The organism is Qipengyuania gaetbuli (assembly GCF_009827315.1).
In the GTDB taxonomy this organism is placed as follows: Bacteria; Pseudomonadota; Alphaproteobacteria; order Sphingomonadales; family Sphingomonadaceae; genus Qipengyuania; species Qipengyuania gaetbuli.
In genome coordinates this window covers 1455452-1509174 of the sequence record NZ_WTYF01000004.1, presented here as the reverse complement: position 1 = coordinate 1509174, position 53723 = coordinate 1455452, and the positions used below count along the sequence as shown (strand labels likewise).

Sequence of the window (53723 nt, the reverse complement as noted above, 5' to 3'; positions counted from 1 at the left end):
CTGCTGACCACCGGCGCGGTGACCGACGAGAGCTGGAACGTGTTCGCCAACATCATCTACTCGCCCGTGCGGCCGGTCGATATCGGGCTGGAGTACATGTACGCCAAAAGAACGCTCGAAAACGGCACCTCGGGCAATCTGCAGAAACTGCAGCTGTCGGCGAAATATTCCTTCTAGGAGGGCTCAGCCCAGCCGCGCCGCGTGCCAGGCGATGTGGTCGGCCATGAAGCTGGAGATGAAGTAGTAGGAGTGGTCGTAGCCCTCCTGCATCCTGATCTCCGGCGACATGCCGGCCTTGGCGCAGGCGAGCGAAAGCGCGCCCGTCTTCAGCTGTTCCTCGAGGAACTGGTCCGCCGTGCCCTGGTCCACCAGGATATGGTCGTGCCGCGCGCCGTCCTCGATCAGCGCGACCGCGTCATAGGCGCGCCATGCGTCGCGGTCGTCGCCCAGATAGCGTGACAGCGCCTTCTCGCCCCACGGCACACGGCTGGGCGAAACGATCGGGCTGAAGGCGCTGATGGAGCGGAACCGCGCCGGATCGCGCAAGCCGATGGTGAGCGCGCCGTGCCCGCCCATCGAGTGGCCGGTAATCGCCTGGCGCGACAGGTCGACAGGGAATTCGCTCGCGACCACCTGTGGCAGCTCGATCTCGAGATAGCTGCGCATCCGGTAATGGCGGCTCCAAGGGTCTTGCGTCGCATCGACATAGAAGCCTGCGCCCTTGCCGAAGTCGTATTCGTCCGGCGCATCGGGCACGTCCTCTCCACGCGGAGAGGTGTCCGGGGCCACGAAGACGATGCCGTGTTCGGCACACGCACGGCGATACTCGCCCTTTTCGGTCACGTTCGCGTGGGTGCAGGTCAGGCCGGAAAGATACCACAGCACCGGCAGCTTCACGCCGGGCAGGTGCGGCGGGACATAGACCGAGAAGGTCATTTCCGTCCCCGTAGCGTCGGAATGGTGCGAGAGGACGAACTGGTCGCCGTCGAAGGCCCGGTTCTGCGATAAATATTCGAGCGTCATGCGGACTCCTGCACCGGGATTTCGGCGACGCGCGGCGCATGGCCCCAATGTCCGATCAGCCGCAAGACGTCAGCGCCGGACAGCCCCAGCGTCGCGGTGTTGCGAAGCGGGTGGACGTTTATGCGGGATGCGGCAGCAAGACCGGCCTCGATCACGCAGGTCACGCTGCCCGGTTCTGCATTGATCATGGCGAGCGGGGTGACGGAGCCGGGCGCAATGCCGATCAACCGCTCCATGTCGTCCGCCTTGCCGAAGCTCACCCGCTTGCAGCCGATGGCACCGGGCAGGGCCTTCAGGTCGACGCGCGCCTCGGCCGGCACGGTGACCAGCCAGAAGACCCCCTTGGCGTCTTTAAGGAACAGGTTCTTGGTATGCGCGCCGGGTATCCCGGCATCGACATGGCGGCTCTGCTCGACGGTAAAGACCGCTTCGTGCTCGTGCTCGGCGAAGGGGATTGCGAGCGCCGCGAGGTCTGTACGCAGGCCTTCTTCGCCGCGCATCACAGCCAGCATACCCCGCACAGCTTGTGCCCGTCTGGATCGCGCAGGTAGGCAAGATACATCTCGCCAAAGGGGCTGGAGCGGGGCCCCGGCGGGTCCTCGACCGTCATGCCGCCATTGGCGCATCCGGCTTCGTGCCAGGCGTCCACCATTTGCGAGCTGGCGACCCTGAAGCCGATGGTATTGCCATTCGCCACCGTAGGCGGCTCGCCGTTGATCGGCTTGCCGACGACCAGCACGCCGCCGTCATGGCGATAGACCAGCCGGCCCTTGGGATCGTCCTGCGCCGCAGGGCCGCCGATTGCGGCGAAGGTCGCATCATAGAAACGGCGCGAGCGCTCGATGTCGCTCGCGCCGATGGTCAGGTGATTGAACACCGAAGCCCGCTCAACCCATGCGGTGCAACGCGCACAGCTTGTTGCCGTCGGGATCGCGCAGGTAGGCGAGATACATGGCATTGGGTGTGCCTTCGCCGCGAACGCCCGGCGGGTCTTCGATCGCGGTGCCGCCTGCTGCGACGCCGGCCGCGTGCCAGGCATCGGCCTGTTCGGGGGTCATGCCGATGCCGACGGTGCAGCCGTTACCGGCCGTGGCCGGTTCGCCGTCGATCGGCTTGGTGACGAGGAACGCGCCGCCATTGTGGAGGTAGATCAGGCGACCCTTTTCATCGACGATGCCTTCGCGGCCGCCGATGGCCTTGAAGGTCGCATCGTAGAACTTCTTCGACCGGTCGATGTCGTTCGAACCGACCATCATGTGACTGTACATGGGCTCTCTCCCTTAGGTTTCGATTCGCCACCTTAAGCGCGGTGGCAGGGCGTGCAAGCGCTCAGATGTCGACCGCGACCTTTGCCGTGGCATGATCGCCCGAATTGGGCGTGCCCTCGGTGTCCATGACGAAGAGCTTTGCTTCGCCATGCGGTGCGCGGGGACGGTGCTCGGTGCCGCGCGGCACGACGATCATCTCGCCGGGGCCGAGCGTTTCGGTCCTTTCGCGAAAGTCGATTTCCAGCGCGCCCTCGATCACCAGGAACAGCTCGTCCGTGTCGGGGTGGCTATGCCAGTGATACTCGCCCTCGACCTTGCACAGGCGCACCTCGTTGCCGTTGAAACGCGCCGCAATGCGGGGCGCCCACTGCTCGGTGAACTGCCCGAACTTGTCGTCGAGATTGACCTTGGCGGGCATCAATAGACCACGACCGCACGGATGCTTTCGCCGGCGTGCATCAGGTCGAAGCCCTTGTTGATTTCTTCCAGGCTCAGGCGGTGGGTGATCATCGGGTCGATGGCGATCTTGCCGTTCATGTACCAGTCGACGATCTTGGGCACGTCGGTGCGGCCCTTGGCCCCGCCGAACGCGGTGCCGCGCCAGTTGCGGCCCGTAACCAGCTGGAAGGGGCGCGTCTCGATCGTCTTGCCGGCTTCCGCCACGCCGATGATGATGCTGGTGCCCCAACCCTTGTGGCAGCATTCCAGCGCATCGCGCATGACCGCGGTGTTGCCGGTGCAGTCGAAGCTGTAATCCGCCCCGCCGTCGAGCATGTTGACCAGCGTTTCGACGACATTGCCGACGTCCTTGGGGTTGACGAAGTCGGTCATGCCGAACTTGCGGCCCCATTCTTCCTTCGAATTGTTTATGTCGACGCCCACGATGCGGTCGGCGCCGGCCAGTTTCGCGCCCTGGATGACGTTCAAACCGATCCCGCCGAGGCCGAAGACCACGACATTGTCGCCCGGCTTGACCTGCGCTGTGTTGACCACTGCGCCGACGCCGGTGGTGACCCCGCAGCCGATATAGCAGGTGGTGTCGAAGGGCGCGTCTTCGCGGATCTTCGCGACCGCGATTTCGGGCAGCACGGTGAAGTTCGAAAAGGTCGAACAGCCCATGTAGTGGTAGATCGGCTTGCCGTTGTAGGAAAAGCGCGTGGTCCCGTCGGGCATCAGGCCCTTGCCCTGCGTTTCGCGGATCGCGCTGCACAGGTTCGTCTTGCCCGACAGGCACATTTTGCACTGGCGGCATTCGGGCGTGTAGAGCGGGATCACATGGTCGCCCGCCTTCACAGAGGTAACGCCTGCGCCGACTTCGCGCACCACGCCGCAGCCTTCGTGGCCCAGCACGCTGGGGAAGATCCCCTCGCTGTCCAGCCCGTCGAGCGTATAGGCATCGGTGTGGCAGATGCCGGTCGCCATGATTTCCACCAGCACCTCGCCCGCCTTGGGGCCTTCGAGGTCAAGCTCGACGATTTCGAGCGGCTGCTTGGCTTCGAAGGCGACGGCGGCACGGGTTTTCATGGATCGAATCTCCTTTTCGCCCGCGTGGTTAGGAGCGGGGCGCACCCGCTGCAAGCCAAGTTGCTTGCGGTTCATCGGCAAGCGGGTAGGGCGGCAGGCATGAACAAGCTCGCCCTTATCGCCGCCCTCGGCCTTGCTACCCCGCTTGCCGCGCAGGATGCGTCCGCACCGCCGCAGCTCGATGCCGCGCAGCAGGCCTCGGTGCGCTGCGGGGCCGCTTTCGCCATCGTTGCGCGCGGACAGGCCGAAGGGGACGAGGCCATGGCCCGCTATCCTGACCTGAAAGAGCGCGGGCTGGAATTCTTCGTGCGCTCGACCGCGCGGCTGATGGACGAGACCGGCGCCGACCGCGAGGCAATGCGCGCTCTGGTGATGGCTGAAGGCGCGGCGCTGGGCAGCGATCCCGCCTCGCTTCACGCGGTCATGCCCGCCTGCCTGCTGATGCTCGACGCCTCGGGCCTTTAAGCGCGCGCGTTCAGCTTTGGCTCAGCGCGGCGCGCCTACCACGCCCGCGTCGCAGAACCACGGGGACATTCCATGCGCCTTATTCCGATCGCCATCCTTGCCGCTGTCATGCCGCTTCCCGCCCTTGCGCAGGATGCCGAGCTGCTGACGCCCGAAGAGGCGGAAGGCACCTCGCTCGAGCAGATGTCGGACAAGCTTTCGGACCCCGTGCGCCAGCAGGAACTGGCAATGATGGCGCGCGCCATGGGCGAAGTGCTGCTCGACCTGCCGATCGCCCCGCTGACCGAGGCACTGGCCGATATCGCGGGCGAGGAAGCGCCGGCGATGGACAGGGGCACGACGATCCGCTCGCTCGCGCCCGGCTCCTCGCGCGTGCCGGCAGAGATCGAGAAGAACCTGCCCCGCGCCATGGAAGCCATGGGCGCGCTGGCCGGCGCGATGGAGGCGATGGCCCCCGAATTGCGTGCCATGGCCAAGCGCTTCGAACAGGCTCTGCCGCCCCAGCGCTGATCCACGGGTAAATTTCCGCCAAAATGCGCCTGCCAGGTGGACGGGCGCGCGCTGCTGTCGCATAGGCGGTGAAGCATGTGGCAGCTCCACCAATTCCCCCTGTGTCCCTTCAGCCGCAAGCTGCGTTTGCTGATGGGCGAAAAGTCGATCGCCTATGAACTCGTGCGGGAAAACCCGTGGGAGGCGCGCGATGCCTTGTGGCACCTCAATCCCGCCGGACGCACGCCGGTCCTCCATGACCCGGGTCGCCGCGTCGCATTGAGCGACAGCCAGGCGATCTGCGAATTCTTCGAGGAAACGGTCGATCGCAACCCGATGATCTCGGGCAATGCCCTCCAGCGCGCGGAAATCCGCCGGCTGGTGAGCCTGTTCGACGAGAACCTCTACGGCGACGTCACCGCGCCCGCGCTGCACGAGAAGATGAAGAAGCGCCTCGTCCTGCGCCAGTCGCCCGACGGGCGCGTGCTGCGCGAGATGGGCAAGCTGCTGCACGGCCACCTCGACTATATCGACTGGCTGGTCGACACGCGGCAATGGCTTGCAGGGCCGACGCTCAGCCTCGCCGACCTCGCCTGCGCGGCGCAATTGTCGGTGGTCGACTACCTCGGCGCGATCGACTGGAAGGGCCACGACCAGGCGCACGACTGGTACATGGTCATGAAGAGCCGCCCGAGTTTCCGCCCGCTTCTGAGCGAGAAGATGGAAGGCCTGCCCCCGCCGCGGGAGTATGCAGCGCTGGATTTGTGAGGCGGACAAGCATGGAGACCGACGCTCAACGGCGCCATCGATCGATCGGCACTTTCGGCAAGTTCTTCATTCCGGCGTGGATTGCTCTGGCCGCCATATTGACCATGGCCGCGGCAAGTGATTTCCTCTTCGGTTTCGGGTGGGGTTATACCGAAAAAGACGCGCTCGGTGGCTTGGGAATGGTAGCGTTTGGTTTTCTATTTTGGTTCGTTTGGAAGGTGTTCCACGGTTTCCTCGGCGAACTAACCGATATTTTCTTCGGCAGTCCTCGTGGCGACGAAGAGATCCCCGACGAGGCTCCCCCCAAAATTTAGCGCCCCACGAAACCATTCACCTCTGACAAACCGGGCAGAACCACGTGCTCCGCCCGCCCTGCACGATACGCCGGATGGTGCCGCCGTCCTCGCGGTGGCAGGGCTCGCCCTCGCGGCCGTAGACGCTGAAGCGGGTGGCGAAATAGCCCAGGTTGCCGTCGGGCTGGGCGAAATCGCGCAAGGTGCTGCCGCCATCGCGGATCGACTGTTCGAGCACCTCCCGGATGGCAGGGACGAGGCGGCGCAATTGCGGCATGGTCACCTTGCCGCCGGCCTTCCCCGGATGGATGCCGCTGCGCCACAGCGCCTCGCAAACGTAGATATTGCCGAGGCCTGCCACGATCCGCTGGTCCAATAGCAGCAGCTTAATCGCCTGTTTTCGCCCGCGCGTTTCCTCGCGCAGATGTTCGGCGGTCAGCGCATCGCCCAGCGGTTCCGGCCCGAGCGCGGCGAAGGGTTTCCACGTCACCAGTTCGCTATTGGTCATCAGGTCCACCGAGCCGAAGCGGCGCGGGTCGTTCAGCGCAAAGCGGTGACCCGCCGTCTCGAGAACTAGATGGTCGTGCTTGTCGTCCTCGCCGGGATCGATCCGCCAGCGCCCGCTCATGCCGAGGTGGAACACCATCGCATGGTCGCGGCTGGTATGGACGAGGCCGTATTTCGCCCGGCGCGACAGGTGCGTCACGCTCGCGCCGGTCAGCGCCTGCACCAGATCTGCGGGGAAGGGGCGGCGCATGTCGGGGCGGTTGACCACCACGCGGGTGATCGTCTCGCCCTCGAGGAACCGCGCAAGGCCGCGCACCGTTGTTTCGACTTCAGGTAACTCGGGCATGAAAACCCCTCTAACACCCTTTGCGCTCCGCTCAATTCCCCCTAAGGCACGCCCCCATGAACGACACCGTTTCCTTCGGCTACGAAGACATCGACGCCAGCGAGAAGACCGGCCGCGTGGGCGAGGTCTTTTCCAATGTCGCCGCCAAATACGACATCATGAACGACGCGATGAGCGCGGGCATGCACCGGTTGTGGAAGGACCGCTTCGTCAAGCGCGTGAAGCCGCAGCCGGGCGAAGCGATTCTCGACATGGCGGGCGGCACGGGCGACATCGCCTTCCGCATGGCCGCCAAGGGCGCCAGCGTCACCGTGTCCGACATCAACCAGGACATGCTCGACGTCGGCATCGAACGCGCGATGGAGCGCGGGATCGACGGCCTCGTCTGGAGCCGCCAGAACGCCGAGGAACTGACCTTCTCCAGCCGGATCTTCGATGCCTACACCATCGCCTTCGGCATCCGGAACGTCACCCACATCGACAAGGCGCTAAAAGAGGCGCACCGCGTGCTGAAATACGGCGGGCGCTTTTACTGCCTCGAATTCTCGACTGTCGAATGGCCCGGCTTCAAGGAAGCCTATGACCTCTATTCGCACAAGCTGGTGCCGCAGATCGGCAAGGCTATCGCGGGCGACGAGGACAGCTACCGCTACCTCATCGAATCGATCCGCCGCTTCCCCGACATGCCCGCTTTCGAAGGCATGATCCGTGACGCAGGCTTCGTGAATACGCGGGTCGAGCCGATCATGGGCGGCCTCGTCGCGATCCATTCGGGGTGGAAAGTCTAAGGGTGGCACGCCCCGCAACGCATATCTGGCGACTAGGTCGTTGGGCGCGCATTCTCGCGCGCCACGGTGCCCTTCGCGGTATCCAGAACGATCCGAACACCCCGCCTCCGGTGAAGCGCCTGATTGCCCTGTTCAGCATCGGCACGATCAAATCGCGCCAGCCGGATTACGCAGGCGCCTTCCGCGACATCGGCCCGGCTGCGATCAAGCTCGGCCAGACGCTGGCGACCCGTCCCGATCTCGTGGGCGAGGATGCCGCGCGCAATTTGTTGAAACTGCAGGATGACCTGCCGCCGGTCGGTTTCGACAAGATCAAGGCGAGCATCGAGGCAAGTTTCGAGCAGCCGCTCGAAAGCCTCTATTCCGAATTCGACCCCGTGCCCGTGGGTGCGGCGTCCATCGCGCAGGTCCACCGCGCGGTCACGACCGAAGGCCGGCAGGTCGCGGTCAAGGTGCTGCGCCCGGGCGTGCGCGAACAGTTCGCCAAGGACATCGACACCTACGAATGGGCCGCCGCCCATGTCGAGGCGATGGGCGGCGAGGCAGCCCGCCTGCGCCCGCGGCTCGTCATCGCCAATTTCAAGCGCTGGACCAATCGCGAACTCGACCTGCGGCGCGAAGCGGCCTCGGCTTCCGAACTGGCCGAGCACATGGTCGGCACGGAGGGCTACGAGATCCCCGGCATCGACTGGGATCGAACCAATGGCCGGGTGATGACGGTCGACTGGATCGATGGCATCAAGATCAGCAATGTCGAGGCGCTGAAGGCCGCCGGTCACGATACCGAAGAACTGGCCAGCCGCCTCGTCCTAGCCTTCCTGAAGCAGGCGATCGCGGCCGGTTTCTTCCATGCCGACATGCACCAGGGTAACCTGTTCGTGAAAGCGGACGGCACCATCGCGGCGATCGATTTCGGCATCATGGGCCGCATCGACCGGCAGGCGCGGATGTGGCTGGCGGAAATCCTCTACGGCCTGACCACGGGCAATTACAAACGCGTCGCCGAAATCCATTTCGAGGCGCAATACGTGCCGAGCTATCACAATGTCGACGAGTTCGCGACGGCGCTGAGGGCGGTGGGCGAACCCATGCGCGGCAAGCCGGTGAGCGAATTGTCGGTCGGCCAGATGCTCGACGGGCTGTTCGCCATCACGCGCGATTTCGACATGCAGACCCAGCCGCATTTGCTGCTGCTGCAAAAGACCATGGTGATGGTCGAAGGCATCGCCACCCAGCTCAACCCGCAGATCAACATGTGGGACACCAGCGCGCCTTACGTGCGCAGCTGGATCCGCGACGAATTGGGGCCGGAAGCGGCGATTGCCGACCGCATCAGGACCGACACGGAAACGCTGCTGCGCATTCCCGAACTCGTCCGCCGGATCGAGGAACGCTATCCGCCCAAGGGCGGGGCGCCCGAACCGCCCCCGCTGCCCGAAGTCGAACTGATGTGGGAACGGCGCGCGCGCCGCGAACGCGGTCGCGGGCTGCTCGGCTACCTCGTGGTGGCGGCAGGCGCCGGACTGGCCGGCTGGCTGGCCGCCGCGCAGGGCTGGATCGGCTAGGCCGGATTGCCCCGCCACTGCAGCATGGCGAAGGCCAGCACTGCAATGTGGAGCGCCTCGACCGTCATCGGCTGCCACCAGCCGTCATAGGTCCCGACCACGAACAGGTTCACCAGCCGCCCGGTAAAGGCGATGGCGAACAGCATCAGTGCGGGTAGCAGCACGTCGCCGCGCCGCTTCCACGCACCCCAGCCCATGAAGATGGCCGAGACGAGGAAGAAGGCGGTGAAATCGCCGCGCATGGCGGACAATCCCATCGCGCCTGTTGCCGTCAGGCCGAAGTCGACACCGGCCAGCGCCGGGTCGACGAGAAAGCTGACGCCCAGCACCAGGTCGAGCAATGCGCCCAGCGCGATCAGCGATGCGAGAATGAAATTCATCTGCGAAACCCCTCCGTTTCCTTTTTTTAAACCATAGGGTGCCATGGGTATTCGGGCAATCGCGCGCGTTTTGCGTGCTGGCAATGACGGACAGGGGGCGCTAGCAAGCGCAACGATGACGCAATGGGAATGCACCAGCCGATCAGCGCGGACGCCGCGCAGGACCATCGAGACGGAGATGCGCGCGTGAGCGGGCCCAGGATCCTGCTCGTCATCGGCGGCGGTATCGCGGCCTACAAGTCGTGCGAACTCGTGCGCCTGATCCGCAAGGCGGGCGGCGAAGTGACCTGCGTGCTGACCGAAGGCGGCCAGCAGTTCGTCACGCCGATGGCGCTCGCCGCGCTGTCGGGCAAGAAGGTCTATACCTCGCTCTTCGATCTCAAGGACGAGGTCGAGATGGGCCATATCCAGCTTTCGCGCGATGCCGACCTCGTGGTCGTGTGTCCCGCCACGGCGGACCTGCTCGCCAAGATGGCGGCGGGCATTGCGGACGACCTTGCTACCACGCTGATCCTCGCGACTGACAAGCCGGTGCTGACCGTGCCCGCGATGAACGTGAAGATGTGGGAGCATTCCGCCACCCAGCGCAATGCCGACTGGCTGCGCCAGGCAGGCGTGCGCGTGATGGACCCGGACGAAGGCCCGATGGCCTGCGGCGAATTCGGCCCCGGCCGCCTGCCCGAACCGGTCGCCATCCTGCAGAAGATCGCGGCCGAGCTCGAAATCGACATCGACCTGCCCGAACTGGCCGCGCCCGCGCCGCAGCTCGCCCCGCCCGCTTCCAAGAAGAAGAAAGCGGACGCCGAGCCCGAGATCGAGGCGCTCGAGCCCGAAGAAGAGGAAGAGCTGGAGAAGACCGGCGGCGGGCTTGGCGGCCTGCTGTCGATGATAATCCCGCGTTCCACCGCCAAGCGCACGCACGAGGAAATCGAGCAGGAATACGAAGAGCTCGAAGACCTTCCCGAGCCCGAAATGCTCGATGCCGAGGCGCTGGTCGAGAATACCGAGATCGATCCCGACCTTGCCGGGCCGCTGCTCGCCAAGAAGGGCGGGGCCGCAGCCGCACCGCCGATCGATCCCGAAGCACTCAATCACACGGTCGCGCGCAAGGACGCACGCGCCATGCCGCAGCCGGTCGCGGACGACGTGCAGACGCAGGAAGTCGATTTCGACGACTCCCCGCTTGCCGGCCAGCCCGAATTCGATCCCGATCCCGAACACCGCCCGCTTTACGGCAAGCACGTGCTGGTCACCGCAGGCCCGACGCGCGAGCCGATCGATCCGGTGCGCTACATCGCCAACCGTTCGAGCGGGAAGCAGGGCTTCGCGATTGCCGCCATGGCCGCTGCCGCAGGCGCGCGCGTCACGCTGATCGCGGGTCCCGTCCACCTGCCGACCCCTCCGGGTGTCGACCGCATCGATGTCGAGACGGCAGAAGACATGGCCGAGGAAGTGCGCAATGCGCTGCCCGCCGATGCCGCCTTCATGGTTGCCGCCGTGGCCGACTGGAAGAGCAAGCACGTCGCCAACGAGAAGATGAAGAAGCGCGGCTCCGCCCCGCCGGCGCTCATCCTTGCCGAAAACCCCGATATCCTCGCCGCCGTGGCTGCGGGCCGCAAGCGTCCGCACCTCCTCATCGGCTTTGCCGCCGAGACGGAAAACGTGGTCGAGAACGCCAAGACCAAGCGCAAGCGCAAAGGCGCGGACTGGATCATCGCCAACAACGTGTCGGGCGCCGTGGGCGAAAGCGTGATGGGCGGCGATCTGAACCAGGTCCACATCGTCACCAGCAAGGGCGTCGAAAGCCTGCCCGAAATGGCCAAGGACGACGTTGCCCGCGAACTGGTGCGCCGCGCCGCCGAGGCACTGGTCGAGACCGCGGAAGAGGACGAGCATGAGTGATCCGGTCGGCGTGAAGGTGAAGCGCCTGCCCCACGGGCACGGCCTCGACCTTCCGCATTACGCAACCGGCGGGGCAGCGGGCATGGACGTGCTCTCTGCCGAAGCGGTGACGCTCAAGCCCGGTCAGCGCCATGCGGTCGCGACCGGCCTTGCCATGGCGATCCCCGAAGGCTTCGAAATCCAGGTCCGCCCGCGCTCGGGCCTCGCGCTCAAGCACGGCATCACCGTGCCCAATACGCCGGGCACGATCGACAGCGACTATCGCGGCGAGCTGAAGGTCATCCTGATCAACCACGGGCCTGACAATTTCGCTATCGCGCGCGGCGACCGCATCGCGCAGCTGGTGCTCGCCCCGGTGGTCCAGGCCGCCTGGGACGAGGTCGAGGAACTCGACGATACCAGCCGCGGCGCCGGCGGTTTCGGCTCCACCGGCGGACACGCGAAACTCGCCTGACGGCTTATCCTGCCGTGCGCAGGTGCGCGCGGTGGAAGCACAGCGCCGCTGCGCCCCACAGCCCTGCGAAAATCACCAGGATGCCCCATTCGACCGCGTGGCCCGGCATCATCCATAGCGCGGCCACGCCCAGCAACGGCTGGCCCAGCGCAATCGCGCCCATGATCCAGCGCATCACCGAAGGGCGGAACCACACGGCAAGGCTGACGAGCGCGCCGGCGACCACCAGCAGCGTGAAGCCTGCATTCACCAGCTCGCCCTCGTGCCCGATGAAGCCCACCGCGGCATTGGCCCAGACAGTGAGGAAGCCCGCGAGCGAGGCAATCGCCATGCCGATCCCCTTGGCACCCGCCCCGCCGAACCGGACCGCCAGCTCGAAACCCGTGCCGAGCGCGGTGAGCAGGACGCCTGCGAACACGAAGTCCATTGGCGTCCACTGGACCTCTGCGGTGAATTGCATAGCGATGGCGGGCAGGGCGAGCAGCGCCAGCAGCGCGCCCCATCCGGCAATGCGCCAGCCGTTCAGCCAGCCGCGGCTCTTAATCGTTTCTTGGGTCATGGTCGTTGGTCCTTGTGTAGCAATGACTGCGGCCTGCCCGAAACGGTGATGAGCGGCATGAGCAATTCGTGAGCAATCACTGAAACCCTTCATCATGCCTGCCCCATCGCCTAAGCGTCTGGCGATGGGAGACAAACGTGACATCCTGCGGTTCGACGCTTTCACGCTCGACCTGGCGAACCGCCGGCTGGCGCGCGCGGGCGAGCCGGTGGAACTGGGCAGCCGCTATTTCGACGCGCTGGTCCTGCTGGTCGAGGCGCGCGGCGCGCTCGTCACCAAGGACCGCTTCATGGACGAGGTCTGGCAGGGCATCCCCGTGACCGACGAGGCGCTGACCCAGTGCGTACGCACGCTGCGCCGCGCGCTAGAGGACGAGGCTTCGGCCCCGCGCTTCATCCAGACTGTGCCCAAGCACGGCTACCGCTTCCTGTGCGAGGTCGATGAAGGCGCACCGTCGCATCGGCGACCCGCGCCGACCGCGGCACGCAGCGATGCCGGCCGCCTCGCCGGGGCGACGACGCTGGGCGGCGGGGCAGCGGGCATGATCGGCGGCCTTGTCTACGGTATCGCGGCGAGCGGGAGCGGACAGGCGGCGCTGCTCCTCGCACTTCTGGCAGCGTGCCTCGGCGTGCTGGGCGGGGCGGGCATCGGGCTGGGCATGGCAGCCGCGCGTATGCTGCGGCCTGAAAAATCGCTCTGGCTGGTCGCGGGGGCGGGGCTGGGCGGCCTCGTCGTCGGCGGTTTCGGCAAGGTGCTAAGCCTCGACGGGGTGGCCTTGCTGACGGGCCAGTCGCTGGGGCAGGTCACAGGTCTGTTCGAAGGATTGGTGCTGGGGCTGGCCACCGGTACGGGCGCGGCACTCGTGCGGTCACGGGCCAGCGTTGTCGCCAGATCGGCAGGCACGCTCGCCGCCGGCCTTGCGGCAGGTGCGCTCATCGCGATTGCCGGTGGGCGCCTGTTTGCCGGAAGCCTTTACGAACTGCAGGGCCGCTTTCCCGATTCGCGCCTACTGCTCGACGGTCTGGGTTCGCCCGCGCTCGGCACGGGGACCATCCTCTTCGAAGCCGTCTTGTTCACCGCCTCTATCGCCGCTGCCCACCGGATCGCGGCGCGCGGCTGAAGGGGATACGAAAAGGGCGGCCCGATCCATGGCCGCCCTTCGTGTGCCTCCCGTCGGGGAGGCGATACCGGTCCGCTCAAATGGAGCGGCGGACTGTTACTTTTCCGGCTTGATCGAGATGCGCACCGTTTCGCCCGAATTGCCGGGGAAGTCGGTGAACATGGCCTCGACCAGGTTCGGCACCAGGTACTGCAGGCGGTTCGAGGTCGACAGGGCCTGCGCCTTGCCTTCGAACAGCCGCTCGCCCGTCGCGGCGCGGTCGATCTTCATGTCGATGCCGCTGGTATAGACGGTGTAGCTGGTCACCTCGGGGCTGCCGAACCACGGGTCGTAGAAGCCGAAGCCCCAGCGGCTGCCGAGATAGCGCGGCCGGTAGAAGCCCGCGCGGGTGCGATAGTAGCGCGAGCCGTAGTAGCCGCGATAGCCGTACCACGGGTCGTAGAACGGGTCGGCAAAGCCGGTGGTGCGCACGCGTTCGCGGCCCTTATCGACGCCGTAGTCGAACCGGACCAGCAGGGTGGCGGCATCGGCCGATGCGGCCTGCGCATAGCCGAGACGCTCCATCTGCGCTTCGACCTGGTCGGCGTACATGGAAAATTCGAGACCGCCGGCCAGTGCCGGATCGTCCGCCACCACGAAGAAGCTCTCGCCCGTGGGGGCGGGAAGCTGCGTTTCGAAGCGGGTCACGTCGGCCTTGAACGGCGTGGCGCAGGCGGCAAGGCTTGCGAGGATTACGGGTACGGAGGCCAGCTTGAGCGTGCGCCCCAAACCCTGCTTGCGGGTAGTCATGGCTCGGTCCTTTCGCGTCTTGGCGATGAGCTTACACGATTTGGTTTTCATGGTGCAGCCTGCCCTTTCCCCAAGACAATCTGCCAGCGAATGTCATGACTTGTACAGCTTTGGCCATGAACCGGCATTGAATAGGCGGATTCACAAATGATGTGCCTGTCCGCAAGGCTTGTCGGCGCGGTGCGACAAGGGCTAAGGGACGCGGCGATTCAACCCATTCCCAAGCAAGGCAGATCGTCAGCCATGGCCGGCCATTCCAAATTCAAGAACATCATGCATCGCAAGGGTGCGCAGGACAAGAAGCGCTCCAACCTGTTTTCGAAGCTCAGCCGCGAAATCACCGTGGCCGCGAAGATGGGCATGCCCGACCCGGACATGAACCCGCGCCTGCGCCTGGCAGTGAACGCCGCCAAGGCCCAGTCGATGCCCAAGGACAATATCCAGCGCGCGATCGACAAGGCATCGGCCAATGACGGCGAGAACTACGAGGAAGTGCGCTACGAAGGCTACGGCCCGGCAGGCGTCGCCCTGATCGTCGAAGCGCTGACCGACAACCGCAACCGCACCGCCACTGCCGTGCGCACCGCTTTCAGCAAGAACGGCGGCAACCTCGGTACCGAAGGCAGCGTGCAGCACGGGTTCGAACGCCTCGGCCTGATCGAGTACCCGGCGAGCGCGGGCGACGAGGAAAAGGTCCTCGAAGCCGCCATCGAAGCCGGTGCGCAGGACGTGGAAAGCAGCGAGGACGGCCACACCATCTGGACCGCCGCCGACGATCTCCACCAGGTCGCAACGGACCTCGAAAAGGCGCTGGGCGAGGCGGAAAACGTCAAGCTCGCGTGGAAGCCCAACATCACTGTCGACATGGACGAAGGCAGCGCCGGCACCCTCCTGAAGCTGGTCGATGCGCTCGACGACGATGACGATGTGCAGACCGTCTGGGGCAATTACGAGATCTCGGACGAGATCATGGAGAAGCTCGGCTGAGCTGGAGCTTCATCGCCAAGGCCGTGCTGGCCGGCGTGATGATCGCGGCGATCGCCGAGGTCGGGCGCCGCCTGCCGGCAACGGCAGCGATCATCGCCTCGCTCCCGCTGGTCTCGGTGCTGGGCATGATCTTCCTATGGTTCGAGCGACCCGACGCGGAGAACATGGCAGTGCATGCGCAGGCGACCTTCTGGTACGTCCTGCCCAGCCTGCCGATGTTCCTCGCGATCCCGCTGATGCTGCGGCAGGGCGACAATTTCTGGGTCGCGCTGGCAGCCGGCTGCATCCTTACCGTCGTGCTCTATTTCGCGATGATCCAGCTGGGGCGGCGCCTCGGCCTCAAGCTGTGACGGCCCGCGCGTGCTGATCCTCGGCCTCGACCCTTCGCTTTCCTGCACCGGCTGGGGCGTGATCCGGGCCGAGGGCAGCCGCATTTCGCACATCGCCAACGGGCAGGTGCCGACCGATGCGAAGGCGCCTATGGCCCAGCGGCTTGCCGCGCTGCAGGCGGCGCTGGCAGGCGTGATCGCGGACTACCGGCCCGACCGCGCGGCGGCGGAAGAAGTGTTCCTCAACAAGAACCCGCAATCGACGCTCAAGCTGGCGCAGGCCCGCGGCTGCGTTCTGGCGGCCTGCGGGGCGGCAGGTCTGGCGGTAAACGAACATGCCGCGCGGCTGGTCAAGAAGGCGGTCGTGGGCACCGGCGGGGCCGAAAAGGCGCAGGTTCAGGCCATGCTAAAGGTGCTGCTGCCCGGCGCGCAGATCACCGGGGCCGATGCAGCCGATGCGCTCGCCGTGGCTATAGCGGACGCGCATCTTTCCTACACGCCGACCTCGCGTTAGGCAGGCGCCGCAATCGCCCCTGAACGGCCCGGAATGGCCGGAAACGGGCGGTTTTCCGGGTCCAAGGGATTTTCGTCCTGGACCGTGTTCCAAGTGTTCCACCCTGTAGGAAGGGGCTTATGACCATCCAGCTCTACGGCATTCCCAATTGCGACACCGTCAAGAAGGCCCGCAAGTGGCTGGAGGAGGCGGGCATCGACTACGTCTTCCACGACTACAAGAAAGAAGGGGCCGATCCTGCCCGTCTTGCGCAGTGGGTCGATGCGGCGGGGTGGGAAGTGCTGCTCAACCGGCGCGGCACGACTTTCCGCAAGCTACCCGACGAGCAGAAAGACGGCATCGACCGGGACCGCGCGATCGCGCTGATGGTGGAGCATCCCAGCATGATCAAGCGACCCGTCGTGGAACACGATGGCGGGCTGCTGGTTGGCTTCTCGCAAGGCGATTGGGCAGCGGCGCTTCAGTAACCGCTCTCGTTGCCCCAGTCGCCATTGTCACCCTGCGTCACGGCGCGCGCATTGTCGTTGGCGGCGCTGGTGATCTGCCGTTTGACGGCGCCCAGATTGCTGCCGGACCCGTAAAGCAGGCCCAGGGCGATCGCGGCGCACAGGAGAAGCTTCTTGAGCATGACCGGGTTAGCATACGCAGGTATCCTCAATAGCCGGTTAACACCCGTGGTTTGCGGGCCTTCATCATGAAGAGCGACGAGGACTGGATACGCGCCGCGCGCGATCATGCGGTGGCGGAAAAGGGCACCGATCCCGCCGATACGCCGATTGCCGCCATCCTGGTGCTTGATGGCAAGGAGGTTGCCCGCGGGGTCAACCGGACCGCCGAATGCTGGGATGCCACGGCCCATGCCGAAGTGGTAACGCTGCGCGCGGCCGGCAAGGCGCATGGCGACATGCGGATCGAGGGTGCGACGCTCTATTCCACGCTCCAGCCCTGCGGCATGTGCACCTTCGCCAGCATCTGGGCGGGGGTGAGCCGCATCGTCTACGGCGCGGGCCGCGGAGAGGTGCACGAAATGTACTTCGAGGACCGCCATCTCTCGACGCTCGACTTCGTGGCCGATGCCTACAAGGACGATCTCGAACTGGTCGGCGGCGTGCTGGCCGGGGAATGCGCCGAACTCTACTACCGCCCCTGGGATGAGGTGCCCGAGGAAGGCCAGGCCAACGACTAGGCCGCGCGCGCGGTCACGATGTAATTGAGCGAGAGGTCGGCCGACAGGTGCAGGCCCTTCATCGGCGAAAAGGCGATGCCGCGCGGTTCGCCCATGACGAGGCCGACGCTCTCCAGCAGGTCGGCGAGTTCCTCTGGCGTGACGAAATCGTCCCAGTGATGGGTGCCCTTGGGGATGAGCCCGACACCTTCCGCCGCCCCGATCATGAGGAGGCGCGATTGCGGGGTGCGGTTGGGGGTGGACAGCACCATCAGTCCGCCGGGGGCGAGCCGGGCGGCAAGCTGGGCGAGGAAGGCGCGCTTGTCCGCGACGTGTTCCACCACCTCCATCGAGGTGACGAGATCGAAGGCCCCCAGGTCCTGCTGGCCGATCTCGCCGGCTATGTAGCGGATGTCGAGGCCCACGCCTTCGGCATGGATTGCAGCGGCGGCCACGTTCTCGGGCGCGGCATCGACGCCGGTTACTGCCGCTCCCATGCGCGCCAGCGGCTCGCACAGGAGGCCCGCGCCGCAGCCGACGTCGAGCGCGCTCTTGCCGGCAAGCGGGCGGGTGTTGCGCACGTCGCCTGCCCAGTGGATGTCGATCGCCTCGCGCAGGAAGCCGAGGCGCACGGGATTGAGCTTGTGGAGCATGGCGGAAGACCCCTTCGGGTCCCACCAGTCCTTCGCCAGCTTGCCGAAATGGGCGGCCTCTTCGGGCCGGATCGTTTGGCCGCCTGAAGTATTGCTTGGCGTGACGGTTGTTGCATCGCTCATGAGGGGTGGCTAGCAGCCTGTTCTCGAGCATTCCAGCACGGAGACTATCGGCTTGGCCCGTATCGTGATGAAATTCGGCGGCACCTCCATGGCGGGGACCGAACGCATCCGGCGCGTGGCCAATCTCGTGCGCAAGCAGGCGGCGGGCGGCAACCAGGTCGCGGTGGTCGTCAGCGCGATGGCGGGCGAGACCGACCGGCTAGTGAACTTCTGCCGCGAGGCGAACGCGCTCTACGACCCGGCCGAATACGACGTGGTCGTCGCCAGCGGCGAACAGGTGACGAGCGGCCTGCTCGCGCTCACGCTTCAGTCGCTCGGCTGCAAGGCGCGCAGCTGGCTAGGCTGGCAACTGCCGATCCGCACCATTGAGGCGCATGCCAAGGCGCGCATCGAGGGTATCGACGCGGACGAGGTCATTGCCTCGATGGAGCGCGGCGAGATTGCCGTCATTCCCGGCTTCCAGGGCCTTGCCGAAACCGGCCGGGTGACCACGCTGGGTCGCGGCGGATCGGACACCTCGGCGGTGGCCGTGGCAGCGGCGGTGAAGGCGGATCGCTGCGACATCTATACCGACGTCGACGGCGTCTACACCACCGACCCCCGTATCGTCGCCAAGGCGAGGAAGCTGAAGGCGGTGACCTACGAAGAAATGCTCGAACTGGCGAGCGTGGGGGCCAAGGTGCTCCAGACGCGCTCCGTCGGCCTCGCGATGAAGGAAGGCGTGCGCGTGCAGGTCCTTTCCAGCTTCGTGGGCGACGACGCCATCCCTGCAGACGAGCTTCCGGGCACGATGATCGTGTCGGAAGAGGAAATGAACGAACTGGTGGAGAAGGGCGAAATGGAACGCCAGCACGTGACCGGCATCGCACACGACAAGAACGAGGCCAAGGTGATCCTCACCCGCGTGCCCGACAAGCCTGGCGCGGTTGCCCATATCTTCGACCCGCTGGCCAAGGCCGGCATCAACGTCGACATGATCATCCAGAACGTGGGCCGCGACAAGGGCGAGACCGACGTGACCTTCACCGTGCCCCAGGCGGACCTTGCCCGCGCGCAGGCGCTGCTCGAGGACAAGCGTGACGAGATCGGCTACAACCGCCTCATCACCGACAGCAAGATCGCCAAGATCAGTGTCGTCGGCGTCGGCATGAAGAGCCACGCGGGCGTCGCCGCGACCATGTTCCAGGCGCTGGCCGACCGCGGGATCAACATCCAGGCCATCACCACCTCGGAAATCAAGGTCAGCGTGATGATCGACGAGGACGAGACCGAACTCGCCGTGCGCGTGCTCCACACCGCCTATGGCCTCGACGCGGCGGACGAAGCCGCCTGATCGAAACGATGATCCGGCAGGCGCGCAGCCTCTGGTTCTCGTTCAAGGAACGCCTGTTTCTTCGTCGCCACGCGACGCGGGCGCAGCGTTTTTCGGCCATCTACGAGGAACGTATCTGGCAGAACCCCGAAACCGCGTCGGGCTTCGGCAGCACCTTGTCGGCGACCGGCGAGCTGAGGCGCGGACTGGTTGCCCTGATCGAGCAAGAAGGGGTCCTCTCGATCCTCGATGCACCTTGCGGGGACTACAACTGGCAGCCGGCGCTGGGCTTTGCGGGCCACTATACCGGCGTTGATATCGTGCCGGATCTGATCGCCGAGAACCGCCGGCGCTACGGTAATGACCGGACCGGCTTCGAGGTGGTCGACCTTGTCGAAGATGAACTGCCGCGCGCCGAACTCGTGCTGTGCCGCGAATGCCTCAACCATCTCCCGCTCGAAGATGCTGCCAAGGCGCTGGAACATCTGGAACAGGCTGCGCAGCGTTTCCTGCTGGTGACGCATTATCCCGGTTGTACCGCCAATCAGGAGCAGCCGGCATCCTTCCGCTACCGGCCGCTCAACATGACGCTGCCGCCATTTTCGCTGCGCCTACCCGACGCCGTCATCGACGAAAGCGCATTCGAGGCTGGAAAGCAGGTCGCAATCTGGCGCATGGAGGGCCGCGCACTTCGCGCATCGAAACAGGAGACCCCGAATGGCACATACGGCTAGGATTCTGCTTCTCGGTTCGGGCGAGCTGGGGCGCGAGTTCGTTATCTCTGCCAAGCGGCTCGGCGCCTATGTCATCGCCTGCGATGCCTATGACGATGCGCCGGCCATGCAGCTTGCCGATGCGCGCGAAGTCTTCTCCATGCTCGATGGCGAGCGGCTGCGCGAAGTGGCCGAGAAGCACCGGCCCGACTACATCGTGCCCGAGATCGAGGCGATCCGCACCGAGGCGCTGGCCGAACTGGAAAGCGAAGGCTTTACCGTCGTCCCTTCGGCGCGTGCAGCCCAGCTGACCATGAACCGCGATGCCATCCGCGACCTTGCGGCAAACGAACTCGGCCTCGTGACGTCGAAATACCGCTACGCCAAGAACCTCGACGAAGTGCGCGCAGCCGCCGCGCACACGGGTTTCCCCTGCGTGATCAAGCCGGTCATGTCCTCTTCGGGCAAGGGCCAGAGCACGGTTCGCGACGAGGACGAGCTGGAAGGGGCATGGGACTATGCCTGCGCCAATATGCGCGGCGACCGCCAGCGCGTGATCGTCGAGCAATTCATCGATTTCGATTACGAGATTACCCTGCTGACCGTCCGGCACGCAGGCGGCGTCACCTTCTGTCCGCCCATCGGCCACCGGCAGGAACGCGGCGACTACCAGGAAAGCTGGCAGCCGACCCCGATGTCGGACAGCGCCATCGCCAAGGCGCAGGACATGGCGCGCAAGGTCGTCGACGATCTGGGCGGTTTCGGCCTGTTCGGAGTGGAGTTCTTCGTCCGGGGCGAGGAGGTCATCTTCTCCGAACTGTCGCCGCGGCCGCATGACACGGGGATGGTCACGCTCGTCAGCCAGAACCTCACCGAATTCGACCTTCATGCCCGCGCAGTACTCGGCCTGCCGATCCCCGACCGGATGCTCGCGCGCCCTTCGGCCTCTGCCGTCATCCTCGCCGATCGCGATAGCGACCAGCTCGGCTACGAAGGCCTTGCCGATGCCATGGCGCAGGGTGCCGACATCCGCATTTTCGCCAAGCCGACCAGCCGGCCCTACCGCCGCATGGGCGTTGCACTGGCGACGGGCAGCGACACGGACGAGGCGCGCAGCAAGGCGCGCGACGCCGCCCACCGGGTGCACATCACCTACGGCTGAGCGACGCCGCGGGAGTTTGCCAGCTTTCTTCGCCCACATTCCCGCAAAGTCGCACGCTTGCCGCGATGCGCCTCGCCCACTAAGCGCTTAGCCCATGACGACCTATCCCAAGACAGCGCGCCTGATGCAGCGCGGCGCTGAATTCCTCGGCAGCGAAACTGCCATCCTGTGCGGTGCGATGAGCTGGGTATCCGAACGCAACCTCGTGTCGGCCATCTCCAATGCCGGCGGTTTCGGCGTGATCGCCTGCGGCGCGATGACGCCCGAACTGCTCGAGACCGAGATTGCCGAAACGCAGAAGCTGACCGACAAGCCTTTCGGCGTGAACCTCATCACCATGCACCCGCAGCTGTTCGAGCTGATCGACGTGTGCGACCGCGCGGGCGTCAGCCACGTGGTGCTGGCAGGCGGTATCCCGCCCAAGGGCAGCGTCGAGGCGATCAAGGGCGGGGCCAACCCAGCCAAGGTCATCTGCTTTGCGCCGACGCTGGCGCTGGCCAAGAAGCTGCTGCGTTCGGGCGCGGATGCGCTCGTCATCGAAGGGATGGAAGCGGGCGGCCACATCGGTCCGGTCTCGACCAGCGTGCTGGCGCAGGAAATGCTGCCCGAACTGGCCGAGGAACACCTCATCTTCGTCGCGGGCGGCATCGGCCGCGGCCAGGCGATTGCCGGCTACCTCGAGATGGGCGCAGCCGGCGTGCAGCTGGGCACGCGCTTTGCCGCGGCGAAGGAAAGCATCGCGCACGAGAACTTCAAGAAGGCCTTCTTCCGTGCCAGCGCCCGCGATGCCGTGGCCAGCGTCCAGGTCGATCCGCGCCTTCCGGTGATCCCGGTGCGCGCGCTGAAGAACAAGGGCACGGAGGAATTCACCGCCAAGCAGATCGAAGTCGCCGGACGGCTCGACCGCGAAGAGGTGGCGATGGACGAGGCACAGCTGCAGATCGAGCATTACTGGGCCGGCGCCCTGCGGCGCGCGGTCATCGATGGCGATGTGGAGAACGGCAGCTTGATGGCCGGTCAGTCGGTCGGCATGCTCAAGGAAGAAGAGCCGGTGGCGGACATCATCGCCAAGCTCATGGCGCAGAGCGAGGAAGCGCTCAGCCGCCGCTGACCTGTAAGGGAAAAGCCGTCAGGCGAGCTCGTCCAGCTTGCGCGTCGCGTCGTGCTGGGTGAGCTTGATCCGGCGCGCGCGCCGGTCATGCGGATCGAGTTCTGAGGTGACGATACCCTTGGCCTTCAGCCGTTCCAACGCGAGGTAGAACCCGCGGTAGGAAGAGCCGGACGCCAGAAGTAATTCCTTAATCCTCGATTCACCGTTCGAAATAAGGTGGATGATGATCCGCCCTTCCACGGTGAATACCTGTATGCCCGCCTGCCCGAAGGCGGCGGCGAATTGCGATAAAATCTTCTTCACTTGCCCCGCCCAAAACAATAACCGCGCGAATTAATGCGCAGTGTAAATCATATCCCCAGTTCACTTTTGGTCGACGACTTGAAGGCGTAGAGACCAATAGCGCTTACCGGTTATTTTATGAATAATCCGGTATCAAGTGCATCTTGTATATCTAATATAGGACCTCAAAACAAATATCAATAGTAAATCAAATCGCGTAGCCCCTCTCCAACTGGGCCCTAGGGTCGCCTAGTTTTTAACAAATGACATATTACATTTTGAGGGGTTTTACTTATGCGTACTATGAATAATGCAGGCCGCGCCATCTGCGCAGGCCTGATGACCAGCGTCGCAGGGGGCGCGCTGATCGTCGCAGTCCCGGCTTCGGCCCAGTCTGCTGAGACCTGCACGCGTTTCTCTGATGGCACGGTCGTCTGCACCGAGCCGACGGGTGATGTGGACTACATGTTTGCCAATCCGAATTACGCAGGCATCAACGATGGCGCATACGACAACCTCGACAGCAAGATCGAACAGACCGCTCCGAGCGAAGCCGAAGTCGAAGCTGCCCAGGCCGAACTCGACGCAGCAACCGAAACCGCCACGACGCTGACCGACGCACAGGCTGCCGTCGAAGCTTCGCTGACCGAAGAAAACCTCGAAGCTTTCGCCGCTGTCGACACCGCCGAAGCGGATCTCGCTGCTGCACAGGATGCCCAGCTTGCGGCAGGCGACAGCCTGACCGAGGCACAGCTCGCTTTCGACGCGGCTGCCGACGACCTGACCGATGCGAACCAGGCAATCACCGACGCGCAGGTTGCCGTCACGGATGCGCAGGACGCCGTCAATGCCGCACAGGCTGCCTATGACGCCGACCAGACTACTGCGAACCTTGCAGCCCTGAACGACGCCCTTGCCGCTCGTGCAGACGCACAGCTCGAACTCGCCGCTGCCGAAGACGCACGCGCCGAAGCCCTTGTTGCTGCGAACGCTGCCTCGGCCGACCTGACTGCCGCGCAGACCGCGTTCAACGATGCTGTCGACGCAACCGTCGCCGCAGCAGATGGCCTGACGGACGCCCTGGCCGATCTCGATACCTCGCTCGCTTCGAACGACGAATTCGTCGATGCGATCACCGACGCCGGCTACACGGCTGACGCTTCGGGCCTGACCACGCTGACCGGCGATGCCGAAGCAGCCACTGTTGCCGCAACGGTCGAACAGCAGCAGTTCGACGCTCTCGACAATGCGACCAACACTTACGCTCGCGCCCAGGAAGTGCTGGTTGCAGCTGCCGAAAACGAAAACGCTGCCATCGCAGCCGCTTCGCAGGCTCTCCTCGGCGACCCGCGCGCTGACGAAACCAATTCGGAAGTCGAAGTGATCGCAGCCCTCGTCGACCACGAAGGCCGTATCACCGCCAACGAAGCGACTCTCGTCGACCACGAGACCCGTATCACGGCGAACGAAGCGACCCTCGTCGACCACGAAGGCCGCATCACCACCAACGAAGCCAACATCGCCAGCAACACTGCGCGTATCACGGTGGCGGAAGCGACCCTCGTTGAGCATGATGCTCGCATCACGACCAACGCGACCAACATCGCCAGCAACACCGCTCGTATCGTGGTGGCAGAAGCTACCCTCGTCGAGCATGACGAGCGTATCACGGCCAACTCGGCTGCGATCGTCGCTGAAGCCGAAACCCGCGCCGCTGCCGACGCGCAGCTGCTCGAACGTATCACGGCAGAAGAAAACGCCCGCATCGCTGCAGACAATGCGATGATGGCACAGATCACCGACCTGGGTGGCCGCGTCGGCGCGATTGAAACCCGTATCGACCAGCTCGATGACCGCATTTCGAGCTCGACCGCTACGGCGATTGCCCTTGGTGGCATGGGCTTCCTGCCCGACACCAAGTTCAATCTCTCGGTGGCCGGCGGCTTCTATGAAGGCGCTAATGCCATCGCCGCCAACGCGGGTATCCGCGTCAGCAACAACATTGCCATCACTGCCGGTATCGGCGGTGGCCTGAACAAGGACGGCAAGGTTGGCGGCCGCGTCGGTGTGATCTTCGGCTGGTAAACTCCGACCAGACGGACGATCCGTCCAGGGAAAGCGGCCCGGGTACTATCCCCGGGCCGCTTTTTCGTTTGCCCGGCAGGCTGCAGGGGCAAGAACCCCGCCTGTGCGTGCATAAAGCCAATAGCGCTTGCCTTGGCGCCGCCCGCGCCCGACCAAGGCGCCATGTCACAGCCCCTTGTCCTGACCCTGTCCTGCGCCGACCGTCCCGGCATCACCGCGCGCGTCGCCTCCTTCCTGTTCGAGCGGGGCGGCAACATCCTCGAAGCGCAGCAGTTCAACGACCGCCAGTCCGATGCCTTCTTCATGCGCGTGGAGTTCGATCCGGGACAAACCTCGCGGGAGAGCATCCGGGAAGACTTCACCCCGCTCGCCGACGAACTGGGCATGCAGTGGAAGCTCGCCCTGCGCGATCGACCGCGCCGCGTCCTCATCATGGTCAGCAAGTTCGACCACTGCCTTGCCGACCTGCTCTATCGCTGGCGCATCGGCGAACTGCCGATGGATCCGGTGGCGATCGTCTCGAACCATCCGCGCGAGGCGATCGAGCACACGCACCTCGGCGATATCCCGTTCCACCACTTGCCGATCACGCGCGACACCAAGGCCGAGCAAGAAGCGCAGGTGCGCGCGATTGCCGAACAGGCGGGTGCGGAACTGGTGGTGCTGGCGCGCTACATGCAAATCCTGTCTGACGAGCAGGCGGCGCATTTCGCAGGCCGCTGCATCAACATCCACCATTCCTTCCTGCCCGGCTTCAAGGGTGCCAAGCCCTATCACCAGGCCTACGAGCGCGGGGTGAAGATGATCGGGGCGAGCGCGCATTACGTGACCGCCGATCTCGACGAAGGGCCGATCATCCACCAGGCGGCCGAAACGATCAGCCATGCCGACAGCCCCGACGAACTGGTCCGCAAGGGCCGCGAGATAGAAAGCCGGGTACTGGCCGAAGCGGTACGCCTTCACCTCGAGGAGCGCGTGCTCCTCAACGGCAAGCGCACGGTGGTCTTCAGGGGCTGAGCAATTCCCGCCAGGGCCGTGACCGCGGCTCGTCGCTGGCCAGCGGATCCCATTGCCGTGCCATCAGCGCGCGAGCCTCTTTCTCATCCATGCCCTGTTCGCGGTGGAGCAGGTAGAAGAAGGCCGAGACGCGCCAGTTCATGATGCAATGGACGTGGACCGGCCCCTGTGCCGCCGCGAGCGCCTGCTTGAAGGCCTCGTAGTGGTCGGCCTCCGGACGGTCGAACGGTATCGGTATGTGCGTATACGCGATACCCTCGGCCGCCATCAGCGCCGCTTCCCCGGCAAGAGCTTCGGGATGATCGTCCAGCGCGAGGTTGATGACGTGGCGCACGCCGAGGGCGGCGAGGCGCGCGGGGTCATCCGGCCCGAGCCTGCCCGAGGTCGATATCCGCGCCGACAATCGCTGCCAGCCACGGATATCGACCGGGTCGGTCATGTCAGCGCCGCGCGACGCGGCCCTTGGCTACCTGCGCCTCCATCGCCTTGTCTTCGTTGGCTCGCTTGATGACGTACTGGCGGATGGCTTCCATCTGCTCCTTCGTCAGCGAGTCCCTGAAGCTCACCATGCCATTGTCCTTGAGCGCACCGTCATGGACGATCTGCAGCCAGACAGCCGCATTCTCCAGCGCGCCCGAGCGGCGAAGGTCGGGCAGGACGGTGGAGCCCACCGCACCCGGCGCATGGCAAACCGCGCAGTAACGGGCGTAGGACTTGCGCCCTTCCTCGATGACCGCAGCGCTCGCCTTGCTCGGCGGCGGGTCGAGCGGGGTCGCGGCGAACTCGCTCGCAGCAGGAAGCTGCGCGCTGCCGCCCAGCTTGAACACCAGCAGGCGGCTGACGTTGCGCACCGGCTTGTCCTTGGCGATGATCCCGCCGTCTGCGGTAATGGCGAGCGCGCCGCCCCAGCCTGCCAGCACGGCGACATATTGCTCGCCGCCCACCATGTAGGTCATCGGCGGGGCGACGACGCCGGTCTGCGCATCGAAGCTCCACAGCTTGTCGCCGCTTGCCGCGTCATAGGCGTTGAAGGTGCTTTCCTGCGTGCCCTGGAAGACGAGGCCGCCGCCGGTTGCCAGCAGCCCGCCGTTCCACGCGCCGGGATGTTCGACGGTCCAGCGCGGTTCCTGCTTCACCGGATCCCAGGCGACAAGCTTGCCCTTGATCGTGCTGCCCACCTCGCGGCGGAAGCCGAGATCGGGCGGCAGGTCACCTGCGCCGATGTCGAAGCCGACGTTGAAGCCGCGTTTCATGTCGGGTTTCCAGTTGGCTTCGGGTGCGTAGAGCATCGCGGCTTCGAAAGCGGGGATGTAGACGAGATTTTCGCCCGGGTGATAGGCCATCGGGTGCCAGTTGTGGCCGCCCAGCGGGCCGGGCATCACCAGCGCCGGCTTGCCCGTGCGGTCGATGCGCGTTTCCGGGTTCTCGATCGGGCGGCCGTTCGCATCGATGCCTGTCGCCCAGTTCAGCGGGATATAGGGCTTGCCGCTGATGAACTCGCCGGTTTCGCGGTCGAGGACGTAGAAGAAACCGTTCTTGGGCGCCTGCATCAGGACCTTGCGGTCCTTCCCGTCGATATTCATGTCGGCGAGGATAATGTGCTGCGTGGCGGTGTAGTCCCAGGTTTCTCCCGGGGTCGTCTGGTAATGCCAGACATATTCGCCCGTATCGGGACGGATCGCGACGATGCTGGACAGGTAGAGGTTGTCGCCTTCACCTTTTCCGTCTGCGCCGGGGCTGCGATAGGCGCGGTTCCATGGGCTACCGTTGCCGACGCCGAAATAGAGCAGGTCGAGCTCGGGGTCGTAGGCCATGGAATCCCACACGGTGCCGCCGCCGCCGATCTCGCCGGTGCCCTGCGTCCAGGTTTCTGCAGCTTTCTGCAAATATTCGGGCTGGTCTTCGCCTTCATCGCCCGGGACGGTGTAGAAGCGCCAAAGCTCCGACCCGTCGTCGGCATCATAGGCGGCGATGTAGCCGCGCACGCCGAATTCGGCGCCGCCATTGCCGATCAGGACCTTGCCGTCGATCACGCGCGGCGCGCCGGTGATCGAATAGGCCTTGGACTGGTCGACCGTGACCTTCTCCCACAGGACCTTGCCGGTTTCGCGGTCGAGCGCCACGAGCCTGCCGTCGAGCGTGCCGAGGAACAACTTGTCGCCCCAGGCAGCAAGGCCGCGGTTCACCACGTCGCAGCAAACCTTGACGCCGGTTTCGCCGGGCACCTGCGGATCGTAGCTCCACAGCGGCTCGCCGGTGGCGGCGTCGAAGGCGAAGACCTTGCTCCAGGCGGTGGTGACGTAAAGCTTGCCGTCCATTACCAGCGGTGTCGCTTCCTGTCCGCGCGCGGTGTCCATGTCGGCATACCAGGCAAGGCCGAGGTTCGCGACCGTGTCGCGGTTCACCGCGTCGAGCGGGGAGTATCGCTGTTCGGAATAGGTGCGCCCGTGGGTAATCCAGTTGGCGCTGTCATCGCCCGCATTGATGAGGCGCATTTCATCGATGCCGCCCTCGCTCTCGCCCGAGTTGCATCCGACGAGCAGCAGCGCGGCCAGGGCCGCGATTCCGTGTTTCAGCATTTTTCTCTCCCCGAGGCGGGACTCGTGCCCGCTTTCTCCGGAAGCAATCCTGCATTGCATCCGCCCCCTTGTCCATAATCGAAGCTTCGCTAGGGTGCGCCGCGGACGGGCAATGGGAGAATGCACGCATGTGCGATGAGAACCAGCTGGCCCGGTGGGCCCGCCAATCCTTGAACCGCCGCACCTTCGGGGCAGGCGCCCTTGCTACCGCCGCAGCAGCCTGCACGTCGATGGATGGCGCCGCGGAAAGCGCCGCCGATGCTCCGACTCTGGTGGAAAGCACGGTCAGTTTCCGCACGCCCGACGGGGTGATGGACGGCTTCTTCGTCCATCCCGGCGAAGGCAGCCACCCCGGCGTGATCTTCTGGCCGGATGTCGCGGGGCTGAGGGAATCGAAGCGGCAGATGGCCCGCCGGCTCGCAGGCGAGGGTTATGCCGTGCTCGTCATCAATCCCTATTACCGCGATGTCGAAGGTCAGCAATATGCCGACTTCGCCAGCTTTGCCGCAGACAACGGCTTCCAGAAAGTGCGCCCGTGGCGCCAGCGGCTCGATTCGGCGGCGGTCGGGTCCGATGCAAAGGCGGCAGCCTCATGGCTCTTCGGGCAGGCTGCGGTCGACAGCAGCCGCGGCATCGGCACCGAAGGCTATTGCATGGGCGGCCCCTTCACCGTGTGGAGCGTTGCAGCCGACCAGCGCATCCGCGCAGCCGCCAGCTTCCACGGCGGCGGCCTTGTCCGCGATGCCGATACCAGCCCGCACAAGATGCTGCGCGGCGATGCGCATTACCTCATCGCGATCGCGCAGGACGACGATGCGGAGGCGCCCACGCATAAGGACACGTTGCGCATGGCGATGCGCGAGGCGGGTGCCACCGCCAAGGTCGACGTCTATACCGGGGACCACGGCTGGTGCGTGCCCGACAGCCCGGCCTATGCGCCCGAGGCCGCCGAACGCGCCTATGCCGACAAGCTCGCCCTCTACCGGGCGGCGCTCTGACGGGTAACCGCTACCTCAGGCGCTGAGCCGTTCGGCGAAGCGGCCGTGCTTGCGGTAGCGGGTCATCCACTTGTCGAGGAACAGGCCAACCGGCTTGGGCTCGATACCGAACTTGTCGAAGCCCGGATGCTCGCCCGAGACGGTGTTGCCCTGCGCCAGCAGGTTCCACTGGTCGCGGCTCATCGGCGTGCCGGGCAGGGCGGCGAAGGTGGCCGACAGCGCGTCGGGCATGGGCAGGAACGTGCGCTTGCGGCGCTGTGCCTCGGCAATGCGCTCGTTGATTTCGAGCATGGTCACTTCCTCGGGGCCGCCGAGTTCGAAAGTCTTGCCGCCGAACTGCGCGGGATCTTCGAGCGAGCGGGCGACCGCCTCGGCAACATCGTCGACATAGACGAGCTGCAGTTTCTTGTCGGGCCCGAACACCGGCAGGACCGGCAGGGTCGAGATCAGGCCGGCAAACATGTTGAGGAAATTGTCGTCCTTTCCGAACAGGATCGAGGGCCGCAGGATGGTCGCTTCGGGGAACGCCTCGAGCACGCGCTTTTCGCCCAGGCACTTGGCCGAGGCGTATTCATTGCTCGTGTCCTCGTCCGGCTCGGCAGCGATGGCGCTGACGTGGACGAAAGACATGGCACCGGCCTCTTTCGCGGCCTCTGCCATCCAGCCCGGCGCTTCGCCCATGAGGCTGCGCAGATTGCCCTCGAACGAGCCGACGAGGTTCACCACTGCATCCGCGCCTTCGATGCACCGTTCCACGCTGGCGCGGTCGGTCGCGTCGCAGCGGGCGAACTGCATCTGGCCGAGATTGGCGAGCGGCTTCAGCTTGAACGCCTTTTCCGGATTGCGGCTGGCGATCCGCAGGCGCGCACCGCGTTCGAGCAGGGCCTGCGCCACGTAATTGCCGATGAATCCGCTGCCGCCCATGAGCACCACGAGCTTCCCGTTCAACGCGCTGTCTTTCGCCATCGAAATCGCCTGTCTTTCCTGGTCTGGAACTGTCGCTGCGCCCCTAGCCGTAACCCTAGCGCTCCTGCAAGCGTTCCTGCCTTTCGCCGCGACGCGATTGCAGTTGACAAGAATCGCCCCCCTTCGCTAGTGGCGCGCTCCTACCCGCGGACCGGCGCAGATGACCGGCCCCGCAAAGTGTGCCCAGATGGCGGAATTGGTAGACGCACCGTCTTCAGGTGGCGGCGCTCGCAAGGGCGTGGAGGTTCGAGTCCTCTTCTGGGCACCACTACTTTTCGAAAAATTCAAGAAGTGCGGACGGAATGTTCGTTTCCAATCCGGGGTCGGGTTGGGTTTGCGTTGCACCGCGCAGCAGGCCTAGAGGGCTCGCAGCTGGTCGCGAGCGATTCTGCGCCGCGGCTGTGCCAGGAGAGAGAATTCGATGAAGTCACTGGTCAAGGCCAAGGCCGCACCCGGCCTGTGGATGCAGGACAGCCCCAAGCCCGAAATGGGCATCAACGACGTCCTCATCAAAGTGCGACGCACCGCCATTTGCGGCACCGACATGCATATCTGGAAATGGGACGAATGGGCGCAGAAGACCATTCCGGTGCCCATGATCGTCGGCCATGAATTCGTCGGCGAGATCGTCGACGTGGGCGACAATGCCGGTGACTTCCAGGTCGGCCAGATCGTGTCGGGTGAAGGGCATGTGGTGTGCGGCCGCTGCCGCAACTGCATGGCGGGGCGCCGCCACATGTGCGCCCATGCGCAGGGTATCGGCGTCAATCGCCCTGGTGCCTTTGCCGAATATCTCTCGCTCCCGGCGGCCAATGTCTGGGTCCACGATCCCAAGATCGACCTCGACGTCGCCTCGCTGTTCGATCCCTATGGCAATGCGGTCCACACCGCATTGCAGTTCGACGTGCTGGGCGAGGACGTGCTTGTCGTCGGTGCCGGCCCGATCGGCATCATGGCCGCAGCGGTCTGCCGCCATGCCGGCGCGCGCCACGTGGTCGTGACCGACCTCAACGACGAGCGCCTGGCCCTTGCCAAGCGCATGGGCGCGACGCGCACCGTCAACGTGACCCGCGAGAAGCTGGAAGACGTGCAGGCCGAACTCGGCATGACCGAAGGCTTCGACGTGGGGCTCGAAATGTCGGGCAGCGAGCCGGGCTTTGCCTCCATGGTCGACAACATGGCGCATGGCGGCAAGATCGCCATCCTCGGCCTGCCCGCCGGCGACGTGCGGATCGACTGGCACAAGGTCATCTTCAACATGCTGACGCTGAAGGGCGTCTACGGCCGCGAGATTTTCGAGACCTGGTACAAGATGCAGGTCTTCGTGCAGAGCGGGCTCGACCTCTCGCCCATCATCACCCACCGCCTGCCGGCGGACGATTTCGAGCAGGGCTTCGAGGCGATGCTTTCGGGCGACGCCTGCAAGGTCGTGCTGAACTGGGAATAGGAACGCGACATGTACGGTGAATTCCAGGCCCATCTGCAGGCCGAACTCGATTCCATCGAAGCGCAGAACCTGACCAAGAACGAGCGGTTCATCGCCTCGCAGCAGTCGGCGCGGGTGGAAGTGAACGGGCGCGAGCTGATCAACCTGTGCGCCAACAACTACCTCGGCCTCGCCAACAATCCCGAGATCATGGCGGCCGCGCGCGAAGGCCTCGACGAGCGCGGCTTCGGCATGGCCTCGGTGCGGTTCATCTGCGGCACGCAGGACATCCACAAGCAGCTGGAAGCGGAACTCTCCGACTTCCTCGGGATGGAGGACACGATCCTCTACCCCTCCTGCTTCGATGCCAATGGCGGCTTGTTCGAAACCCTGCTCGGCCCCGAAGACGCAGTCATTTCGGACGAGCTCAATCACGCCAGCATCATCGATGGCATCCGCCTGTCGAAGGCCATGCGCTATCGTTACAAGAACAACGATATGGCCGACCTCGAAGTGCAGCTGAAGGCTGCCGACGAGGCCGGTGCGCGCTTCAAGCTGATCACCACCGACGGCGTGTTCTCGATGGACGGGCACATCGCCCAGCTCGACAGGATCTGCGACCTGGCGGAAAAATACGGCGCGCTGGTCCACTTCGACGATTGCCACGCCACCGGCTTCCTCGGCGAAACCGGCCGCGGCACGCATGAATACCGCGGTTGCATCGACCGGGTGGACATCACCACCGGCACGCTCGGCAAGGCGCTGGGCGGGGCGAGCGGCGGCTACACTTCCGCGAAGAAGGAAATCGTCGCGTTGCTGCGCCAGCGCTCGCGCCCCTACCTGTTCTCGAACACCGTGGCCCCGCCGGTCGTTGCCGGCAGCCTCAAGGCGATGGAACTGGTGCGCGAAGGTGCGGCGCTCGAACGGCTGCGGCGCAATACGGCCCGCTTCCGCGAAGGGCTTGAAAAGCTCGGCTTCGACCTCATCCCGGGCGAACACCCGATCATCCCGATCATGTTCTACGATGCCGAGATCGCGCAGCGTTTCGCACAGGAAGCCATGGTCGAGGGCGTTTACGTGACCGCCTTCTCCTACCCCGTGGTGCCCAAGGGCAAGGCGCGCATCCGCACGCAGATGTCCTCTGCGCTGAGCGAAGCCGACGTCGACGAGACGCTGGCCGCCTTCGCGCGGGTCAAGGAACGGCTCTAGCCCTTACGCCGCGGCCCGAGATAGCCGAACAGGTAGGCGGCGACCTTCCGCATCTGGATCTCCTCCGCGCCTTCCGTGATGCGGTAGCGGCGGTGGTGGCGATAGATGTGCTCGAAGGGTTTGTGCCGTGAATAGCCGATCCCGCCGTGCACCTGCATGGCGCGGTCGGCAGCCTGGCACACGAGACGGTTCGCCCAGTAATTGCACATGGACACCTTGTCGGAAATGGTCCGCTCGATCTCCTCGTGGGGCATGTTGTCCATCTCCCACGCGGTCTTGTAGATCAGCAGGCGGAGCATTTCGCACTGGGTCGCCAGTTCGACCAGCGGGAACTGGATCGCCTGGTTGCGCGCCAGTTCCTCGCCGAAGGGCTTGCGCTCGCGGGCGTATTTCACGCTCTCCTCGACGCAATACTGCGCCGCGCCGAGCGAGGAGGCGGCCTGCCGGATGCGGTTCTGGTGGACGAAACTCTGCGCCAGCGCGAGGCCGCGGCCTTCCTGTCCCAGGATTGCGCTGTCGGGCACCCAGACGTTGTTCAATGACAGGCGCGGGTGGTCGGTGGGCATGTTGAAGGTCCACAGCCACTCCTCGATCTCCAGCCCCTCGGTCGGGTTGGGCACGAGGAAGCAGGTGATGCCGCGGGCCGAGCCGTCTTCGCCGTCGGTGCGGGCGAAGAGCGCGCAGTGGGTGGCGACGTGCATGCCGGTGATCCACATCTTCTCGCCATCGATGCGCCAGCCTTCGACCCCGTCACGCGTTTCGCGGACCGCGCGGGTTTCCATGTGGGTGGCGTCGGAGCCGTGATGCGGCTCGGTCAGGCCGAAGGCGACGCGGCGCGTGCCCTCGAAACCGCCGAGGATGAATTCCTGTTTCTGTTCCTCGGTCCCGAAAGTCTCGAACATGGCGACGAAGGGGAAATTGCCAACGATCGAATGTTCGTTCTGGAGGTCATTGTGCAGGCCGAGCCCGCGCTGGGCGAAGCGGTCGCGGATGACTGCCATCCACAGGTTCGACCCGTCCTTGCCGCCGTATTTCTTCGGCGCGGAAAAGCGCCAGTGCCCGGCCTTGTCGGCAACCTTTCGCGCTTCGCGCAGCAGGTCTTCCCATTCGTGGCGCGGCAGGCCGCCTTCCTCGAAATCGGTCCGCGCCCATTCGCGGCGGTGGTCGAAGAAGCGGATGTTGTCGTCCTTCGCGACCAGCGGCTCGATCTCGGCCTCGATGAAGGCGACGAGTTCGGCGTAATAGTCCTCGAGGTCCTGCGGGATCGTGAAGTCCATCAATCTGCTCCGGTCCAGAGTTTGCGGGCAACCGCCAGCGCGGGATATTTGGGCACGTCAGCGGTGAGCTTGGCAAGCGCGGCGCTTCTCAGTTCGGCCAGCAGCCCCGGCGAGGACAAATCGACCTCGCCGTCCAGCAAGGCGCCGGAAAGTGCCGGGTCGTCGATCCTGATGCGGGATGCCTGGCTGCGCGCGATCATGCCCAATGCATTGCGGGCTACGGCCAGCTGGAACCGGTCATGCCCTTCCATCCGGTCCTTGATCGTGCCGAGCCATTCGGAGATCGCTGTGGCGATTTCGCCGTCGCTCGCCTCGCCGGTTTCCTCTGCCAATTCGGGCAGTGCGATCGGGCGGGCGCGTTCTTCCTCCGGCGCGTCCTGTTCGAGCAGCAGGAGCAGGTCGACCTCCTGCTCGCTGGTCCGGCGCGAGATGACGGTGCGTTCGAGCATCCGGTCCTCGCCACTGCGCCAGTAGGAGGCCATGCGCAGGCAGCCGATGGCCCACCAGACGGTGCGGTAGATCGTCCAGAAGCGGTACCGGGCACGGTCCACCTGCCGCCCGCCGCTTGCCTCGTAGGCATCGAGGTAATGCTCCATGCTGCCGAGGCCGAGGCCAGGGCGGTCGTATCGGGCAAAGCGCCAGACCGCCATGCAGCCGAAGGCGAGATCCTCGTGCCAGTCGCCGAGGTGGGCGAGCTCCCAGTCGAGCACGCCGGTCAGCCTGCCATCCTTGGCCAGCAGATTGCCGAGCCGGAAATCACCGTGATTGAGCACGGGCTCGACCGGATCGGGGCAATTGTCCTCCAGCCAGCGCAGGCCCAGCGCGATCACCGGGCGGTCCGCGCCCGCTTCGTCGAACTGGTCGCGCAGGCGGGCGATCGCCTCGCGGTAATCCATCACCGGCACATCGGCAGGCAGGTCCCGAGCGCCGAGCGAATGGATCCGGGCAAGCTGCGAAGCGCATTCGGCCAGCAGCGCGTCCTGCCCTTCCATCGCCTGGATGGCGCGCGGGTCGGGCGTTCCGGGAAGCGCGTGCATGACGAAGCCGCTGCCGATGCCGTCGGCCTCTTCCAGCACGCAAACCACTTCGGGTGCGGTAACCCCGGCACCGCGGGCAGCCTCGATCACGGCCGCTTCGGTCGCATGGCCGAAGGGGCGATCCTTCATGAACTCGAGGCTGGGCGCACGGCGCAGGACGAAATCCTCGCCTCCGGCCGAGAAGCGCCAGCTTTCCATCGTCGCGCCGCCTGTAAGGCGTTCTGGTGTGCCGGGGCGGGGAAGCCCGGCGCGAGCGATCGCGCGGGCCAGCCCATTGGCCAGCTCTATCGAAGAATCTCCCATCGCCCCGACTTGTGCATCAAGGCGGGGTCCCTCTCAAGTCCCGCCTCGACTTCCCGCGAACTGGGCTTATCGTTGCCGGCATGAGCGCAGCCTTCTCCATGGTCGACAGCTTCGGCCGCCGGATCGATTACGTCCGGCTGTCGGTCACGGACCGCTGCAACCTTCGTTGCACCTATTGTATGGCCGAAGAGATGGAGTTTCTCCCGCGCCGCGACCTGCTGACGCTGGAAGAAATCTCGCAGCTTGCCGCGCATCTCGTCGCGCGCGGCGTGAAACGCATCAGGCTGACCGGCGGCGAACCGCTGGTCCGCAAGGGGTTCACGGACCTCGCACGGATGCTGGGGCGCTTGCTCGACAGCGGCCTCAAGGAACTGACGCTGACGACCAACGGGACGCGCCTGCCCGCGATGGCGCAGGAATTGCGCGCCGCCGGGATCGCCCGCGCAAACGTCAGCCTCGACACGCTCGATCCCGATGCCTTCGCGCGCATCACCCGCGGCGGCGACGTTGCGAAAGTGGTCGCAGGCATCGATGCCGCCCTTGCTGCGGGAATGGCGGTGAAGGTCAACATGGTCACCCTGCGCGGTGTCAACGATGGCGAGATCGTCACCATGGCACGGTGGTGCGGTGCGCGCGGCTGCGACCTCTCGCTGATCGAGACGATGCCGCTGGGCCATGTCGAGGGAGAGCGCAGCGACACTTACCTGCCGCTCTCCGAAGCGCGCGAGCTGCTGGAGAGAGAGCTGACGCTGACCCCTTCGTTCCACCGGACGGGCGGCCCCTCGCGCTATGTCGATGTGGCCGAAACCGGCCGGAAAATCGGGTTCATCACTCCGCTGAGCGACAATTTCTGCGCGGGGTGCAATCGCATCCGCATCGCGGCCACCGGGACTGTCTACGGTTGCCTCGGCCATGACCAGAAGGTCGAATTGCGCGATATCATGCGGTCGTCGGGTGCAGGCGCGCTCGACGATGCGCTCGACCTCTTGCTGCTTGGAAAGCCGCAGCGTCACCAGTTCGATATCGCCCGTCCCGAACCTGCCACGCACAGGCACATGAGCGTCACCGGCGGCTGACCGCATCGAAAAGCGTTGCAATTGCGAACCGTTTCGCCTTGTTTCCCAGCCGGAAACGAGGAGAGAATCATGGGCGAACACGCCGCCAACGGACCGCTTACCGGCCTCAGGGTCGTCGAATTCCAGGGCATCGGACCCGGACCCCACGTGGCGATGATGCTTGCCGACCTGGGCGCGGAAGTCGTGCGGATCGAACGGCCCGGCCACCAGCCCATGAACCCTGTCGTCGAACGTGCCCGCCACCGCGCGGCGGTCGATCTCAAGAGCGAGGAAGGGCAGAAATTCGTCCGTGCGGCACTGGCCCATGCCGACGTGCTGATCGAAGGCTTCCGCCCCGGCGTGATGGAGCGGCTGGGGCTGGGTCCCGATGTCCTGCTCGAGACCAACCCGCGGCTCGTCTATGCCCGCATGACCGGCTGGGGACAGGACGGGCCTCTGGCGCAGGCCGCCGGGCACGACCTCAACTATATCGCGATCACCGGCGCGCTCGATTCCATCGGCGCGAAGGGCGAATTGCCGATCCCGCCGCAGAACCTCGTCGGCGATTTCGGCGGCGGTTCGATGTACTGTGCCATGGGCATCCTCGCCGCGCTCTACGAGCGCGAGCGCAGCGGCAAGGGGCAGGTCGTCGACGCCGCAATCGTCGACGGCGTGACCAGCCTGATGAGCTTCTTCTTCGGCCAGCCGCACAGCGCCCTGCGCACGACGGAACGCGGCGCGGGCCTGCTTGGCGGGGCGGCGCATTTCTATCGCTGCTACGAATGTGCCGACGGCAAGGAAGTCAGCGTCGGGGCGATCGAACCGCAGTTCTATGCCGAGCTGCTCCAGCGTGCCGATGCACCCGAGGAATTGCGCGAAGGCCAGATGAACCCAGCCAATTGGGACGACTACACCGATCGCCTCGCGGCCATGTTCAAGACCAAGACGCAGGCCGAATGGATCGTCCTGCTCGAAGGCACCGATGCCTGCTTCGCTCCTGTCGTTCCGCTGGACGAGGCGAAGGACCATCCGCACATGAAGGCGCGCGGTGCTTTCGTCGAACATGGCGGGCGCTGGCACACCGCGCCCGCCCCGCGTTTCGACCGCACGCCGGGCACGATCCGCGACAGTGCGCAGGACGGCGAAGAGGTGGTGGCGCGCTGGAGCGAAGGGGGCTAGTGGAGCGCGCATAAGGAGAGATTTCCCATGCGCGATTGCACCAAGTTCTACATCGACGGCCAGTGGGTCGACCCGGTCACCGCCAACACCCAGCCGGTCGAAAATCCCGCCACCGAAGAGACCATCGGTCACATCAGCTTCGGCAGCGCTGCCGACGTCGACAAGGCGGTCAAGGCCGCGCGCCGTGCGTTCGAGACATTCAGCCTGACGAGCAAGGAGGAACGCCTCACGCTGCTGCGGGCGATCCAGGCCGAGATCGCCAATCGCAAGGATGATCTCGCGCTCGCCGTGAGCGAGGAAATGGGCGCACCGATGAGCCTTGCGAACGGTCCGCACACTGGCCTGCTCGCCGGGCACTGCCAGACCGCCATCGAGGTGCTCGAAAAGTTCGAGTTCGAACGGCAGGACGGCCCGACGCTGCATGTGTGGGAGCCGATCGGCGTTGTCGGCATGATCACTCCGTGGAACTGGCCGCTGAACCAGATCGCCTGCAAGGTCTTCCCGGCACTGGCGACCGGCTGCACCATGGTGCTCAAGCCTAGCGAGATTGCGCCGTTCGACGCCTATATCTTTGCCGAAATCCTCGATGCGGCAGGCGTGCCGGCGGGTGTCTTCAACCTCGTCAACGGCGACGGACCGGGCGTGGGCGAGGCGATCTCTGGCCATCCCGACATCGACATGGTCAGCTTCACCGGCTCGACCCGCGCAGGCGTCCTGATCGCCAAGAATGCGGCCGACACGGTCAAGCGCGTGGCACAGGAACTGGGCGGCAAAAGCCCGAACATCATCCTCGACGACAGCGCCTTCACCAAGTCGGTCATGCGCGGCACCACCGCGATGATGGGCAATTCGGGCCAGACCTGCACTGCGCCGAGCCGCATGCTCGTACCGCACAGGCGGATGGAAGAGGCCAAGGTCGCCGCGAAGGAAGCTGCCGAGGGCGTGATCCCCGGTGATCCCAAGGGCAATGCCACCATCGGCCCGGTCGTTTCCAAGGCCCAGTGGGACAAGATCCAGGGCCTCATCGAAAAGGGTATCGAGGAAGGTGCGACGCTGGTCGCCGGCGGTCCGGGCAAGCCCGAGGGGCTGGAAACCGGCCATTACGTCAAGCCGACCGTCTTTGCCGATGTCACCAACGACATGACCATCGCGCGCGAGGAAATCTTCGGGCCGGTGCTCTGCATCCTCGGCTACGAGGATTACGACGATGCGATCCGCATTTCGAACGACACCGAATATGGTCTCGCCAGCCACATCATGGGCGAGGATATCGAAACCGCGAAAAGCCTGGCCAAGCGCATTCGCGCAGGCCGCGTAGCTATCAACGGCGGCTACGACATGAACGCGGCGTTCGGCGGCTACAAGAAGTCCGGCAACGGCCGCGAATGGGGCGAGTGGGGCTTCCACGACTTCCTCGAGGTCAAGGCCGTCATGGGGTTCGATGCGTAATGGCGGGCCGCTATTTCGATGAATGGCGGGTCGGCGACAAGCTGACCCACGAGATCCGGCGCACGGTGACCGAAGCGGACAACCTCTTCTTCACCGTGATGACCCACAATCCGCAGCCGCTCCACCTCGACGTGGAAGCAGCGAAGGCAAGCGAGTTCGGGCAGATCCTCGTCAACGGGACCTACACTTTCTCGCTGATGGTGGGCCTCTCGGTGGGCGATACGACGCTGGGCACGCTGGTCGCGAACCTCGGCTACGACAAGCTGGTCATGCCCAAGCCGGTCTTCATCGGGGACACGCTCCATGCGACGAGCGAGGTCGTGGGCCTGCGCGAAAGCAAGTCGCGGCCCGACACCGGCATCGTGACCTTCCTCCACGAGGCGGTGAACCAGCGGGGCGAGGTGGTGTGCCGGTGCGAGCGTTCGGCGCTGCTGAAGAAGGCACCTGCCGGGGCCGCGTAGCCTTTTTGGCAGTTCGTGCGTTCTGACCGCTTGAGGAGAGGCGCATGAGCGATCACCAACCCGAAGGCGTCGAGGACGTACTGGGCGAACTCGACGACCTTGCCGCCAAGGGCGAGAAGGTGCGTATCGGCGATGTGCTCGACGATTTCGGCGGGCGCAGTTTCGGGCCGTTCATCATGCTGCCCGCACTGCTGGAAATCACGCCGGTCGGCGGGATTCCCGGCGTGCCGACGTTCCTTGCCGTGGTGATCGGGCTGGTGGCGGTGCAGCTGCTGCTCGGCAAGGACCACATCTGGATGCCGCAATGGCTGCAGGACCGCGCGGTCGAAAGCCGCAAGCTGCACAAGGGTATCGGCAAGCTGCGCGGAATTGCCCATTGGCTCGACGAACACAGCCACGGCAGGCTCGAGGCGCTGACCAAGGGCATCTGGGTGCGGATTGCGGCTGCGGTGGTGATCCTGCTCTGCCTGACCGTACCCCCGCTAGAATTCCTGCCCTTTGCCAGCAGCGGGCCGATGCTGGCGATTACCGCCATCGGGCTCGCGCTGACCGTCCGCGACGGTGCCATCATGCTACTGTCCATGCTGCTCGCCGTCGCTGCACTGGGCGGCGGTACCTACTATTATTCCACCTCGGAAGAGGGTGGTGACGGGGGCATGGCGCGCCTCGAATGGGTTTCAAACAGCATACCTGCTTGACCTGATCCCCTGCGCTCCGGCACATTCGCTGGCGGAGAGGGGAAATTGGGATGATCAAACGCTTCGGGTTGCTTGCTGCACCCGTCCTGCTCGCATCCTGCGGCATGCCCGGTACGGGCGGCGCAGACGAGGCGAAGAGCGGGGACGGGACGGACACTATCGAACTCGCCGAGTTCCCCGACCGTCCCTATTGGGGCGATACTCATTTGCATACCGACGTGTCGGTCGATGCCTTCGGTTTCGGCGTCCGGTTGGGCGCGGAAGACGCGCTGAAGTTCGCGCGCGGAGAGGAGGTGATCGCCACGACCGGGACGGCGGCACGGCTCGACCGGCCGCTCGATTTCCTCGTCATTGCCGACCACTCGGACGCGATGGGCGCAACCCGCCGTCTCTACGACGCACCGCGTATGATGGTGCGCGACCCCACGCTGCGACGCTGGCGCGACATGATGCACGAGAGCCCGGATCAATCGACGCGGGCCGTTGCAGAACTCATCACGGCGGCCGCGAATGACGAGATTCCCGAGGCGCTGCGCGATCCGGAACGGCAGGCAAAGGCGACCCGCGACCTGTGGGACCGGCACCTTGCGCTGCTCGACCGGTACAACGACCCGGGCACGTTCACAGCCTTTGCCGGCTTCGAATGGTCGCTCATGCCGGGCGGCAACAATCTGCACCGCGTGGTCATGTTCCGCGACGGGAGCGCCAAGACTGGCGAGGTCGTGCCCTATCCCGGCCTAGATGGCGACGTGAGCGGCCTGTGGGACTACATGGAGGCTTACGAGGAGAAGACCTCGGGCAAGGTCCTCGCCATCCCGCACAATTCGAACCTGTCGAACGGCATGATGTTCGAACTGATTGGCCCTGACGGCGGCCCGATGAGCGCGGACTATGCACGGCGCCGGGCGGCCCGCGAACCGGTCGTCGAGGTGACGCAGATCAAGGGTGACAGCGAATCCCATTCCTTCCTCTCGCCGAACGACGAATTCGCCGGCTTTGGCGATGCCGGTTGGGACCTTGGCAATCTGCCGCTGACCGCCAAGACAACGCCGGACATGTTCGCGGGAAGCTACGTGCGTTCGGCCCTCTTGCGCGGGCTGACGCTGGAGCAACGGATGGGCGCCAATCCCTATGCCTTCGGCCTGATCGGTTCGACCGACAGCCACACGGCGCTTGCGACTGCCGACGAGGACAATTTCTTCGGCAAGCACACGGGCAACGAGCCGAAAAGCGATCGAGCCATGCTGCCGCAGAACCTAGGCACGAGGCAGGGGCGTTTCGGCTGGCACTACCTCGCCAGCGGCTATGCGGCTGCCTGGGCGCGCGGGAACACGCGGGCGGAAATCTTCGATGCCTTCATGCGGCGCGAAGTCTATGCGACCACGGGTTCGCGCATGGTCGTGCGGCTCTTTGCAGGCTTCGATTTCAGCGACAGCGACTGGGAAGGCGACTGGGTCCGCGCTGGATACACACGCGGGGTTCCGATGGGCGGCGACCTCGTCGATGCGGGCAAGGCGCCCGTGTTCCTCGTGAGCGCGCTCAAGGATCCGGACGGCGCTAATCTCGACCGGGTCCAGATCGTGAAGGGCTGGCTCGATGCCGACGGCACCCAGCGCGAGAAGGTCTACAATATCGCATGGAGCGGCCGTGAAGGTGCCAGTGCCGATGCCCTGCCGCCGGTCGGCGATACGGTTGATCGCGCACAGGCCAGCTATGCAAACTCCATCGGTGCGGCAGAATTGCGGGCTACCTGGACCGATCCCGATTACCGTGCGGGTCAGCGGGCCTTCTATTACGTCCGCGTGCTCGAGATCCCGACGCCGAACTGGGTGCTTTTCGATGCCAAGCGCTTCGGCCTGAAGCTGCCTTCGGAGGTGGTGGAGGCCAGCATCACGCAGGAACGCGCCTATTCCTCGCCCGTCTGGCTTCGGCCTCGAAAGACACCCGGCGATGCACCGCCGATCATGAAATGATCCGCAAGGCCTTGCGCGACCCGCTCGCGCATTTCCTGATCGCCGGAGCGGTCATCTGGGGGCTGCTCGCGCTCAGGGGTGAGCCGGTCGATCCTGCCGATCGCACGATCGTCCTCTCGCGCGAGGAGCAGGCGGCGCTGGCCCTCGGGTTCGAACGGACCATGGGCAGGCCGCCGACCGATGCTGAGCTTGCGGCCCAGGTCGATCGCTGGGTGCGTGAGGAAATTCTCTACCGCGAGGCGCTGCGCCTCGGCCTGGACCAGGGCGACCCGGCAGTCCGTCGGCGCCTGGCCGCCAAGATGGACGAGTTGGCGGGCGCCGAGGTCGAAACATCCAGCCCTTCGGAAGAGGTACTGCGCCAGTGGCATTCCGCCAATCCGGACCGGTTCGCCGGCGGCGGTGAGGTCACGTTCGAACAGCTCTACTTCGACAGCCAGACTGCTGCGCTCGATGCGTCGGGCGACCGGGAACCAAGCGGAATGGCGATCAGCCTTCCCGGCCGGATGGACGGCGTGACCATCGACGAGGTGTCGCGCGTGTTCGGTGCGCAATTCGTCGGCGAGATTTCCCAATTGCCGGTGTCGGACGAGTGGCAAGGACCGTTGCCTTCGGGCTTCGGCTGGCATCTCGTGCGCCTGTCGAAGCGTAGCGGTGTCGCGGTCCAGCCCTTCGAGAGCGTGCGCGACAAGGTCGAGGCCGATTGGCGGAACGGGACGCTGGCAGACCGGCGAGCCGAGGCTTACCGGCTGTTGCGCGACGCCTATAAGGTGGAAATTGAATGATCCGCCTGCTGGCGATCCTGCTGGCCGTGTTCCTATCGTCGCCGGCGCTGGCCGACGAGCTTCGTCCCATATCCATCCAGTTCGAACAGGTGGACGACACGCGCTGGTCGATCGGCTGGCGTGAGCCCTTGTCCAGCCCCAACGCGCCCAGTCTGGCGCGGCCTCAATTGCCTGAGGGTTGCAGGTTCGATGGCGAACCGGCGCTCGACAAGGCAGCCCTTGCCGTGACCGGGCGCGCGGCCGTTCGCTGCGAAGGGCCGGTGACAGACAAGGCGATGGGCTGGCCCGCGCTGGTCGGCCAATCGGACGCTGTCCTGCGGGTCGCACCGCTCGACCGTCCGGTGCAGGTGCACCGGCTGACTGCAGCCGAGCCGCTGGCGCAAATCTCGGCCGTCCCGTCCAGTTCGCAGGTGTGGCGCAGCTACTTCGCCATCGGCGTCGAACACATACTGGCCGGCTGGGATCATTTGCTCTTCGTGATTGCGCTGGTCCTGCTGGTCGGCCGCGGCTGGGCAGTTGTGAAGGCTGCGACGGCGTTTACCGTGGCGCATTCACTCACGCTGGCAGCGACCACGCTCGGTTTCGCAGGGCTGCCCCAGCGACCGGTCGAAGCCCTGATCGCGCTGTCGATCGTATTCCTCGCCGTTGAGATCGCACGCGGCACGCGCGAAACGCTGACTCGCCGCCTGCCCTGGGTTGTCGCGTTCCTGTTTGGCCTGCTCCACGGCTTCGGCTTTGCCGGCGCGCTGCGGGAAATAGGCTTACCCGAAGGCGAGGTGCCGGCTGCGCTGGTGAGCTTCAACCTCGGCGTCGAGGCCGGGCAGTTGCTCGTAATCGCGGTCGTGATGGGCCTGCTGTGGGCTGTTCGGCAAATGCGTCCGGGCGTCGAGGCACCGGCCTTGCGGCTCGCCTCCTACGCCATCGGTATCACCGGGGCTTACTGGCTGGTCGACCGCGTCATCGGCTGAGTGTCGCCGCCAAGCGCCTGCCAAAGGATCACCCGCGCCCGTGCCGCACGGCCGGCTGCAGCGGCTGCCCGCTCGCCGCTCGCATCGGCGGCGCGGCGCGCTTCGAGCACGGTCAGGAAGTCAGCGAGACCCGCGCGCTGGCGAGTTTCGGCAAGCGCTGCCGCGCGCGACAGGCTGGCTGCCTCCTGCGCTGCGGCCGAGGCCTCGAGATCCGCAGCAGCGACGAGCCCGTAGGCCGCCTCCGCATCGCCCAGCGCGGTATAGACCGCACCGCGATACGCCTCGAAAGACGCCCGCTTTTCCGCAGCGGCGCCGTCGATCTCGCCCTCGATGCGACCGAAGTCGAGCAGCGGTCCCGCAATGCCGGCAGCCAGCGAGCCGACGATGGAATCCTCGTCGAACAGGTCGCCCGGGCTGAAGGCTAGCAGGCCGATCACGCCCGACAGGTCGAAAGTCGGGAAACGGCGCCGTGCGGTTGCCGCCAGTTCGGCATCTTCCGCCGCCAGATAGGCTGCCGCGGCGAGGACGTCGGGACGGTTGGCGAGTAGTGCGCTGGGCAGGCTTACCGGTGCATTCGCCAGGCCGACGTCCGGCGCATTCGCGGTGAGTGCCGCGCGTACTTGCGCGCCGCCCTGGGCGGTCAGCGTGACCAGTCGCCCGATGATCCGCGCACGCTCGCTCTCGACCGCCGCCAAGCGGCTGCGCGAGGCGTTTGCGGCACTCTCGGCGCGAACCCGGTCGAAACCGGGCGCAAGGCCCGCGCGCTCGCGCACCCCTGCCAGCCTTGCCAGCTCGGTCGCTGCGGCGAGGTCTTCCTCGATCGCTGCCTTGCGGGCGTCGAGCGTGCGCCAGTCGATCACGCTCGCCGCGATCTCGGCCAAGAGCGCATTGCGCACGCCGCGGGCCGAGGCGTCGGCCGCGTCGATACGGGCCAGCGCCGCGCGTTCCTGCGCTCGCAGGCGACCGAAAAGGTCGAGGTCCCACCGCGCCGTGACATTCGCGGCATAGGCGATCTGTTCGGTGTCGAAGGAGATGGAGGCAGGCAAATTGCCGCCGAACTGCGCTGGATTGCTGCGCCTGCCTTCGACGCTCGCATTGGCACCGACACTGGGCAGGCGTTCGGCACCTGCACGGTCCGCGCCTGCGCGTGCCTGGTCGATGCGGGCAAGCGCTTCACCCAGCGTCGGAGACCCGGCGAGCGCTTGTGCGGCCAGCGTGTCGAATGCGGGATCGTTGGCAGGCAGCAGCGAAGCGAGTGCGGTGTCCGTCGCCGTATCGGGTGCGAAGAGATATTGCGCGGGCAGGACCGGCTCGGGCGTTGCCACTTCGGGCGGCGGACCGCCTGCGCAGGCACCCAGCGCAAGGGTGGAGGCCGCGATCAGGAACGCGCGTTTCATCGTGCCTTCACCGCCGGGATGTAGGCATCGACCTGCTGTCCGACGCGGAACAGGCGTTCGTCCTCGCTCGTTGCATCGGGCAAGGCATAAAGCACCTGCAATACGCGCACATCGACACGCTCTGCGGCAGAATTGGTTAGCGAGCGCTTGGGAACCACCAGCGGTTCGGCGCGCACGAAGCGGGCCTGCACCTGCCGATCGGACGCGCCGCGTGGGCTGACAGTGGCCGGAGCGCCCAGATTCAAGCGTGCGGCCTGTTCTTCGTCGATGTCGATCCGCACGAACAGCGGCTGGGTCTGGCCCATCTCGATGAAGGGCTGGGAACCACCGCCACCCATGGTCGAGACATATTCGCCCTTGCGGATGTTCACCGCCAGGATTTCGCCCGCAATCGGAGCACGGATGCTCAGCCGGCCGATTTCGGTGCGGGCGCTGGCGGCGCGGGCCTGCGCAGCTTCGAGCCGGGCACGGGCAAGCGAGAGCCGTTCGCCCGCAGCGCTTGCTTCGCCTTCTGCGCGGATGACTTCCGAACGGCTGACCGCTGCAGGATCGTCGACGCCGCGATAAAGGTCGAGCTGGCGCAAGGCTGTGCTGCGCGCGGTCTGCGCCTCTGCGATTGCCGCCCGTGCCTCGCCGATCGCGGCTTCCGCTTCGCGCAGTCCGGCGCGCGCGGCACGGTCGTCGACGGTAAACAGCAGCTGGCCCTGGCTCACCCGGTCACCCGGCTGGACATAAAGGCCGGTAACGAGGCCCGACAGTGCCGAGCCGATCTGGATAAGCTCGCTCGAAGGTTCGACCACGCCTGACCCGGCGACACGCGGAGCATCTGCCAGCTGCTCGGGTGCACGGGGCGGATCGCGTTCCGGCTCGCTCAACGTGCGGTCGGGAAGCCCGGAAATGATGAAGATTGCCGCCAGCAACAGCGCGGCAAGCGCGATGACCGGGAGGATCTGCCTCGAAAAGCTGAGATTGCGGATATTGAAAGCCATGTCAGTGGTCCTCGGGCATTTCGCTGCCGTCATGGATAATCTTGCCGTCCTCGAGCATGAGGATGCGGTCGGCGAGGTCGAAAACGCGGTTGTCGTGGGTAACGATGATGCAGGCGCGGTCTTCGGCCACGGCCACCTCGCGCAACAGGTCCATCACGCGCCGGCCGGATGCCGCATCGAGCGCTGCGGTCGGCTCGTCGCAGACCACGAGGCGCGGTTCGTGGACCAGCGCGCGGGCGATAGCGACGCGCTGCTGCTGGCCGCCCGACAGCTGGCTGGGCAACTTGTCGGCTTGGTCGCGGATGTTGAGCTTGGCCATCATCTCCACCGCCCGCTCGCGCGCTTCGTGCCGGTCAATGCCCTGCGCGATGAGGGGGACGGCGGCATTGCTGGCAGCGTCGATCGACGGGATCAGATTGTACTGCTGGAAGATGAAGCCGATATTGTTGAGGCGGAATTCTACCAGCGCCGTGTCGTCGAGGTCGTAGATGTCGGTGCCGAACACCTTCACTTCGCCAAGGGTCGGCCAGAGAATGCCGCACATGATCGAAATGAGCGTTGTCTTGCCCGAGCCGCTCTCGCCGACGAGGAACGTCATTTCGCCCGCACGAATGTCGAGGTCGATGCCGTGCAAGACGGTGATGGTCTGCTGGCCGGCAGTGAAATCGCGCGTGACACCGCGCGTGCAGATCGCCGAACCCGGCTTGCAGCCACCGATGGCGCTGGTGTCGAGTTTGCGTCCCATCAGCGGAACACCGCCGCAGGTTCGGTCTTGAGCACGTTGCGCAGCGCCAGCCAGCCGGTCAGCGCGAGTATGAGCGCGACTGCCGCAAGGCTGATGAGCGGGATCTGCCAGGGGATGTAAAAACCCTTGAAGGTCGGGTTGGCCGAAAAGCTCCAGATGAAGGCAATCGTGCCGAGGACCCCGAGGCCGTAGCCGGTGATCCCGACCAGTCCCGCCTGGGCTATGACCATCCGCCGGATCTTCCGGTTCGTGACGCCGATCGCCTTGAGCGCGCCGAACTGCTTGATGTTGTCGCGGATGAACAGGCTGAAGGTGAGGCCGACGATCGCCACCCCGACGATGAAGCCGAGCGCCACCGTGATCCCGAAGTTCAGCGGAATGCCGGTGTTCTCGATGATGAATTGCACCCCGTCGCGCGCGAATTCGTCACGCGTCTGGGCCTTGAGGCCGGTCTCGCGCTCGATCCGTTCGGACAGGGCCTTGGCCTGCGCGGGGTCTTCCGCGCCGACGAGCACGAAGGACAGGCGATTGCGCGTCCCCGGCACGAAATTCAGCGCCCTGCTGTACTTTGTGTAGAGCACCACCGTGCTGGTGAAGCTGGGGATCGCATCGGCAATCCCGCGCACCACCGCGCGCTGGTCGTTGAGTTCGAGCCTTTCGCCGATCGGCGACTGGTCGGGAAACATGCGCGTTGTGCCAACGTCGTCGATGATCACGCTGTCGGGCTGCGAAAGCACGTCGGGCGAACCTTCGACCATCGCCTTGGGAAGGCCGATCAGCGTCGCATCGTCGACGCCGATGACCGCCACGCCTTCAAGGTCGCCATCCTTCGTGCGCACGCTTGCCTGTGCCCTGAGGTGCGGCACGGCCCATTCGACGCCGGGCACGCCGCGCACCTTGTCGAGCGCGGTCGAAGGCATCGCATAGGCAACGTCTGTTGTGCGGCTGACGGGGTCCATGACCCACACATCGGCGCTCGACACATTGTAGACGCCGCTCGCCCCGCGCTCGATCAGATTGACGAATATCGTCAGCTGCTGGGTGATGAGCAGGGTGGAGAACGCAATCCCGAAGACCAGCCCGTAGAACTTCTGCGCGTCCCCGGTCAGCATGCGGATGGCAATCCAGATCACGGCGCTTTCTTGCCTTTCTGCTGCGACTCGTCCATTAGTGAACGCAGGCGTTCAACTGAACGGGACCGTTCACTTTGTCAACTGCGAAAGCGAAGAAGGCTGGCCGGCCAGTCAGCACTGCCAAGCGCGAGGCGATTCTTGCGGCCGCGACCCGCGCCTTTTTCGAGCATGGCTATGCCGCGACCGCGATCGAGCACGTGGCTGCAGAGGCCGATGTGTCCAAGGTCACCATCTACAACCAGTTCGGCGACAAACGCGGCCTGTTCACTGCAGCGGTAGAGGCCGAATGTGAACGTATGCGGTCAGCCTTTGCGGTGCAGCCCTCGCCGTCGGGCACGCTGCGCCAGCGCCTGACCGCCATCGGCGAGGCGATGATGGCCTTCCTTTCGCGGCCGGAGATGGTCCAGTTCGAGCGGCGCATCGCCGCCGAAACCGAGCACGAACCGGCCATCGGCGCGGCATTCCTTGCTGCCGGCCCGCACCGGATGAAGGCGGCCTTTTCCGGCCTGCTCGGCGTGATGAAAGAGGCGGGCGAGGTGGAGATCGATGATATCGACCTCGCGGTCGAACAGTTCGCCTCCATGTGCAAGGGCATGGGCGACCTCGAACGGCGGTTCGGTTTTCCGGCCGATCCGGTGCGCGACCGCCAGCGAATCGACGGCGCGGTCGAGGTCTTCTGCAGGGCCTACGCAGTCGAAGAGTGTAATCGAAATTAGGCGCTGCCCGGCAGATGGTCTAAACTTGCCATTCACCAGCGCCATCCTACATTCCGGGATACGTTGAAAGGAATGCCGCAATGCGCGATCAGAATCAGGACCAGCAGCCCGATCCGGAGGGCAACGGCCCCAATCCGTGGATCAAGAGCCTCTTCGTCTGGGGCGGCGTGTTCCTCGGCCTGTTGCTGGTCGTCTCGATGTTCGGCAATTCGAGCGGCGGCAGCGGTACGCCCCTGCTCTATTCCGACTTCAAGGAGCGGGTGGCTGCGGGCGACGTGAAGTCGGTCGAGATTTCCGAAGAACAGATCGTCGGCGTGACCAAGGAAGGCGAGGCTTTCAGCACCATTCCGGTCGCCAGCGATACCTCGCTGCCCAAGCTGCTCGATGAAAACGGGGTCCAGTATTCGGGCCGCGATTCCGGCAGCCAGAACATCCTCCTTTACGCGCTGATCCAGATGCTGCCGTTCGTCCTGATCCTCGGCATCGCCATCTTCGCCCTGCGCCAGGTCCAGAAGGGCGGCGGAGCAGGCGGCGCTATGGGCTTCGGCAAGTCGAAGGCCAAGATGCTCACCGAAAAGCAGGGCCGTGTCACGTTCGACGACGTGGCCGGCATCGACGAGGCGCGCGAGGAGCTGGAAGAGATCGTCGAATTCCTCAAGGACCCCAGCCGCTTCTCCAAGCTTGGTGGACAGATCCCCAAGGGCGCGCTGCTGGTCGGCTCGCCCGGTACTGGCAAAACCTTGCTGGCCCGCGCGATCGCAGGCGAGGCGGGCGTGCCCTTCTTCACCATTTCGGGTTCTGACTTCGTCGAAATGTTCGTCGGCGTTGGCGCAAGCCGCGTGCGCGACATGTTCGAACAGGCCAAGAAGAACGCGCCCTGCATCGTCTTCATCGACGAAATCGACGCCGTCGGCCGCAGCCGCGGCCACGGCCTCGGCAATTCGAATGACGAACGCGAGCAGACGCTGAACCAGTTGCTGGTCGAGATGGACGGTTTCGAAGCCAACGAGGGCATCATCATCATCGCGGCGACCAACCGTCCCGATGTGCTCGACCCTGCGCTGCTGCGTCCGGGCCGTTTCGATCGCCAGGTCGTGGTCCCCGTCCCCGACATCGACGGACGCGAGAAGATCCTTGCCGTGCACATGCGCAAGCTTCCGCTCGCACCCGACGTAAACCCGCGCACCATCGCGCGCGGTACTCCTGGCTTCTCGGGCGCCGATCTTGCGAACCTGTGCAACGAGGCCGCCCTGCTGGCCGCACGCCGCAACAAGCGTCTCGTCGCGATGCAGGAATTCGAGGATGCCAAGGACAAGGTCATGATGGGCGCGGAACGCCGCTCCATGGTCATGACCGAAGACGAGAAGAAGATGACCGCCTATCACGAAGCTGGCCACGCGCTCGTCTCGATCAACGAACCGGCATCCGATCCCATCCACAAGGCGACCATCATTCCGCGCGGCCGTGCGCTGGGCATGGTCATGCGTCTGCCGGAACGCGACAATTACTCGTACCACCGCGACAAGATGCACGCGAACCTCGCTGTCGCCATGGGCGGCCGCGTGGCCGAGGAAATCATTTTCGGCCATGACAAGGTGTCGAGCGGCGCGAGCGGAGACATCCAGTATGCCACCGACCTTGCACGCAACATGGTCACCAAGTGGGGCATGAGCGACAAGCTCGGCCCCTTGCAGTACGAAGCGAGCCAGGAAGGCTATCTCGGCATGGGTTCGACCCAGCGGACGATGGCCGGCGCGGAGACTAACAAGCTGATCGACGCAGAGATCAAGTCGCTGGTCGAAGGCGGGCTGAAGCGCGCGCAGGAAGTGCTTACCACCCAGGAGGACAAGCTCCACCTGCTGGCGCAGGCCCTGCTCGAATACGAGACGCTAACGGGCGAGGAAATCGACCAGCTGATGAAGGACGGCAAGATCGACCGTCCCGACCAGCCGAGCGGTCCGGTCAAGGTTGCGCCGGTTGCCGGCAGTGCCATCCCCAAGGCCGGCAAGAAGTTCGGCGGCGGCACGGCACCTCAGGGTGCCTGACAGGACCCGTTAACATTCAGACCGATAGCGCCCTTCCGTCACCTGACGGGAGGGCGTTGTTCTATGCGTGGCAGCTCTATTCTTCTTTGCCTTGGGTCGCTGGCAATGGCGGCACCGCTTGCTGCCGGGGCATCGGCCAGCGTTAATGCGGAAGACTTCTATTCAACTGCTGTCGAGCTAGAGAAGAAAGGCTTCCGGGCCTTGTTCGACAAGCGGGCCAAATCGATGGAAGCGCAAATGAAGGATGCCGGTGCCAGCGCTCGCCAGGCCAATGCAGCGGCCTCGAAAACCGGTAATCCGCTCTATTGCGTGTCCGATGCCGAGCGGAAGAAGGGGCTCAGCGTCTCGCAGGTCCTCGCCATGCTGGGGGCGCTGGGACAGGAAACGCGTAGCAAACTGACGCTCGAACGGGCGTGGCTGCTGGCGCTCAAGCGCAAGTATCCCTGTACCGCTACCTAACTTCCAGCAGGGGTCAGAAGGCTCCGAGCAGTAGGAGGAGCTGTAGGAAGATCAGCAGCACCACCATGATGAAGAGCGAGAGTACTGAAAAACGCCACAAGGCGCTGAACCGTGACAGACCGTAGGCCCCGCGCAGGTGTTTGTAGATGTGGATCGGCGGGATCAGCAGGCTTCCCGCGTATATCAGGGCCTGCGGCGCTCCGGCCAGTCCCAGCAATGTGACCGTGAGCGTCAGCAAGGACATGAAGCTGAGCGAATAAGTCACGAAGATCGCATGATCGTAGGCTCCGAAGCGCCATTTCCATGCGAACAGCAGCCAGACGAAGGGCACTGATAGCGGGATCAGCAGCCAGCTGAACTTGTAGAAATTCGTCTGTAGCTTGTAGAGCATTAGGCCCGGGTTGGTCCGCCACTTGTCGAGCGCATTGTCGATCCACTCGATGTCCGAGACGCCGACGTTCATCCTGAGATCCTCGTCCTCGTCCAGCATGACGTCGGTCGAACCGTCCGGGTTCGCAGCGACGGACGGCCCCCCGGCGGCTGCCTTGTCACTATCCGGCCGTGCTGCCTTCTTCAGGAACGGGACCTGCTCTTCCGCGAGGTGGATGGCGTCGAGCTGCTCCTTCGTCTCTGCAAGTTGCTGCTGGACGCGCTGCCTTTCCGCCGGGTCGAGGTCGGGCTGCTTGAGATCCTGTTCCAGCGATGCTTGCCGCTCTTCCACCTTGGCAATTTCCGACGCCGCGAGTTCGCGCATCTGGGCGCCGGTATCGCCCTGGATATCCGTGGGCGTGCTGATGCCGGCGAGTTGGAAGACCGCGAACATCAGGAAGATCGAGAAAAGGAACAGGCCCATGGGCGAAACGAACCGCGCGCGTTCGCCTTCGATGTAACGGCGGGTGAGTTCGCCGGGCTTGAACATCAGCATCGGCAGGGTGCGCCAGGTCTTGCCGTCGAAATGCAGCGCACCGTGCAGCAGGTCATGGAGGAAAGCGCCGATGGTCCGGTGGAGGTGCGCCTGCTGCCCGCAGCTGTGGCAATGTGCCCCGACCAGCGCGGTGCCGCAATTGAGGCAGACGTCCTCGGCGAAATGACCCTTCTTCAGCGGCTGGCCTTCCCTGGGGCCGTTACCCTTGCCGCCGCCGACAACGCGCGCGAAGAGCCCGCCTTCCACGGCGGTCCCCAGCGCTTCCCCGATCTCGCTCATAGGCCCTCCTGTTACACGCGCCTTATTGTGGCGCGTCTGGGCCTGCAACGCAAAAGGCCGCCCCGAAGGGCGGCCTTTCAACTGGTTTCCGGCAATGTTCCAGTCGGTTAGCCGTCGTAGTCGGCGCCGATGGAGGTCGAGCGGGTCGGAGCCGAGGCGGTGATGCGCAGGGCTTCTGCCGACTGGCTGAGCGAACCGATTTCATCCATTTCGTCGTCGTCGTCCGGCAGGATCTTCTGCAGGTTGGTGACGGCAGCTTCCTGGAGGTCCTTGGGCTTGATCGTCTGTTCGGCGATCTCGCGCAGGGCGACGACCGGGTTCTTGTCGCGATCGCGATCGATGGTCAGTTCCGCACCGCCGGAAATTTCACGCGCACGCTGGGCAGCGAGCAGCACGAGATCGAAACGGTTGGGGATCTTGTCTACGCAGTCTTCGACGGTAACGCGCGCCATTGGGCACTCCGATGTAAATCAAGTGATTCCGGGAAAGCGGGCCAGATAGGCTGCCGGGGGCGAAAGGTCAAGAATTTGCGCCGCGCGCGACCCGCGCTAAGGCTGGCGCTGCATGGCCGAGCAAGCGACAGTGCCCGCCGCAAGCGGATATACCGACCCGCCGCCCTTCTCGGCCGAGGCGCAGGGCCAGTCGCTGACCTTTTTCCCCGCCGGCAAGGATCGCCGCGATGCGCTGCTCGAACTCGTTGCGTCGGCGCGCGAAACGCTCGACGTCTGCTTCTACATCTTTGCCGAGGACGAGGTCTCGACCAGCCTGCGCGATGCCTTGTGCGAAGCCGCCTCGCGCGGGGTCGACGTCACGCTGATCATCGACCGGTTCGGTGCTTCGGCCAAGGACGAGTTCCTGAAACCGTTGAGCGAGGCGGGTGGCCGCTATCACTATTTCAGCCCGCGCCTGGGCTTCCGCTATCTCATCCGCAACCACCAGAAGATGGTCATCGCCGACGGCGAGCGCGCCATGTTCGGCGGCT

Annotated in this window: 60 protein-coding genes and 1 tRNA gene (2 of these 61 running past the window's edge); 37 read left to right on the top strand and 24 right to left on the bottom strand. The window is 65.2% G+C overall.

The features are described 5' to 3' along the window. Nucleotides 1-177 carry the 3' portion of a DcaP family trimeric outer membrane transporter gene (locus GRI42_RS09905; RefSeq protein WP_160609169.1) on the top strand. It extends 1197 nt beyond the left edge of the window, so 177 of the gene's 1374 nt are visible here — the last part of the coding sequence; the start codon falls outside the window, past its left edge; the stop codon is at nt 175-177. Between the two features lie 6 nt (nt 178-183). On the opposite strand, the gene fghA is transcribed toward GRI42_RS09905, so the two are convergent. The 6 genes from fghA to GRI42_RS09875 all read right to left on the bottom strand — a co-directional run bounded on the left by fghA (nt 184) and on the right by GRI42_RS09875 (nt 3815). Next, nucleotides 184-1023, bottom strand: a complete 840-nt coding sequence (gene fghA / locus GRI42_RS09900; protein WP_160608339.1) for an S-formylglutathione hydrolase — start codon at nt 1021-1023, stop codon at nt 184-186. Continuing rightward, a complete protein-coding gene (locus tag GRI42_RS09895) occupies nt 1020-1535 on the bottom strand; it encodes a prolyl-tRNA synthetase associated domain-containing protein (protein ID WP_407692159.1) in 516 nt (171 codons plus the stop codon). Before GRI42_RS09895 ends, fghA begins: the two co-directional genes overlap by 4 nt. Beyond that, nucleotides 1523-1900 (bottom strand): VOC family protein, encoded by a 378-nt coding sequence (locus tag GRI42_RS09890; protein WP_160608338.1) that lies wholly within the window; start codon nt 1898-1900, stop codon nt 1523-1525. Before GRI42_RS09890 ends, GRI42_RS09895 begins: the two co-directional genes overlap by 13 nt. A gap of 10 nt (nt 1901-1910) precedes the next feature. Then, nucleotides 1911-2291, bottom strand: coding sequence for a VOC family protein (locus GRI42_RS09885; protein WP_160608337.1), 381 nt, complete (start codon nt 2289-2291; stop codon nt 1911-1913). 61 nt (nt 2292-2352) lie between these two features. Continuing rightward, the gene (locus tag GRI42_RS09880; RefSeq protein WP_160608336.1) at nt 2353-2709 is read right to left on the bottom strand and encodes a cupin domain-containing protein; all 357 of its coding nucleotides are present in this window, start codon (nt 2707-2709) and stop codon (nt 2353-2355) included. Further along, complete coding sequence (locus GRI42_RS09875) at nt 2709-3815, bottom strand: S-(hydroxymethyl)glutathione dehydrogenase/class III alcohol dehydrogenase (RefSeq protein ID WP_160608335.1); 1107 nt, start codon at nt 3813-3815, stop codon at nt 2709-2711. The genes GRI42_RS09880 and GRI42_RS09875 overlap by 1 nt, the downstream gene beginning before the upstream one ends. 99 nt (nt 3816-3914) lie before the next feature. On the opposite strand from GRI42_RS09875, the gene GRI42_RS09870 reads away from it, so the two are divergent. The 4 genes from GRI42_RS09870 to GRI42_RS09855 all read left to right on the top strand — a co-directional run bounded on the left by GRI42_RS09870 (nt 3915) and on the right by GRI42_RS09855 (nt 5851). Then, nucleotides 3915-4280: a hypothetical protein gene (locus tag GRI42_RS09870; RefSeq protein ID WP_160608334.1), complete on the top strand. Its 366-nt coding sequence runs from the start codon at nt 3915-3917 to the stop codon at nt 4278-4280. 72 nt (nt 4281-4352) lie between these two features. After that, nucleotides 4353-4790, top strand: a complete 438-nt coding sequence (locus tag GRI42_RS09865; protein WP_160608333.1) for a hypothetical protein — start codon at nt 4353-4355, stop codon at nt 4788-4790. A gap of 75 nt (nt 4791-4865) precedes the next feature. Beyond that, nucleotides 4866-5537 carry a glutathione S-transferase family protein gene (locus GRI42_RS09860; RefSeq protein ID WP_160608332.1) on the top strand — a complete coding sequence of 224 codons (672 nt, stop codon included), beginning with the start codon at nt 4866-4868 and terminating at the stop codon, nt 5535-5537. An 11-nt stretch (nt 5538-5548) separates the two neighbouring features. Continuing rightward, nucleotides 5549-5851, top strand: coding sequence for a hypothetical protein (locus GRI42_RS09855; protein WP_160608331.1), 303 nt, complete (start codon nt 5549-5551; stop codon nt 5849-5851). A 16-nt stretch (nt 5852-5867) separates the two neighbouring features. Here the strand turns inward: GRI42_RS09855 and mutM are convergent, their stop codons facing one another. Further along, complete coding sequence (mutM, locus tag GRI42_RS09850; protein WP_160608330.1) at nt 5868-6683, bottom strand: bifunctional DNA-formamidopyrimidine glycosylase/DNA-(apurinic or apyrimidinic site) lyase; 816 nt, start codon at nt 6681-6683, stop codon at nt 5868-5870. A 56-nt stretch (nt 6684-6739) separates the two neighbouring features. Here mutM and GRI42_RS09845 point away from each other — a divergent pair, with 56 nt between their 5' ends. Both GRI42_RS09845 and ubiB read left to right on the top strand, forming a co-directional pair. Then, nucleotides 6740-7471, top strand: a complete 732-nt coding sequence (locus tag GRI42_RS09845; RefSeq protein WP_160608329.1) for a class I SAM-dependent methyltransferase — start codon at nt 6740-6742, stop codon at nt 7469-7471. A gap of 2 nt (nt 7472-7473) precedes the next feature. Next, entirely contained in the window at nt 7474-9036 is a 1563-nt protein-coding gene (ubiB, locus tag GRI42_RS09840; protein WP_160608328.1) for a 2-polyprenylphenol 6-hydroxylase, read from the top strand. Here the strand turns inward: ubiB and GRI42_RS09835 are convergent. Then, the gene (locus GRI42_RS09835; protein ID WP_160608327.1) at nt 9033-9416 is read right to left on the bottom strand and encodes a hypothetical protein; all 384 of its coding nucleotides are present in this window, start codon (nt 9414-9416) and stop codon (nt 9033-9035) included. The two genes, ubiB and GRI42_RS09835, sit on opposite strands and share 4 nt — an antisense overlap. 129 nt (nt 9417-9545) lie before the next feature. On the opposite strand from GRI42_RS09835, the gene GRI42_RS09830 reads away from it, so the two are divergent. Both GRI42_RS09830 and dut read left to right on the top strand, forming a co-directional pair. Next, complete coding sequence (locus GRI42_RS09830; protein ID WP_234034022.1) at nt 9546-11318, top strand: bifunctional phosphopantothenoylcysteine decarboxylase/phosphopantothenate synthase; 1773 nt, start codon at nt 9546-9548, stop codon at nt 11316-11318. After that, the gene (gene dut, locus GRI42_RS09825; RefSeq protein WP_160608325.1) at nt 11311-11772 is read left to right on the top strand and encodes a dUTP diphosphatase; all 462 of its coding nucleotides are present in this window, start codon (nt 11311-11313) and stop codon (nt 11770-11772) included. Before GRI42_RS09830 ends, dut begins: the two co-directional genes overlap by 8 nt. Before the next feature lie 4 nt (nt 11773-11776). Here the strand turns inward: dut and GRI42_RS09820 are convergent, their stop codons facing one another. Then, complete coding sequence (locus GRI42_RS09820; protein WP_160608324.1) at nt 11777-12331, bottom strand: hypothetical protein; 555 nt, start codon at nt 12329-12331, stop codon at nt 11777-11779. Between the two features lie 124 nt (nt 12332-12455). Here GRI42_RS09820 and GRI42_RS09815 point away from each other — a divergent pair, with 124 nt between their 5' ends. Beyond that, nucleotides 12456-13451 carry a winged helix-turn-helix domain-containing protein gene (locus GRI42_RS09815; RefSeq protein WP_160608323.1) on the top strand — a complete coding sequence of 332 codons (996 nt, stop codon included), beginning with the start codon at nt 12456-12458 and terminating at the stop codon, nt 13449-13451. 96 nt (nt 13452-13547) lie between these two features. Here GRI42_RS09815 and GRI42_RS09810 read toward each other — a convergent pair whose 3' ends face one another. Further along, nucleotides 13548-14240: a DUF4136 domain-containing protein gene (locus GRI42_RS09810; protein ID WP_160608322.1), complete on the bottom strand. Its 693-nt coding sequence runs from the start codon at nt 14238-14240 to the stop codon at nt 13548-13550. A 243-nt stretch (nt 14241-14483) separates the two neighbouring features. Here GRI42_RS09810 and GRI42_RS09805 point away from each other — a divergent pair, with 243 nt between their 5' ends. The 4 genes from GRI42_RS09805 (at nt 14484) to GRI42_RS09790 (ending at nt 16537) form a co-directional block, all read left to right on the top strand. Continuing rightward, nucleotides 14484-15227, top strand: a complete 744-nt coding sequence (locus GRI42_RS09805) for a YebC/PmpR family DNA-binding transcriptional regulator (RefSeq protein ID WP_160608321.1) — start codon at nt 14484-14486, stop codon at nt 15225-15227. Beyond that, the gene (locus GRI42_RS09800; protein ID WP_267904409.1) at nt 15224-15577 is read left to right on the top strand and encodes a DUF3147 family protein; all 354 of its coding nucleotides are present in this window, start codon (nt 15224-15226) and stop codon (nt 15575-15577) included. Before GRI42_RS09805 ends, GRI42_RS09800 begins: the two co-directional genes overlap by 4 nt. Before the next feature lie 10 nt (nt 15578-15587). Then, nucleotides 15588-16070: a crossover junction endodeoxyribonuclease RuvC gene (ruvC, locus tag GRI42_RS09795; protein WP_160608319.1), complete on the top strand. Its 483-nt coding sequence runs from the start codon at nt 15588-15590 to the stop codon at nt 16068-16070. Nucleotides 16071-16189: 119 nt separating this feature from the next. Continuing rightward, on the top strand, nt 16190-16537 hold the full coding sequence (locus GRI42_RS09790; protein ID WP_160608318.1) for an ArsC family reductase: 348 nt from the start codon (nt 16190-16192) through the stop codon (nt 16535-16537). On the opposite strand, the gene GRI42_RS09785 is transcribed toward GRI42_RS09790, so the two are convergent. Beyond that, complete coding sequence (locus GRI42_RS09785) at nt 16531-16698, bottom strand: hypothetical protein (protein ID WP_160608317.1); 168 nt, start codon at nt 16696-16698, stop codon at nt 16531-16533. The genes GRI42_RS09790 and GRI42_RS09785 overlap by 7 nt on opposite strands. A gap of 66 nt (nt 16699-16764) precedes the next feature. On the opposite strand from GRI42_RS09785, the gene GRI42_RS09780 reads away from it, so the two are divergent. Continuing rightward, nucleotides 16765-17256 (top strand): nucleoside deaminase, encoded by a 492-nt coding sequence (locus GRI42_RS09780; protein ID WP_160608316.1) that lies wholly within the window; start codon nt 16765-16767, stop codon nt 17254-17256. Here GRI42_RS09780 and ubiG read toward each other — a convergent pair. Beyond that, on the bottom strand, nt 17253-18011 hold the full coding sequence (ubiG, locus tag GRI42_RS09775; protein WP_160608315.1) for a bifunctional 2-polyprenyl-6-hydroxyphenol methylase/3-demethylubiquinol 3-O-methyltransferase UbiG: 759 nt from the start codon (nt 18009-18011) through the stop codon (nt 17253-17255). The two genes, GRI42_RS09780 and ubiG, sit on opposite strands and share 4 nt — an antisense overlap. Before the next feature lie 52 nt (nt 18012-18063). Here ubiG and GRI42_RS09770 point away from each other — a divergent pair, with 52 nt between their 5' ends. From GRI42_RS09770 to GRI42_RS09755, 4 genes are all read left to right on the top strand, one after another. Beyond that, nucleotides 18064-19344 carry an aspartate kinase gene (locus GRI42_RS09770; RefSeq protein ID WP_160608314.1) on the top strand — a complete coding sequence of 427 codons (1281 nt, stop codon included), beginning with the start codon at nt 18064-18066 and terminating at the stop codon, nt 19342-19344. Between the two features lie 8 nt (nt 19345-19352). Further along, nucleotides 19353-20057, top strand: coding sequence for a class I SAM-dependent methyltransferase (locus GRI42_RS09765; protein WP_160608313.1), 705 nt, complete (start codon nt 19353-19355; stop codon nt 20055-20057). Beyond that, nucleotides 20041-21198 (top strand): formate-dependent phosphoribosylglycinamide formyltransferase, encoded by a 1158-nt coding sequence (gene purT / locus GRI42_RS09760; protein ID WP_160608312.1) that lies wholly within the window; start codon nt 20041-20043, stop codon nt 21196-21198. The genes GRI42_RS09765 and purT overlap by 17 nt, the downstream gene beginning before the upstream one ends. Before the next feature lie 94 nt (nt 21199-21292). Next, complete coding sequence (locus tag GRI42_RS09755) at nt 21293-22309, top strand: NAD(P)H-dependent flavin oxidoreductase (RefSeq protein WP_160608311.1); 1017 nt, start codon at nt 21293-21295, stop codon at nt 22307-22309. 18 nt (nt 22310-22327) lie between these two features. On the opposite strand, the gene GRI42_RS09750 is transcribed toward GRI42_RS09755, so the two are convergent. Then, nucleotides 22328-22612: a MarR family winged helix-turn-helix transcriptional regulator gene (locus tag GRI42_RS09750; protein WP_160608310.1), complete on the bottom strand. Its 285-nt coding sequence runs from the start codon at nt 22610-22612 to the stop codon at nt 22328-22330. 273 nt (nt 22613-22885) lie between these two features. On the opposite strand from GRI42_RS09750, the gene GRI42_RS09745 reads away from it, so the two are divergent. Together GRI42_RS09745 and purU are read left to right on the top strand one after the other, a co-directional pair. Then, the gene (locus GRI42_RS09745; protein WP_160608309.1) at nt 22886-24676 is read left to right on the top strand and encodes a YadA-like family protein; all 1791 of its coding nucleotides are present in this window, start codon (nt 22886-22888) and stop codon (nt 24674-24676) included. A 162-nt stretch (nt 24677-24838) separates the two neighbouring features. Continuing rightward, nucleotides 24839-25693 (top strand): formyltetrahydrofolate deformylase, encoded by an 855-nt coding sequence (gene purU, locus GRI42_RS09740; protein ID WP_160608308.1) that lies wholly within the window; start codon nt 24839-24841, stop codon nt 25691-25693. Here purU and GRI42_RS09735 read toward each other — a convergent pair. After that, nucleotides 25683-26132 carry a protein tyrosine phosphatase family protein gene (locus GRI42_RS09735; RefSeq protein WP_160608307.1) on the bottom strand — a complete coding sequence of 150 codons (450 nt, stop codon included), beginning with the start codon at nt 26130-26132 and terminating at the stop codon, nt 25683-25685. The genes purU and GRI42_RS09735 overlap by 11 nt on opposite strands. 1 nt (nt 26133) lies before the next feature. After that, on the bottom strand, nt 26134-28272 hold the full coding sequence (locus GRI42_RS09730; RefSeq protein WP_160608306.1) for a PQQ-dependent dehydrogenase, methanol/ethanol family: 2139 nt from the start codon (nt 28270-28272) through the stop codon (nt 26134-26136). A gap of 170 nt (nt 28273-28442) precedes the next feature. Between GRI42_RS09730 and GRI42_RS09725 the strand changes: the two genes are divergently transcribed. Continuing rightward, on the top strand, nt 28443-29270 hold the full coding sequence (locus GRI42_RS09725) for a dienelactone hydrolase family protein (protein WP_325065322.1): 828 nt from the start codon (nt 28443-28445) through the stop codon (nt 29268-29270). 15 nt (nt 29271-29285) lie between these two features. Here GRI42_RS09725 and GRI42_RS09720 read toward each other — a convergent pair whose 3' ends face one another. Continuing rightward, on the bottom strand, nt 29286-30236 hold the full coding sequence (locus GRI42_RS09720) for a complex I NDUFA9 subunit family protein (RefSeq protein WP_160608304.1): 951 nt from the start codon (nt 30234-30236) through the stop codon (nt 29286-29288). Between the two features lie 181 nt (nt 30237-30417). Between GRI42_RS09720 and GRI42_RS09715 the strand changes: the two genes are divergently transcribed. The 3 genes from GRI42_RS09715 (at nt 30418) to GRI42_RS09705 (ending at nt 32871) form a co-directional block, all read left to right on the top strand. Continuing rightward, nucleotides 30418-30504, top strand: a tRNA-Leu gene (locus GRI42_RS09715). A 153-nt stretch (nt 30505-30657) separates the two neighbouring features. Continuing rightward, entirely contained in the window at nt 30658-31683 is a 1026-nt protein-coding gene (tdh, locus tag GRI42_RS09710) for an L-threonine 3-dehydrogenase (protein ID WP_160608303.1), read from the top strand. Nucleotides 31684-31692: 9 nt separating this feature from the next. Then, entirely contained in the window at nt 31693-32871 is a 1179-nt protein-coding gene (locus GRI42_RS09705; RefSeq protein WP_160608302.1) for a glycine C-acetyltransferase, read from the top strand. Here the strand turns inward: GRI42_RS09705 and GRI42_RS09700 are convergent. Together GRI42_RS09700 and GRI42_RS09695 are read right to left on the bottom strand one after the other, a co-directional pair. Continuing rightward, complete coding sequence (locus tag GRI42_RS09700) at nt 32868-34148, bottom strand: acyl-CoA dehydrogenase family protein (protein ID WP_160608301.1); 1281 nt, start codon at nt 34146-34148, stop codon at nt 32868-32870. The two genes, GRI42_RS09705 and GRI42_RS09700, sit on opposite strands and share 4 nt — an antisense overlap. Next, a complete protein-coding gene (locus GRI42_RS09695) occupies nt 34148-35488 on the bottom strand; it encodes a phosphotransferase (protein WP_160608300.1) in 1341 nt (446 codons plus the stop codon). Before GRI42_RS09695 ends, GRI42_RS09700 begins: the two co-directional genes overlap by 1 nt. Before the next feature lie 80 nt (nt 35489-35568). Between GRI42_RS09695 and moaA the strand changes: the two genes are divergently transcribed. From moaA to GRI42_RS09655, 8 genes are all read left to right on the top strand, one after another. After that, complete coding sequence (gene moaA, locus GRI42_RS09690) at nt 35569-36564, top strand: GTP 3',8-cyclase MoaA (protein ID WP_234033926.1); 996 nt, start codon at nt 35569-35571, stop codon at nt 36562-36564. Between the two features lie 69 nt (nt 36565-36633). Continuing rightward, complete coding sequence (locus GRI42_RS09685) at nt 36634-37722, top strand: CaiB/BaiF CoA transferase family protein (RefSeq protein ID WP_160608299.1); 1089 nt, start codon at nt 36634-36636, stop codon at nt 37720-37722. 27 nt (nt 37723-37749) lie between these two features. Continuing rightward, complete coding sequence (locus GRI42_RS09680; RefSeq protein ID WP_160608298.1) at nt 37750-39171, top strand: aldehyde dehydrogenase family protein; 1422 nt, start codon at nt 37750-37752, stop codon at nt 39169-39171. Further along, nucleotides 39171-39632: a MaoC family dehydratase gene (locus GRI42_RS09675; protein ID WP_160608297.1), complete on the top strand. Its 462-nt coding sequence runs from the start codon at nt 39171-39173 to the stop codon at nt 39630-39632. Before GRI42_RS09680 ends, GRI42_RS09675 begins: the two co-directional genes overlap by 1 nt. A 44-nt stretch (nt 39633-39676) precedes the next feature. Beyond that, a complete protein-coding gene (locus GRI42_RS09670) occupies nt 39677-40330 on the top strand; it encodes an exopolysaccharide biosynthesis protein (RefSeq protein WP_160608296.1) in 654 nt (217 codons plus the stop codon). A gap of 50 nt (nt 40331-40380) precedes the next feature. After that, nucleotides 40381-42303: a DUF3604 domain-containing protein gene (locus GRI42_RS09665; protein ID WP_160608295.1), complete on the top strand. Its 1923-nt coding sequence runs from the start codon at nt 40381-40383 to the stop codon at nt 42301-42303. Continuing rightward, nucleotides 42300-43085, top strand: a complete 786-nt coding sequence (locus GRI42_RS09660; protein ID WP_160608294.1) for a peptidyl-prolyl cis-trans isomerase — start codon at nt 42300-42302, stop codon at nt 43083-43085. The genes GRI42_RS09665 and GRI42_RS09660 overlap by 4 nt, the downstream gene beginning before the upstream one ends. Further along, the gene (locus GRI42_RS09655) at nt 43082-44053 is read left to right on the top strand and encodes a HupE/UreJ family protein (protein WP_160608293.1); all 972 of its coding nucleotides are present in this window, start codon (nt 43082-43084) and stop codon (nt 44051-44053) included. The genes GRI42_RS09660 and GRI42_RS09655 overlap by 4 nt, the downstream gene beginning before the upstream one ends. Here the strand turns inward: GRI42_RS09655 and GRI42_RS09650 are convergent. From GRI42_RS09650 to GRI42_RS09635, 4 genes are read right to left on the bottom strand one after another with little or no spacing between them, the layout of a single operon-like run. Further along, nucleotides 44023-45450 (bottom strand): efflux transporter outer membrane subunit, encoded by a 1428-nt coding sequence (locus GRI42_RS09650; RefSeq protein ID WP_160608292.1) that lies wholly within the window; start codon nt 45448-45450, stop codon nt 44023-44025. The two genes, GRI42_RS09655 and GRI42_RS09650, sit on opposite strands and share 31 nt — an antisense overlap. Further along, nucleotides 45447-46439: an efflux RND transporter periplasmic adaptor subunit gene (locus GRI42_RS09645; protein ID WP_160608291.1), complete on the bottom strand. Its 993-nt coding sequence runs from the start codon at nt 46437-46439 to the stop codon at nt 45447-45449. Before GRI42_RS09645 ends, GRI42_RS09650 begins: the two co-directional genes overlap by 4 nt. A gap of 1 nt (nt 46440) precedes the next feature. Further along, nucleotides 46441-47184 (bottom strand): ABC transporter ATP-binding protein, encoded by a 744-nt coding sequence (locus tag GRI42_RS09640; RefSeq protein WP_160608290.1) that lies wholly within the window; start codon nt 47182-47184, stop codon nt 46441-46443. Then, nucleotides 47184-48317, bottom strand: a complete 1134-nt coding sequence (locus GRI42_RS09635) for an ABC transporter permease (RefSeq protein WP_160608289.1) — start codon at nt 48315-48317, stop codon at nt 47184-47186. Before GRI42_RS09635 ends, GRI42_RS09640 begins: the two co-directional genes overlap by 1 nt. 74 nt (nt 48318-48391) lie before the next feature. On the opposite strand from GRI42_RS09635, the gene GRI42_RS09630 reads away from it, so the two are divergent. The 3 genes from GRI42_RS09630 to GRI42_RS09620 all read left to right on the top strand — a co-directional run bounded on the left by GRI42_RS09630 (nt 48392) and on the right by GRI42_RS09620 (nt 51537). Next, entirely contained in the window at nt 48392-49033 is a 642-nt protein-coding gene (locus GRI42_RS09630) for a TetR/AcrR family transcriptional regulator (protein ID WP_160608288.1), read from the top strand. A gap of 80 nt (nt 49034-49113) precedes the next feature. After that, entirely contained in the window at nt 49114-51078 is a 1965-nt protein-coding gene (gene ftsH / locus GRI42_RS09625; protein ID WP_160608287.1) for an ATP-dependent zinc metalloprotease FtsH, read from the top strand. A gap of 105 nt (nt 51079-51183) precedes the next feature. Continuing rightward, entirely contained in the window at nt 51184-51537 is a 354-nt protein-coding gene (locus GRI42_RS09620) for a hypothetical protein (protein WP_160608286.1), read from the top strand. Nucleotides 51538-51550: 13 nt separating this feature from the next. On the opposite strand, the gene GRI42_RS09615 is transcribed toward GRI42_RS09620, so the two are convergent. Both GRI42_RS09615 and rpoZ read right to left on the bottom strand, forming a co-directional pair. Next, nucleotides 51551-52741, bottom strand: coding sequence for a DUF3667 domain-containing protein (locus tag GRI42_RS09615; RefSeq protein WP_160608285.1), 1191 nt, complete (start codon nt 52739-52741; stop codon nt 51551-51553). Nucleotides 52742-52848: 107 nt separating this feature from the next. Beyond that, entirely contained in the window at nt 52849-53193 is a 345-nt protein-coding gene (gene rpoZ / locus GRI42_RS09610) for a DNA-directed RNA polymerase subunit omega (protein ID WP_160608284.1), read from the bottom strand. Between the two features lie 112 nt (nt 53194-53305). On the opposite strand from rpoZ, the gene GRI42_RS09605 reads away from it, so the two are divergent. Further along, nucleotides 53306-53723, top strand: the 5' portion of a protein-coding gene (locus GRI42_RS09605) for a phospholipase D-like domain-containing protein (protein WP_160608283.1). Its footprint extends 770 nt past the window's final position; the window shows 418 of its 1188 coding nt (coding positions 1-418); its start codon is at nt 53306-53308; its stop codon lies off the right edge, out of view.

What these genes read in the sequence shown, in the direction of transcription:
- GRI42_RS09615 (WP_160608285.1), bottom strand. Translation starts at nt 52,741, where the DNA reads ATGAGCGAGATCGGGGAAGCGCTGGGGACCGCCGTGGAAGGCGGGCTC.
- purU (WP_160608308.1), top strand. Translation starts at nt 24,839, where the DNA reads ATGTCACAGCCCCTTGTCCTGACCCTGTCCTGCGCCGACCGTCCCGGC.
- ubiG (WP_160608315.1), bottom strand. Translation starts at nt 18,011, where the DNA reads ATGAGCGATGCAACAACCGTCACGCCAAGCAATACTTCAGGCGGCCAA.
- GRI42_RS09660 (WP_160608294.1), top strand. Translation starts at nt 42,300, where the DNA reads ATGATCCGCAAGGCCTTGCGCGACCCGCTCGCGCATTTCCTGATCGCC.
- GRI42_RS09700 (WP_160608301.1), bottom strand. Translation starts at nt 34,148, where the DNA reads ATGGACTTCACGATCCCGCAGGACCTCGAGGACTATTACGCCGAACTC.
- GRI42_RS09745 (WP_160608309.1), top strand. Translation starts at nt 22,886, where the DNA reads ATGCGTACTATGAATAATGCAGGCCGCGCCATCTGCGCAGGCCTGATG.
- GRI42_RS09735 (WP_160608307.1), bottom strand. Translation starts at nt 26,132, where the DNA reads ATGACCGACCCGGTCGATATCCGTGGCTGGCAGCGATTGTCGGCGCGG.
- GRI42_RS09655 (WP_160608293.1), top strand. Translation starts at nt 43,082, where the DNA reads ATGATCCGCCTGCTGGCGATCCTGCTGGCCGTGTTCCTATCGTCGCCG.
- GRI42_RS09765 (WP_160608313.1), top strand. Translation starts at nt 19,353, where the DNA reads ATGATCCGGCAGGCGCGCAGCCTCTGGTTCTCGTTCAAGGAACGCCTG.
- GRI42_RS09830 (WP_234034022.1), top strand. Translation starts at nt 9,546, where the DNA reads ATGCACCAGCCGATCAGCGCGGACGCCGCGCAGGACCATCGAGACGGA.
- GRI42_RS09835 (WP_160608327.1), bottom strand. Translation starts at nt 9,416, where the DNA reads ATGAATTTCATTCTCGCATCGCTGATCGCGCTGGGCGCATTGCTCGAC.
- GRI42_RS09620 (WP_160608286.1), top strand. Translation starts at nt 51,184, where the DNA reads ATGGCGGCACCGCTTGCTGCCGGGGCATCGGCCAGCGTTAATGCGGAA.
- GRI42_RS09895 (WP_407692159.1), bottom strand. Translation starts at nt 1,535, where the DNA reads ATGCTGGCTGTGATGCGCGGCGAAGAAGGCCTGCGTACAGACCTCGCG.
- GRI42_RS09670 (WP_160608296.1), top strand. Translation starts at nt 39,677, where the DNA reads ATGAGCGATCACCAACCCGAAGGCGTCGAGGACGTACTGGGCGAACTC.
- GRI42_RS09665 (WP_160608295.1), top strand. Translation starts at nt 40,381, where the DNA reads ATGATCAAACGCTTCGGGTTGCTTGCTGCACCCGTCCTGCTCGCATCC.
- tdh (WP_160608303.1), top strand. Translation starts at nt 30,658, where the DNA reads ATGAAGTCACTGGTCAAGGCCAAGGCCGCACCCGGCCTGTGGATGCAG.
- GRI42_RS09845 (WP_160608329.1), top strand. Translation starts at nt 6,740, where the DNA reads ATGAACGACACCGTTTCCTTCGGCTACGAAGACATCGACGCCAGCGAG.
- GRI42_RS09675 (WP_160608297.1), top strand. Translation starts at nt 39,171, where the DNA reads ATGGCGGGCCGCTATTTCGATGAATGGCGGGTCGGCGACAAGCTGACC.
- mutM (WP_160608330.1), bottom strand. Translation starts at nt 6,683, where the DNA reads ATGCCCGAGTTACCTGAAGTCGAAACAACGGTGCGCGGCCTTGCGCGG.
- GRI42_RS09815 (WP_160608323.1), top strand. Translation starts at nt 12,456, where the DNA reads ATGGGAGACAAACGTGACATCCTGCGGTTCGACGCTTTCACGCTCGAC.
- GRI42_RS09820 (WP_160608324.1), bottom strand. Translation starts at nt 12,331, where the DNA reads ATGACCCAAGAAACGATTAAGAGCCGCGGCTGGCTGAACGGCTGGCGC.
- GRI42_RS09805 (WP_160608321.1), top strand. Translation starts at nt 14,484, where the DNA reads ATGGCCGGCCATTCCAAATTCAAGAACATCATGCATCGCAAGGGTGCG.
- GRI42_RS09870 (WP_160608334.1), top strand. Translation starts at nt 3,915, where the DNA reads ATGAACAAGCTCGCCCTTATCGCCGCCCTCGGCCTTGCTACCCCGCTT.
- GRI42_RS09780 (WP_160608316.1), top strand. Translation starts at nt 16,765, where the DNA reads ATGAAGAGCGACGAGGACTGGATACGCGCCGCGCGCGATCATGCGGTG.
- GRI42_RS09785 (WP_160608317.1), bottom strand. Translation starts at nt 16,698, where the DNA reads ATGCTCAAGAAGCTTCTCCTGTGCGCCGCGATCGCCCTGGGCCTGCTT.
- GRI42_RS09860 (WP_160608332.1), top strand. Translation starts at nt 4,866, where the DNA reads ATGTGGCAGCTCCACCAATTCCCCCTGTGTCCCTTCAGCCGCAAGCTG.
- GRI42_RS09885 (WP_160608337.1), bottom strand. Translation starts at nt 2,291, where the DNA reads ATGTACAGTCACATGATGGTCGGTTCGAACGACATCGACCGGTCGAAG.
- GRI42_RS09875 (WP_160608335.1), bottom strand. Translation starts at nt 3,815, where the DNA reads ATGAAAACCCGTGCCGCCGTCGCCTTCGAAGCCAAGCAGCCGCTCGAA.
- GRI42_RS09705 (WP_160608302.1), top strand. Translation starts at nt 31,693, where the DNA reads ATGTACGGTGAATTCCAGGCCCATCTGCAGGCCGAACTCGATTCCATC.
- GRI42_RS09695 (WP_160608300.1), bottom strand. Translation starts at nt 35,488, where the DNA reads ATGGGAGATTCTTCGATAGAGCTGGCCAATGGGCTGGCCCGCGCGATC.
- GRI42_RS09855 (WP_160608331.1), top strand. Translation starts at nt 5,549, where the DNA reads ATGGAGACCGACGCTCAACGGCGCCATCGATCGATCGGCACTTTCGGC.
- GRI42_RS09790 (WP_160608318.1), top strand. Translation starts at nt 16,190, where the DNA reads ATGACCATCCAGCTCTACGGCATTCCCAATTGCGACACCGTCAAGAAG.
- dut (WP_160608325.1), top strand. Translation starts at nt 11,311, where the DNA reads ATGAGTGATCCGGTCGGCGTGAAGGTGAAGCGCCTGCCCCACGGGCAC.
- GRI42_RS09865 (WP_160608333.1), top strand. Translation starts at nt 4,353, where the DNA reads ATGCGCCTTATTCCGATCGCCATCCTTGCCGCTGTCATGCCGCTTCCC.
- ftsH (WP_160608287.1), top strand. Translation starts at nt 49,114, where the DNA reads ATGCGCGATCAGAATCAGGACCAGCAGCCCGATCCGGAGGGCAACGGC.
- purT (WP_160608312.1), top strand. Translation starts at nt 20,041, where the DNA reads ATGGCACATACGGCTAGGATTCTGCTTCTCGGTTCGGGCGAGCTGGGG.
- GRI42_RS09730 (WP_160608306.1), bottom strand. Translation starts at nt 28,272, where the DNA reads ATGCTGAAACACGGAATCGCGGCCCTGGCCGCGCTGCTGCTCGTCGGA.
- GRI42_RS09755 (WP_160608311.1), top strand. Translation starts at nt 21,293, where the DNA reads ATGACGACCTATCCCAAGACAGCGCGCCTGATGCAGCGCGGCGCTGAA.
- GRI42_RS09810 (WP_160608322.1), bottom strand. Translation starts at nt 14,240, where the DNA reads ATGACTACCCGCAAGCAGGGTTTGGGGCGCACGCTCAAGCTGGCCTCC.
- fghA (WP_160608339.1), bottom strand. Translation starts at nt 1,023, where the DNA reads ATGACGCTCGAATATTTATCGCAGAACCGGGCCTTCGACGGCGACCAG.
- GRI42_RS09880 (WP_160608336.1), bottom strand. Translation starts at nt 2,709, where the DNA reads ATGCCCGCCAAGGTCAATCTCGACGACAAGTTCGGGCAGTTCACCGAG.
- GRI42_RS09645 (WP_160608291.1), bottom strand. Translation starts at nt 46,439, where the DNA reads ATGGCTTTCAATATCCGCAATCTCAGCTTTTCGAGGCAGATCCTCCCG.
- GRI42_RS09685 (WP_160608299.1), top strand. Translation starts at nt 36,634, where the DNA reads ATGGGCGAACACGCCGCCAACGGACCGCTTACCGGCCTCAGGGTCGTC.
- GRI42_RS09640 (WP_160608290.1), bottom strand. Translation starts at nt 47,184, where the DNA reads ATGGGACGCAAACTCGACACCAGCGCCATCGGTGGCTGCAAGCCGGGT.
- rpoZ (WP_160608284.1), bottom strand. Translation starts at nt 53,193, where the DNA reads ATGGCGCGCGTTACCGTCGAAGACTGCGTAGACAAGATCCCCAACCGT.
- moaA (WP_234033926.1), top strand. Translation starts at nt 35,569, where the DNA reads ATGAGCGCAGCCTTCTCCATGGTCGACAGCTTCGGCCGCCGGATCGAT.
- GRI42_RS09720 (WP_160608304.1), bottom strand. Translation starts at nt 30,236, where the DNA reads ATGGCGAAAGACAGCGCGTTGAACGGGAAGCTCGTGGTGCTCATGGGC.
- GRI42_RS09680 (WP_160608298.1), top strand. Translation starts at nt 37,750, where the DNA reads ATGCGCGATTGCACCAAGTTCTACATCGACGGCCAGTGGGTCGACCCG.
- GRI42_RS09650 (WP_160608292.1), bottom strand. Translation starts at nt 45,450, where the DNA reads ATGAAACGCGCGTTCCTGATCGCGGCCTCCACCCTTGCGCTGGGTGCC.